We start from the raw sequence: 55,232 nt of genomic DNA on the forward strand, positions 1-55,232 counted from the left end.
GTCTGTGCCACTCCGACGTCTCCGCGATGAACGGGGTGCTGCCGCAGCCGGCCCCGTTCATCCCGGGACACGAGGGCGCGGGCGAGGTCATCGACGTCGGCGACGGCGTCACGAACCTGACCCCCGGCCAGCGGGTCCTCATGTGCTGGCTGCCCGCCTGCGGCACCTGTCCGGCCTGCAAGCGCGGCCAGACCGAGCTCTGTCTCGCCGGGTTCATGAACGCGGGCACCCCCAACTTCAAGCGCCCCGGCGGCGACGTCTTCGGCTTCGCCGGGACCGGCACGTTCACCGAGGAGGTCGTGGTCAACGCGGCCTGCGCCGTGCCGATCCCCGACGACGTGCCCTTCGACATCGCGGCGCTCATCGGCTGCGGCGTCACCACCGGGCTCGGCGCAGCGATCAACACCGCTGATGTGGCGGCCGGTTCGTCCGTCGCCGTCATCGGCTGCGGCGGCGTCGGCATCTCGGCGATCCAGGGCGCGCGGCTCAAGGGCGCGGCGCAGATCGTCGCCGTCGACCCGGTCGAGTCGCGGCGCGAGGCGGCCCTCAAGTTCGGTGCGACGCAGGCGATTTCGCCCGACGAGCTGGCCGACGCCAAGCAGAACATCACCGGCGGCGAGGGCTTCGACTACGTCTTCGAGGTCGTCGGCAAGTCCGCCACCGCCCGCACGGCGTACGACACGACGCGGCGCGGCGGCACGCTCTGCGTCGTCGGCGCCGGCGCCATGGACGACTTCCTTCAACTCAACATGTTCGAGCTGTTCTTCGACGAGAAGAAGATCCTGCCGTCGATGTACGGGGGCGGGGATGTGCTCCAGTCCTACGAGCGGGCGATCGCGCTGTGGCGGGCGGGGCGGATCGACCTGGAGTCGCTGATCACGCACCGGGTGCCGTTGGCGGAGATCAACGAGGCGCTCGACCAGATGCGGACGGGCTCCGCCCTGAGGACGTGCATCGAGCTGTAGCCACCAGCACCGCCGCGGCTCAAAGACCCGAGAGGAAGCCGAAACGTATGTCAACGCCGCTCAACGGCCGCACGGCCATCGTGACCGGAGCCGGCCGCGGCCTCGGCCGTGCCGAGGCCCTCGAACTCGCCCGCCTCGGCGCCAACGTCGTCGTCAACGACTTCGGGCAGCCCGGCCGGGACGGCTCCGGTGACGCTGCCGCCGGGCCCGCCGAACAGGTCGTCGCCGAGATCGAGGCCGCGGGCGGTACCGCCACCGCGCACACCGGTGACGTGGCCGATCACCAACAGGCCCAGGAACTCGTCCAGTTGGCGATCGACACGTACGGCCAACTGGACATCCTCGTCAACAACGCCGGCATCCTGCGCGACCGCATGATCTTCTCGATGACCGAGCAGGAGTGGGACTCGGTCATCCACGTCCACCTCAAGGGGCACTACAACACCAGCCACTTCGCGGCCCGCCACTGGCGCGAGGCCTCGAAGGCCGCCGGTGGTCCCGTGTACGGGCGCATCATCAACACCTCGTCCGAGGCATTCCTCGCGGGCTCGGCCGGTCAGCCCAACTACGCCGCCGCGAAGGGCGGCATCGTGGGGCTCACCACCTCCACCGCGCTCGCCCTCGCCAAGTACGGCGTCACCGCCAACGTCATCTGCCCGCGGGCCCGTACCCGTATGACGGAGGACGTCTTCGCCGGGTTCGCCGAGCCGGAGGACGGGCTCGACCCGCTCGCGCCCGAACACGTCGCCCCGCTCGTCGGCTACCTCGCCTCGCCCGCCGCGGGGAACGTCAACGGCCAGCTGCTCGTGGTGCACGGCGGCATGGTCGCCGTCGTCGACCGGCCCAGGGTGCAGGCGAAGTTCGACACGGCCAAGGACGCGTTCACGTACGAGGAACTCGACGCGGTGCTCACGCCGCACTACAAGGACCGGCCCCCGAACGAGACGTTCGCGGCCGCGGAGGTGCTCGGCCTCAAGCACGGCTGAGCCCGACCGCACACACCACTGAGGGGCCCGGCTTGTGCCGGGCCCCTCAGAGATACGTTTCCTCACATCGAGTGTCGAGCGTTACGCCTCATCGGCGCGCGGCCCACGATGCCGCCCGCGCGGCCTCGACTCCTGGTCGCCGCCCGCCATGGGCGGCGAGGACACCTCGCCGCGGTGCCGACCCGAGCCGCCCCGCGCATGGCGCGCCGCCTCCGAGTCGAACTCGACATCCGTGCCGTTGCCTTCCGCCATCGGAACATTCACCCCGTAAACACGTACAAGATCCTTCAGTTGCAGCCGGGCGAGTCTAACGGTCCGTGGTACGGCCACCGAGGGGCGCCTGCGCCAGTGGGACGGGGCGTGTCGCGGCGGGCTCCGGCGGTGCGGATTCCCCCTTCGGCTCCCGCCGCCGCGGGCCGGGTTCGGGCATGGGGATCCTCGCGAGGCCGCACGGCGCGTCCTCGGTGACGTACGGGAGGGAGAGCACCCCGTCGCGCGAGAAGAAGCCGCTGCCCGCGAGCCAGCCGGCCGGCGCCGCCACCTGGTGCATCCGGCCCTCCGCGGGCCGCCACAGGCCGAGCCACGGGGAGCCGCCCTCCGCGCTCGCCACATGCAGCGCCACCGCGCAGCCCTCCGGCATCAGCGACTGGCCGGGCTGGATGGCGAACGGCGTCAGCTCGCAGTCGGCGAGGCGCAGCGACTCCGGGAAACGGATCGGCAGCGTACTGCCCAACACGCCCCAGCCGAGCCGGAGTTCACCCGGCGTCGGGGCGTCCGAGTGGAGCAGGATCAGGCCGCTGTCGAGATCGGCGAGGAGCAGCCGGTCCTCGCTGTCCTCGGCGATCTGGAGGAGCGGGGAGACCTCGCCGCCCCGGTCCAGATCCACGACCACCGTCTTCACCGGGCCGCCGCCGTCCGCCTCCGAGGGCGCGCGGTCGAGCGCGAGCAGCCGGGCCTCGCGGGACAGCCAGACCCCGCCCGAGCAGCGTCCCGGCACCTCGGCGAGCAGCTCGGGGCCGGAGCCGGCGCCCGCCACCTGCCACACCGCGGTCGACTCCTCGCCGGCCGCCAGCGCGTAGGCACACCGCCCGTCGGGCGCGGGCGGCAGGAGGGTCAGTTCCTCGCACTCCACGGCGCCGAGCGGCACCTCGCCCGTGCCGGGGCCCGTCGGGTAGAGCAGCGAGAACATCTGGCGCCCGGCGGCAGTGCGGTGGATCAGCACCCGGCCGTCGGTCAGGGGCAGCACGGCGGTGCCGGGCTCCTCCGGCTGGGGGCCGGGCAGCGGGACCGCGTACGGCTCGGGTCCGTCCAGGGTCCAGCGCTCGGGAAACCAGGAGTCGGGGCTCGCGCCGTGCCGCGCGAGGCGGGCCGCGTACGTCGAGTCCATCGTGAGCACACATCCGGTGTGCGGCGGTCGTGCCCGAGTCTCCGGCGTGGGTTCCGTGGCCAGGGCCGTCATGGATCAGTCACCTCCGCTTGTTCGGGCCGACGCTAGTTTTCGCACGAACCTCCGTGGCACCTCGCGCCCGCCGTTTCACACGAAAGGTGGGCCGTGCCCCGAATTGGCTGTGAACCGTGAGTGCGGTGTGCTCTCCTGCTGCCTTCTTCCGGGACCGCCGGGCTTGGGGGTGGGGCGGGCGGCGCAGGTAACCTGTGTGCGTGCCCCGTCTGTCTGAAGTAACCACCGCGCTCGAAGCCCTCTGGCCCCCGGCCCTCGCCGAGGGATGGGACGCGGTCGGTACGGTCGCCGGTGATCCGGACGCCGAGGTCAGCCGGGTCCTGTTCGCCGTCGACCCGGTCCAGGAGATCGTCGACGAGGCGGTGAAGCTCGGCGCGGACCTGCTGGTCACGCACCACCCGCTCTACCTGCGCGGTACGACGACGGTGGCGGCCTCCACGTTCAAGGGCCGCGTCGTCCACACGCTGATCAAGAACGACATCGCGCTGCACGTCGCGCACACCAACGCCGACAAGGCCGACCCCGGCGTCTCCGACGCACTCGCGGGCGCCCTCGACGTCCGCGTCGTACGCCCGCTGGTCCCGGACCCCACCGACCCCGCGGGCCGCCGCGGCCTCGGCCGGGTCTGCGAGCTCGAGCACCCGCTGACGCTGCGCGAGCTCGCGGGCCGCGCCGCCGACCGGCTGCCGGCCACCGCGCAGGGCATCCGCGTCGCGGGGGACCTCGACGCGACCGTGCGTACGATCGCCGTGAGCGGTGGCTCCGGCGACAGCCTCTTCGACGATGTGCGTGCGGCGGGCGTCGATGCTTTCCTTACCGCGGACCTGCGCCACCATCCGGTGAGCGAGGCCCGCGAAACCACACCTCTCGCGCTGCTCGACGCGGCGCACTGGGCCACCGAGTGGCCCTGGTGCGAGCTGGCCGCAGCTCAGCTCGACGAGATCTCCGACCGCGAGGGATGGGGCCTGCGGGTCCACGTCTCGAAGACGGTCACCGATCCCTGGACCGCCCACGCGGCGTCCGCCCGCCCGTCGCCCGCCACCACCCCTTCAGCGAGCGCTACGCGCACCCCTTCTGACTCGTCTGTATCTACATTTGGAGCCCCCAACTGAACGCCGCGCCCGCCGACCAGATCCGTCTTCTCGACGTCCAGGACCTGGACACCCGCCTCCAGCAGCTCGCATACAAGAAGCGGTCGCTGCCCGAGCACGCCGAGATCGAGTCGCTGACCAAGGACCTCACGCAGCTGCGCGACCTGCACGTCGCCGCGACGACCGAGGAGAGCGACTGCGCCCGCGAGCAGACCAAGGCCGAGCAGGACGTCGACCAGGTCCGCCAGCGTGCCGCCCGTGACCAGAAGCGCCTCGACTCCGGCGCGGTCACGTCCCCCAAGGACCTGGAGAACCTGCAGCGCGAGATCGCCTCGCTCGCCAAGCGCCAGGGTGACCTGGAGGACGTCGTCCTCGAGGTCATGGAGCGCCGTGAGTCCGCGCAGGAGCGCGCGGGTGAGCTGGCCGAGCGCCTCTCCTCGGTGCAGGCCAAGGCCGACGACGCGACCGCGCGGCGCGACGAGGCGGCTGCCGTCCTCGACGCCGACATCTCCGCCGCCACCAAGGAGCGTGAGGTCGTCGCCGGGTCGATCCCGGAGGACCTGCTGAAGCTGTACGGCAAGCTTCGCGAGAAGGAGGGCGGCGTCGGCGCGGCGAAGCTGTTTCAGCGGCGCTGTGAGGGGTGCCGGCTCGAGCTCAACATCACGGAGCTGAACGAGGTCCGTGCGGCTGCCGCTGACGCGGTGGTGCGGTGTGAGAACTGTCGGCGGATTCTGGTGCGTACTTCGGAGTCGGGGCTGTAGGAATGTTGCGGCCCGACGGCGTTGCGGTCGCGGGGCTCTGCCCCGGACCCCGCTGCTCAATCGCCGCAGGGGCTCAATATGCCCGATCGCCGATGCCCGAGAGGAACATGTGGCGCCCCCTGATCTGAGTCCCCCCGCCACCTTTCTCCTGCTGCGGCACGGGGAGACCGCTCTGACTCCGGAGAAGCGGTTCTCCGGGAGTGGGGGCGGGGACCCCGAGCTGTCCGACGTCGGGTGGCGGCAGGCTGAGTCCGCTGCCGACGCGCTGGCCGCCCGCGGTGACGTCGAGGTGATCGTGGTCTCGCCGCTCGCCCGGTGCCGGCAGACCGCCGAGGTCGTCGCCGCGCGGCTCGGGCTCGACGTGCAGGTCGACGAGGGGCTGCGCGAGACGCACTTCGGGGCGTGGGAGGGGCTCACGTTCAAGGAGGCCGGCGCCCGCTACCCGGACGACCTGAACGCCTGGCTCGCCTCGTCCGACGCCGCCCCGACCGGTGGGGGCGAGAGTTTCGCCGAGGTCGCGGAGCGGGTCGCCGAGGCGCGGGACCGGCTGACCGCCGCGTACCGGGGGCGCACCGCCCTGCTGGTCAGCCATGTGACGCCGATCAAGACGCTGGTGCGGCTCGCGCTCGGCGCGCCCGCCGAGGCGATGTTCCGCATGGAGCTCGCGGCGGCGTCCCTGACCACGGTCGCGTACTACGCGGACGGGAACGCGAGCGTGCGCTGCCTCAACGAGACAGCGCACCTCACATAGTTCAGCCGGTTCAGCGCAGCGACGCCGCCTCGCGGGCCAGGGCCTCCACCCGGTCCCAGTCCTTCGCCGCGATCGCGTCGGCCGGGAGCATCCAACTGCCGCCCACGCAGCCGACGTTCTTCAGCGCCAGGTAGCCGGGCGCGTTGGCCGGGGAGACGCCGCCCGTGGGGCAGAAGCGGGCCTGCGGCAGCGGGCCCGCCAGCGACTTCAGGTACGCGGTGCCGCCCGCGGCCTCCGCCGGGAAGAACTTCATCTCCTGCACGCCGCGCTCGAGCAGCGCCACGACCTCCGACGTCGTGGAGACGCCGGGCAGGAACGGCACGCCCGACTCCTTCATCGCGTCGAGCAGCGTGTCCGTCCAGCCGGGGCTGACCAGGAAGCGGGCGCCCGCGGCCACCGAGTCGGCGACGTTCGCGGGGTTGATCACGGTGCCCGCGCCGACGACGGCGTCCGGGACCTCCGCGGCGATCGCCTTGATCGCGTCGAGCGCGGCGGGCGTACGCAGGGTCACCTCGATGGCGGGGAGGCCGCCCGCGACGAGCGCCCGCGCGAGCGGCACCGCGTCGGCGATGTCCTCCACCACGACGACGGGGACGACGGGGGCGAGATCCAGCACGGAGGCGGAGGCGGCCGAGGTGGCGGCGGCGTCAGAGGAGGAGGTCATGGGGTCATCCTGCCCCGCCCGCAGCAGCATGCGCAAAGGGCGTTGCACATGCTGCAATCACTGGATAGCTGGATCGCCGGGGGCTCAGTGGACCTCGTCCACCAGTACGTCCAGGTTCCACGGCCGCCCGGCCTTCGCGGGCTCCTCGACCTCCACGACGTAACCGAGGTCCCGCAGTACGTCGACGAGCTCGGCGGGTCCGGCCGGCGCGGACCCCGCCATCAGCAGCGACCGGACGATCCGCCCCTTGGTCGCCTTGTTGAAGTGGGAGACGACCTTGCGGGTCGGCGCGTGCAGCACGCGCACCGTCGCCGTCCGCTCCGCGACCTCGCCCTTGGGCTTCCACGCGCTCGCGTACGCCGACGAGCGGAGGTCGAGGACGAGCCCGTCCCCGGCGGCCTCCGGCATCACCTCGGCCATCGGGCCGCGCCAGTACGCCCCGAGCGCGCCGGGGCCCGGCAGCTTCACGCCCATCGAGCACCGGTAGGAGGGGATCCTGTCGGTGACGCCGACCGCGCCCCACAGGCCGGAGAAGACGAGCAGCGACTTCGCCGCCCGCTTCTTCGCGGCCGCGTCGAGGGAGGCCAGGTCCAGGGCGTCGTACAGGACGCCCGTGTAGATCTCGCCGGCCGGGCGCGCGCCCGCCGTGCGCAGCTCCGTGTTCTTGGTGATCTCGCCGCGCAGCCCCTCGCTCAGGCCGAGCACCTCGCGCGCCTTCTCCTCGTCGGCACCGCACAGCTCGACCAGCTCGTCGAGGACCGCCGCCCGCGCCTCGGCGAGCCCCGGCAGCGAGAGCCCCTCCAGCTTCAGCGGCGCCCCGCGTCCGGAAGCGGCCTTACCCTCCGACGGCGGCAACAGCACAAGCACGGGGCACTCCTCAAGCACGTACGGAACAACGGTCGATCGACGCCCCAGCCTACGGCGTGCCGTCCCCGCGACCCGCGCCTACGCTCGTGCCATGCCCCGCCGCCACTTGCGAGTGACCGGCGCGGCACGGGAGCCGCTCGGTGCCGTGCTGCGCGAACTGCGTACGAAGCTGGAGGTGCCCGAGGAGTTCCCGGCCGATGTGGTCGCGGAAGCGGAGCGGGTCGCGGCCGATCCGCCGTGGCTGCCGGACCGCGACGAGACCGCGATCCCGTTCTTCACGATCGACCCGCCGACGTCGACCGATCTCGACCAGGCCATGCACCTGTCCCGGCGCCCCGGCGGCGGCTACCGCGTGCGGTACGCGATCGCCGACGTCGCCGCGTACGTCGCACCCGGCGGCGCCCTCGACCTCGAGGCGCACCGCCGCGTCACCACCCTCTACTTCCCCGACGAGAAGGTCCCGCTGCACCCCACCGTGCTCAGCGAGGGCGCCGCCAGCCTGCTGCCCGACCAGACCTGCCCGGCCGTCCTGTGGACGATCGACCTGGACGCCGACGGGCGCGCCGAGTCCACCGACGTCGTCCGCGCCCTCGTCCGCAGCCGCGCCAAGCTCGACTACGCGGGCGTGCAGAAGGCCATCGACGACGGGAGTGCCGAGGAGCCGGTCGCCCTGCTCAAGGACATCGGGCTGCTGCGCGAACAGCTGGAGGTCGAGCGCGGCGGCATCTCGCTCGACGTGCCCGAGCAGGAGATCGTCGCGAGCGACACCGCGTACGAACTCGCCTACCGGGCCCCGCTGCCCGCCGACTCGTGGAACGCCCAGATCTCGCTGCTCACCGGCATGGCCGCCGCCGACCTGATGCTCGCGGCCGGTACCGGCATCCTGCGCACGCTGCCCGCCGCCCCCGACGGCGCGGTCGGCCGACTGCGCCGCACCGCGCACGCGCTGCACATCGAGTGGCCGCACCACGTCCCCTACTCCGACCTCGTCCGCTCCCTCGACCCGCGCATTCCGCACCAGGCCGCGTTCCTCCAGGAGTGCACGACGCTGCTGCGCGGCGCGGGCTACACGGCCTTCCGCGGCGGCGAGACCCCGGCCCTCGCCACGCACGCCGCCGTCGCCGCGCCCTACACCCACTGCACGGCCCCGCTGCGCCGCCTCGTCGACCGCTACGCGTCCGAGCTGTGCCTGGCCGCGTGCGCAGAACGAGGCGTTCCCGAATGGGTGTTGACGGCGCTTGACGGTCTCCCGAAGGAGATGGCGGACGGTACCCGGCGGGCGAACACCGTGGAGCGCGAGTGCGTCGACATCGTCGAGGCGGCGCTCCTCAGGCACCGGGTCGGCGAGGTCTTCGACGCGGTGGTGGTGGACGTGAAGGACCGCGAACCGACCGCCGGGACCGTGCAGTTGACCGAGCCGGCCGTCGTCGCCCGGGTCGAGGGCGGCACGGCCGCGCTGCCGCTGGGGGAGCGGCTGCGGGTCCGGCTCACGCAGGCGGACCCGGGCTCGACGAAGGTGCTGTTCACGCCGGCGTGAGCCGCTGCTCCAGAGTGCGCGCGAGTCGCTCGGGATCCTCCGCGTGCAACCGCACCAGGCGGATGTCCTGCGGACGCCCGAGGAACGTGAAGTGCCGTACGGGGGCGGCGAGTTCGAGAGTGATGCTGGTCTGGGCGCCGACATCCAGATTCAGCTCGCCCTCGCGCGGCGTGTGCGTGTACTTGTTCTCGCGGCGCACCGAGGCGATCAGCTCCAGCGGTATCCGCAGATCCACATGGGCGGCCCGGCGCACCCGCAGCGCGTCATCGGTGACCACGTGTGGCCGGGTGACGGACGCCGCGTGCAGGCCGAGGACCATCAGCACCGTGTAGACGTCGAGGAACAGGACGACGTGGTGGAGCGTGGGCCAGTCGCGCAGCAGCGCCCACATCCCGACGGACTCGACGACGCACACGAACGTGATGCCGTACATCATCACGGCCTGACCGCGCGCGTACGGAAAGGCGCTCGCCCCGACCGGAACGCCGTGCCGCCGCCGCGCCACCCACCGCAGAAGGCTCACGGCCACCCGCAGCTCGTGCCCGAGGATCCGGCGGACACCGGCGGGGACGCGCAGCGACGTCCGGAGCGCAGTCACGGCGCACCGTCCCCGGCTGCCATCCGCAGGGCGAGGCGGATCACCTCGGCCTGGGCCGGGGTGAAGTCGGAGAGGAAGAGATCCAGTACAGCGGCGCCGTGACCGTCGGGGACGCCGGGCGGCGGCGCGCTCGGCAGCTCCTTCGGCAGGAAGGCGAGCAGGGCGCGGGCCGCCTCCGCCACCCGCGGGTCGTCCGGGTCGGCGTCGGCCAGCGCGTCGAGGCGGGCGTACACGTCGAGTGTCGCCTCCCGCGTCGCCGGGTCGTCGAAGACGGGCACCAGCTCCGCCATCAGCTGTTCGCGGACCTCGGGCGGGGCGGTGGTGTCGATCAGGGCCAGTACTTCACGGTCCTTCGCGGCCATGGGGGACTCCTCGTCCACGGGTTCCAACCCGCCCAGGAAGGCGGTCAGTTCGGGGGAGAGCGGTCCCTCGGCAGGCAGTCGCCCCCGCTCGGCGTCGGACAACAGGGCCCGCAGCCGGTCCCGCCGCTCGTGGATGGCGGCCTCCTGGCGGGCCAGGTCGGCGTCCAGCTCTGCGAGCACCTCGACGAGGTCGCGCCCCGCGTCCTCCGCGAGCACATCCCGCACCTCGGGCAGCCCGAGCCCCAGCTCGGTCAGGCGCCGGATCCGGGCGAGCTCGATGGCGTGCCGCAGCCCGTACTCCCGGTACCCGTTGGCAAGGCGTTCGGGCTCGGGCAGCAGTCCGAGGTGGTGATAGTGCCTGATGGCGCGTGTGGTGACACCGACGATCCGGGCCAGCTCTCCGATCCGCATGACCTCAGTAGAAACGTTGACGCTACGGCAGGGTCAAGCGAGCCGCACGGCAAAGGCTTGACGGCTAACAACGTTAGCCGTAGGGTCTTCCCATGGTTCGGCTAACAACGTTAGCCACGGCGTCGTCGACGCCACCGACTCTCCGGGAGGTCCCGATGAGCACGACAGCACCCGCCACCACCACCGTCACGGGCAAGCCGCTCATGGTCGTCCGGCGCACCGCGTGGCTCGTGAACGCGCTCTTCTGGTCGGCGTTCGCGGTCCTGGAAGCCGTGAACCACGGCTGGCTCGCGGGTCTGTTCGCCGTCGCCTTCTTCCTCGCGCCCGACTTCACGTTCCTGGCCGGCATCGGCGAGACCCGGCCGATGGAGAAGGGTCAACTCCCGCCCCGCGCCGTGCCGTTCTACAACGCGGCCCACCGCGCCCTGGTCCCGCTCGCCCTCATGGCGGCGTACACGGTGCTGCCCATCATCCAGTGGGCGCCGCTCTTCGCGGGCTTCTGCGGCTGGCTCGCCCACATCTCGTACGATCGCGCCTTCGGCTACGGGCTGCGGACCAAGGAGGGCTTCCAGCGTGCCTGACCTGAAGGAAGGGCGGCGGCTCACGCCCCGCGCCACCGAGATCGCGGCCGAGGCCCGCACCCTCCTGGAGGAATCCGGGCCCGACGCCCTCACGATGCGCGCCCTGGCCGACCGCCTCGGCATCAAGGCCCCGTCCCTCTACAAGCACTTCCCCGACAAGCAGGCCGTCGAAGTGGAGCTCGTCGCGCAGATGCTCACGGAGTCGGCGGAGGCCTGCGAGGAGGCGGAGCGCCGGGCCCCGGGCTCCCTCGAAGCCCTCACCGACGCCTACCGCGCCTACGCGCTCGCCCACCCCCACCTCTACTGCCTCTCCACCGAGCGCCCGCTGCCCCGGCACGCGCTGCCCGCCGGCCTGGAGGAGCGCGCGGCGGCCCCCCTGATGCGCACCTGCGCCGACGACGCGGACCTGGCCCGCGCCGCCTGGGCGTTCGCCCACGGCATGGTGATCCTGGAGATCCACGGCCGCTTTCCGGGCGGCGCGGATCTGGCGAGGGCGTGGCGGACGGGGGTGGAGGCGCTGCGGCCGTGACCGTGCGGACGACGCGGCGGACACGGTCCGGGACGGACCACCGGCACGGGTAGCATGGTCGGCACGGCAGACGAGCCGGGCGGGCGGCCGCGTGGGATTCCTTCGGGGGTCTCCCGAGGAACGTCCGGGCTCCACAGGGCAAGGTGGTGGCTAACGGCCACCCGGGGTGACCCGCGGGACAGTGCCACAGAAAACAGACCGCCGGGGACCGCAAGGCCCTCGGTAAGGGTGAAACGGTGGTGTAAGAGACCACCAGCGCCTGAGGTGACTCAGGCGGCTAGGTAAACCCCACCTGGAGCAAGGTCAAGAGGGACCGCCTCTTCGGAGACGGTTCTGCGCGGACGATCGAGGGCTGCCCGCCCGATGTTCGCGGGTAGACCGCAGGAGGCCGGTGGCAACGCCGGTCCTAGATGGATGGCCGTCTCCCCGAGGCCCGCGAGGACCTCGGGTGACAGAACCCGGCGTACAGCCCGACTCGTCTGCCGCTCACACCTCCGACCACGGTCAGAGTGCCGCGCCGTGCGTGGAGCGGATCTGCTGACGGCGGTGGTCCCGTTTCTCCTGACGGCGCTGCTTGCGCTTCTTCGGGGTGTGCTCCGTTTCGTGGTCCTCGTCCGTGGCCTCCTCTGCGGGGGCCTGCTCCACGGGCTCCCGTATCAGGGAGTCGTCGAGGAGGTCCTCCGGCGGGGCCGTGAGGGATGCCGCCCAGTCCGCGGACTCGCGGGTCGCGCCGTTCACCGCGGGGCTCACGCGGATGCGCAGGTCGTCCAGGCCCTCCGCCGGGACGCGGAAGGCGTAGGTCGTGGTGCCGGTGCGGCGGCGGCGCAGTTCGGTGTGCAGGCCGGCGAGGATGTCCTGGTCGGCGTCGTACGTGCGGACGGCCCGGGTATCGCCCGCCCACACCTGGACGCGGGCGGTGAGGCGCATCCGTACGCCGCCCTTCGCGCGGCGCAGCGCGTCGGAGCGCGCCTTGGTGTGCTGCTCGACCGCCCTCGTGTGCGCGGCCTCACTGGAGTAGCCCCTGCGCGGCGCGCGGCGCGGGTGCTCGGCGTGGTGCGCACGCATGGCGCGGCGCACGCCCGGGGCCATGTTCTTCACGCGGACCGTGAAGCTGACGTAGGTGTCACCGTCCTCGTGGTCCCGGTCCAGATAGGTGGGCGAGAAGGTCTCTATCTCGTCGATCGTCACGGCGAGGCCGCTGTCGAGCGTGGTCCACTCGCCCACTTCCAGGGCTGTGTCCGGTTCGGTCGTGTCGGCGTCCGTGGGCATGAGTCCGCCTTTCAAGTGGATAGGGGTTATGTCCAGTATGCGAGTAATGGCTGTGTAAAGAGATGCGGGGCGTATGTGCAGGTGAGGAAGGTGCGGAGAGGGGGAATTGCCTCTTCATTTACGTGCCGCTTACAGCTAGCGTCTGTGAGCATGAGTGAGCACGGCGTCACGGGGGCTGCCACAACCCCGGACACGAACGACATCGACAGCACGGACCCGGTCGGCAGGCTCGACCGGCTGCCCGTAGGGCCGTGGCACCGCCGACTGACCGCGATCGTCGGCATCGGTGCCTTCTTCGACCTCTACGAGGTGTTCCTCGGCGGCGTACTCGCCGCCGCGCTCGCCGAGTCCTGGCAGCTGTCCGGCACCGAGAAGTCGTGGCTGATCGCCTCCGGGTTCCTCGGCATGTTCGTCGGCGCGAATGTGCTGTCCGTGCTCGCCGACCGGTTCGGGCGCCGCAAGATGTTCCTGGTCAACCTGGGGCTCTACTCGCTGTTCTCGCTGGCGTGCGCCTTCGCGCAGGACGCCACCCAGCTCTCCGTGCTCCGCTTCCTCGCCGGGCTCGGCCTCGGCGCCGAACTGGTCCTCGTCGACACGTACTTGGCCGAGTTCCTGCCCCGCAAGGTGCGCGGGCGCTACATCGCCTGGGCCTACACCCTCGGCTTCGTCGGCGTGCCCGTCGCCGCGCTGCTCGGCGCCCGACTCGTGGCCAAGCACGAGCTGTTCGGGGTGGACGGCTGGCGCTGGCTGCTCGTCGGGGGCGCGCTCGGTGCCGCGTTCATCCAGCTCCTGCGGACCCGGCTGCCGGAGTCGCCGCGCTGGCTGGCCTCGCAAGGGCGGACGGCCGAGGCGGACGCGGTCGTGCGGGGCATCGAGGCTCAGGCGGGTGCGGAACCCGCGGCGATTCCGGCTCCGCGCGCCGAGACCGCCGAGTCCGCCGGGACCACCGAAACCCCGGAACCGGCCGCCGCGAAGGTGCCGCTGGGCCAGATGTTCAAGGCCCCGTACGCGCGCCGCACCGTCATGTGGTGGATCTTCCAGATCCTTCAGACCGTCGGCTACTACGGCTTCGGTTCGCTGGCCCCGGTCGTCCTCCAGGCCAAGGGGCACACCGTCACGGAGTCCCTCACCTACGCGGCCCTCAGCTACCTCGGCTACCCGGTGGGCTCGGCGCTGTCCGTGCCGCTGATCGACCGGATCGAGCGGCGCACGCTCATCATCCTGTCGGCGCTCGGGATCGCCGCGTTCGGCCTGGTCTTCGGGTTCGCGGAGGCGTCCTGGCTGATCGTCGGGGCGGGCTTCCTGCTCACCGTCAGCAGCAACGTCTTCTCGAACGCCTTCCACGTCTACCAGACGGAGATCTTCCCGACCGGCATGCGCTCCAGCGCCATCGGCATCGCGTACTCGCTGTCCCGGCTCACCTCGGTCGTGCTGCCGTTCATCGCGATCGACGTGCTCGAGGACCTGGGCGCGGACGCGGTGTTCATCGGTTCGGGCGTGCTGATGCTGATCCTGTGCCTCAACGTACGGATCCTGGGGCCGCGGACGACGGGGCGGAGTCTGGAGTCGATCTGAGGCGGGTCATAGGGCCTGTCGTTTGGATCAGGCCGGGTTCACGTGGGGGCGGGACGCCGCGATGAACTGGTGGATGAGGCCGCGCGACTCGTCGCGTACGACCCGGAGTTCCTCGCGGTCGTCGGCCGTGGGGATGCGGTCGACGGACGCCATCGCCTCCTGGGCGAGCACGGCCAGCGACGGGGCCTCGGTGAGCAGCTCGACGCGGAACATCGCCTCCATCGCCGCCGCCCTCAACCGAAAGGCCTCGCGCCGCAGTTCGTGCACGTCGGCCGTCTCGCCGGGCCGGTCGACGTGCTCGGGGAACCAGCGATCCAGCTGCCCCCGCCGATAGTTGGCGAGCGCCCCGCCGAACGCGCAGTACGCGTCGATGCGTTCTTGGCGGAGCCGTTCCGTGCGCGTGAAGTCCTGGCCGCGGGCGGCCGTGCGGCTCTGCAGTATGTGGCTCAGTGCGGCGCCCAGCAGGGTGCCGAGGACCGCGATGACGCTCGTGATGACGACGACCATGGGGACACCCAACCAGTCACGGCCGTACCGGCACCACCAGAGGTGCCCCGGTCCGCGGGTGCGGCAGCACCTCGACCGGGTGCTGGTACACGTCGCTGAGCAGCGATCCTTCGAGCACCTCGGCCGGCGGGCCGAGCGCCGTGATGCGTCCCTCGTGCAGCACCGCCACCCGGTCGGCGTGCGCGGCGGCCAGGCCCAGGTCGTGCAGGACGACGACCACCGCGTCGCCCGCGGCGGCCCGTTCCCGGCACACCCGCAGAACCAGTTCCTGGTGGCGCAGGTCGAGCGCGGCCGTCGGCTCGTCCAGGAGCAGCAGCCCCGCGCACTGGGCGAGGATCCGGGCAAGCGCCACCCGGGCGCGCTCGCCGCCGGACAGCGCCGAGAAGGGGCGGGCGGTGAAGGCCGCGGTCTCCGTCGCCGCGAGGGCCGCCGCGACCGCCGCGTCGTCCTCGTCCTCGCGTTCCGTGCCCGCCCACGGCGCCCGGCCCATCCGGACGACGTCCGCCACCGGGAACGGGAAGGACAGCGTCGTCGACTGGGGCAACAGGGAGCGGCGCAGCGCGAGTTCGGCCGGTGACCAGGCGTCGGCCGGCCGCCCGTGGACGCGCAGCTCGCCGGAGGCGGCCGAGAGATCCGCCGCCAGGGCCGCCAACAGGGTTGATTTACCGGCTCCGTTGGGCCCGACCAGCGCGAGCACCTCGCCCGCCCGCACGTCCAGGTCGACGCCGGACAGGACCGGCCTGCCGCCCAGGTTCACGTGCAGGGCGCGGGCCTCGGCGACCGTGTCCCCGGCGGCGTACCGCTCGGGCAGGGCGCGGTGGCGCGGGCCCCGCAGCAGCGTGCTCCAACGGCCCTTCATGCCCAGCCTCCTTGCTTACGACGAGTGCGGCGCAGCAGCCAGAAGAAGAACGGGCTGCCGGTCAGCGCGGTGAGCACCCCGATGGGGAGTTCGGCGGGCGCCGCCACCGTACGGGCGGCAAGGTCGGCCGCGACCAGGACGGCGGCGCCGCCGAGGGCGCTGCCCGGGACCAGGAAGCGGTGTCCCGGACCCGCGAGCATCCGCAGCAGGTGCGGAATGACCAGGCCGACGAAGCCGATGACACCGGAGACCGCCACGGCCGCCGCCGTGAGCAGCGCGATGACGAGGATCAGCGTGATCCGGAGCTTCTCGACGTCCACGCCCAGGTGCCGGGCCGGGCGTTCGCCGAGCGACAGCAGGTCCAGTTTCCGGGAGTAGAAGGGCGCGACCAGCAGGCCGACGGCCGCGCAGGGCAGCACCGCGAGCACCTTCGGCCAGGTCGCCTGCGCCAGCGAGCCGAGCTGCCAGAACGTGATCTGGTTGACGGCGGCGGCATCGGCGTAGGAGAGGAACAGGCCGATCAGGGCGCCCGCGAAGGCGTTCACGGCGATGCCCGTGAGGATGAGCGTGACGACCTCCGTGCGGCCGCCCGAGCGGGACATCACGTAGACGATCAGGACCGTCGCGAGGCCCGACGCGAACGCGCAGGCCGTGATGGTCCACGTACCGAAGAAGTTCAGGCCGAGCGCGATGCAGGCCACCGCGCCGACCGCCGCGCCCGACGAGATGCCGATGACGCCGGGCTCGGCGAGCGGGTTGCCGAACACGCCCTGCATGAGCGCGCCCGCGCAGCCGAGCGAGGCGCCGACGAGGAGGGCGAGGACGACGCGGGGCAGGCGCACGTTCCACAGGACGGATTCGCCGACCCGGTCGAGCGAGGCACCTCCCAGGCCGAGCCGGTGCTGCACGGACCCGAGGATGTCCCCCGGCGCGATGCCGTAGGCCCCGATCCCGGCGGAGACCAGGGCCAGGACGACCAGGGCCGAGGCCAGACAGAGCGTCAGAAGGCAGGCTCTGCAGCGCCGTTGTGGGTGCGGCGGACCGTCGGGTGGCGCTCCGGGCGCCGTGGGTTTCGTCACCGTCGCCGCCATGTCACGCGCCGTCCTTCCCGTACAGCTGGTCCACGATCGATCGCAGCACCTGGTCCGTGCGCGGGCCGTAGTTGAGCAGCACGCCGTCGTCGACGGAGACGACCCTGCGGTCGACGCCCGCCGGGGTCTCGGCGACGCCGGGGATCTTCACCAGACCGTCCATGCCTCCGACGGAGTCAAGTCCCTTGGTCATGACGAGAATCGCGTCCGGGGCGGCCTTCGCGAGGGCCTCGCTGGTGATCGCGGTGAAGTCCTTCTTCAGGCCCGATTCCGCGCCCGCGTCGACCGCGCCCGCCGCCTTCAGGAGTGAGGTCGCGCCGGACTCCTTGCCGCCGATGAGGTAGACGGAGGCCGAGCCGCGCAGGTAGAGGAAGGCGACGCGTGGCTTGTCGCCGTGCCGCGCCGGGATGTCCTTCTGCACGGCCGCGATCCGGTCCTGCGACCGCTTCGTCAACTCTCGCCCGGCGGACGGGACTCCGAGTGTTTTCGCGACCTTCTGGATACGGGTGCCGACGTCGTCGAGGCCCTTCGCCGGGTCGATCACGACCACCGGGACGCCCGCGTCGCGGATCTGCTGCATCGCCTCGTCGGGGCCCGAGGTCGTCTCGGCGAGGACCAGGTCCGGCTTGAGCGAGAGGACGTTCTCCGCGGAGACGTCGTGGTTGCGGGTGACCACCGGCAGCTTCTTCACCTGGTCGAACGTGGCCGTGATGTCCCGTGCCACGACCCGCTTCCCGAGCCCGAGGGTGAAGGCGATCTCGCTGAGGCTGCCCGACAGCGGAACGATCCGGTCGGCCCGCTTCACCGTGACCTTCTTGCCGTCGGCCGAGGTGACGGTCGCCGGGAGTTCCGGTTTCGGCGAAGGGGCAAGCGGTTCGAGGCGGTTCGAGGTCGCGGACGCCCTGGCTCCGCCGCCGGAGCTGGTCGCGTCCGTCCCCGTGTTCGTCTTCGTGGAGCCGCCGCCGCAGGCCGTGGCGGCCAGCGCGAGGACGGCGACGAGTACGGAGATCAGCAGGCCGGGCCGTCGGGTGGCGGGCGGGGCGGGAGCGGCTGGCGTCGGCACGCGGGGTCCGTCCTGTCGTGAGCGTAGGGGCTGTTGCAAGCGGAGGGGCTGTTGGCAGAAGCGATCATAGTTTAGGTTAGCCTTACCTAAGTCGCCAGGGCCTGCGTCAGGACCCTGTGGCGTCTGGTGCTGGAGTCCCGGAGGAACCGTCATGATCCGACGCGCACCCCTACGCGTCTTTGCTCTCGCCCTGTTCGCGGGCCTGCTCGCCGCCCTGCTGTCGGCCCCCGGAGCGCACGCCGCGACCCGTACCGTGCAGGGCGGCCGGCTCGACTGGGGTGTGAAGTCGTCCTTCCAGAGCTACATCACTGGGCCCATCGCGAAGGGGAGTTACACCCTGACCGGGGGAGCGGCGACCGTCGGTGCGAGCGGGTTCCGCTTCCACTCGGCCAGCGGCGGCTACGACGGTTCGACCGGCGCCTTCAACTCCTCGTTCTCCGGCGGTGTGCACTTCGTCGGACACAAGAAGGACGACGGTTCGCACGAACTCGACATGACGATCAGCAACCCGTCCGTCCGTATCGCGGGCGGCGGCGGGACGCTCTACGTCGATGTCGTGAGCAAGGCGAAGGGCACCGGGATGGTCACGTCGTCCCGCCAGGTGCCCTTCGCCTCCCTCTCCCTGGGCGGGATCGACATGAAGGGCGACGGCAACGCCGTGACCCTCAACGGCGTTCCTGCCACGCTCACTTCGCAGGGCGCCAAGTCCTTCGCCGGCTACTACACGGCGGGCACCGCGCTCGACCCGGTCAGCCTGTCCGCCGACGTCGAGCCGAAGAAGGACCCCGCGAAGCCTTCCCCCACCGCGACGGCCGGGTCCAAGGAGAAGAAGGCCAAGAAGGACGACACCGACACAGACACCGGCACCGTCCGGGACGGAGCCGTCGACTGGGGCGTGCGCCGCACCTTCCGCGAGTACGTCACCGGGGACATCGCCCAGGGGAAATGGAAGCTCGCCGACGGGGCGCGGGACGGCGGCGCGCTGTTCCGCTTCCCCGGGGGCGAAGGGTCGTACGACAAGAAGAAGCAGACCCTGGACGCCGAGTTCACCGGGTCGGTGCGGTTCACCGGGAAACACGGGCTCGACCTGAGGTTCGCGGACGTGGCCGTCGACGTGGCCGACGGCAAGGGCACGCTGCGCGCCGACGTCACCGGCGACGGCCGCACCCGTAAGGACACCGCACTCGTGACCTTCGACGTCGACGAACTCGCCGCGAAGGACGGGCTCGTACGGGTCGACGAGGCTCCGGCGAAGCTCACCGCCGCCGGGGCGAAGGCCTTCGGTGGCATGTACCGCAAGGGGGTCGCGATGGACCCGGTCTCCCTCGCGGTCGCGCTCGACGCCGACGCCGCACTGCCCGCGCTGCCCGACCTCGGCAGCTCCGCCTCGCCCAGCCCCGCCCACAGCTCCGACGCCCCGAAGGCCAAGTCCGTTTCGGCGGCCGATAGTTCGGGGCTCTCCGGTGGCGCGGTCTCCGGGATCGTCGCCGTCGTGGCCCTCGTGCTCGCCGCCGTCGGATTCCTGGTCCTTCGCTCGCGCCGTTCCCCGCGCCCCTGAACGGGCGCTCCCACTCGAAGAGTTGAGGAAAGAAGCAGATGTCTCGCACAGGCCACCCGATCACCAGACACCCCATAGCCCTCGCCGCCGCGACCGCCGTCGCGCTCGGCGGCGGCGCGCTGAGCCTGCCCGCCTTCGCCGCCGAAAAGGCCGCTCCCGGCGCCGAAAAGGCCGCGCCCAGCATCGAGTTGAAGGACGGAACCCTCGACTGGGGCATCAAGGAGTCCTTCCGCAAGTACGTCACCGGCATCGCCCTCGGGAAGATCGAGGCGACCGACGGGGCCACGCAGGCCGCCGGCAACGGCGCCTTCACCTTCGGCGGCGGCACGGGCACGTACGACACGGCGACGCACGGCACGGACACGAAGTTCAAGGGCGCCGTCCGGTTCGCCTCCACGGCGCACCGCTTCGACATCAAGGTCGCCGACGTGAAGGTGGTGACCTCCGGTACGACCGGTCACATCGACGCCGACGTCACGCTCAACGGCAGCACCCAGAACGACATCGAGTTCGCCACGCTCGACCTGTCCGCCGTGAAGCCGGGCCAGGGTGCGGGCGGCGCCATGACCTTCAAGGACATCCCGGCGACGCTCACCGCCGACGGCGCCAAGGCGTTCAACGGGATGTACGAGGCGGGCACCGCCCTCGACCCGGCGACGCTGACCGTCACCGCGGCCTCCTCCCCGACCTCGCCCGCGCCGACCAAGTCCCCGACGAAGTCGCCGTCCCCGACCGACACGGCCACCACTGAGCCGCGCCCCACGAAGACCGCGACCCCGACCGGCAAGCCGACCACGTCCACGTCGACGGCCCCCGCGGCCGCCGTCTCCGGCGAGATCGTCGACGGCAACCTGGACTGGGGCGTCAAGGAGTCCTTCCGTACGTACATCACCGGGCCGATCGCCAAGGGCAAGGTCGAACTCTCCGGCGGCGCGGGCAAGAACGGCTCGGGATACCGGTTCGGCGACGCGAGCGGCAGCTACGACGCCGACGCCAAGTCGCTGGACGCGAAGTTCGCCGGCAAGGTCCGCTTCCTCGGCCATCAGGAGGGCGGCGAGTACGCCCTCGACCTGCAGTTCAGCGAGCTGCGCGTGACGGCGGAGGGCGGCAGCGGCAAGCTCGTCGCCGACGTCTCCAGCAAGGACCAGGAGACCGGGAAGGTCTCCACGTACGACGGTCTGACCGTGGCCACCCTGAAGCTCGGCTCCGGCGCCCTGACCGCGAAGAACGACGTCGTCGAGGTGGACGGCGCCGCCGCCACCCTCACCGCCGGCGGAGCGAAGGCCTTCGGCGGCTTCTACGAGGCGGGCGCCGCGCTCGACCCGGTCACCGCGGCCGTCTCCCTCGACGAGAACGCCGAACTCCCCACAGGGCCCAACGGCGGTACGAGCGGCGGCACTTCGGGCACCACGGGCGGCACCGGATCGACGACGGGCGGCACCGGTTCCACCACCGGAGGTTCGTTGGCCTCGACCGGTGCCGACGTCCCGGCCGGTCCGCTGGCCGCTGCCGCCGCGCTGATCGCCGCGGCCGGTGCGGGCACGGTGTACGCCACGCGCAGGCGGCGCACGCAGTCCTGACCGCCCGAGCCCGGCCGTCCGTCGCCCGTCAGATCAGCGGCGGGCGGCCGAGCCGCGTCATCCGCCACACCGTCCGCCAGCGCATGGGGCGGCGCTCCCCGGCGGAGGCGCGCAGGCCCTCCGCGAAGCCGCCGGCCCAGGCGCGCAGGCCGCCGAGCGACCTCGTACGCAGCAACGTGATCCCGGTCCACACCGCCAGGTACAGCGGGATCAGCGGGAGGGGGAGGCGGCGGCGGGCCAGCCACACCCGGTTCCGGGCGGTCATCCGGTGGTAGACGGCGTGCCGGGCCGGGGACGTCTTCGGGTGCTGGAGCAGCAGCGACGGCTCGTACAGCACCTTCCAGCCGGCATCCAGCGCCCGCCACGCAAGATCGGTCTCCTCGTGCGTGAAGAAGAAGTCGGCGGGCCAGTCGCCGGTCTCGTCGAGCATCTTCATCGAGAAACCGTGCGCGCCACCGAGAAACGCGGTCACGAGCCCCCGCTTCATCGGATCCTTTGCGCGCAGCCTCGGGACATGGCGGCGCTGGGTCTCACCGAGCTCATCAGCGATGCGGAAGCCGACGACGCCGAGCCTCGGGTCCTCGGCGTACAGGCGCTGAATGGTCGAGAACACGTCGGCGTCGACGAGCAGCCCGTCGTCGTCCAGCTCCACGGCCACGTCCACGTCGCCGAACTCGCGCAGCCGGGCGAGGGCGACGTTGCGGCCGCCGGGGCAGCCGAGGTTCTCGTCCAGCTCGACCGTCGTGACCTCGAACGGGTAGCCGGGATACGCGGGCAGCGGCGTCCCGTTGCCGATCATGACGACGCGGGCCGGCACCGCATCCTGCTTGGCCACCGATTCCAGGAGGGCGTCCACGTCCTTGGGCCGATTGCCCATGGTGACGATGGCCACACCCAGGCGCGGGAGTTCGGTGCTTCGGTGCCTGTCAGTCATGGCGGCGATGGTAGCCGTTCATCTGACGCCCCCTGCCCGTGCGGGGTCCAGACCCTTCAGACCCTTTCGAGCGCCCGGAACGGCTCGGCAGGCAGTTCCACCCGGATCGCGTCGCCGGGGCGGACCTCACCACCCTCCCGTACGACGCTCATGACCCCGGCCTTCCGGACCAGTTCGCCGGTCTTCGGGTCCCGGCCCACGACCCGCTTGAGGAGTCCGTCCTGGAACGCTTCGATCTGCACGCACGGGTTGCGCAGGCCCGTGATCTCGACGACGGCGCCGCCCTCGCCGAAGTGCAGCAGGGTCCCGGTGGGCAGGGAGAGCAGGTCGATGCCGCGCGTGGTGACGTTCTCGCCGAGGTCGCCGGGCCGCACCGCGTGCCCCGCCCCTGCGACCTGCTCGAACAACTCCTCGTGCATCAGGTGCACTTGGCGGAGGTTCGGCTGCGTCGGGTCCTGGGCGACGCGCGAGCGGTGCTTGACGGTGACGCCCGCGTGCACGTCTCCGTCGACGCCGAGCCCCGCGAGCAGCGTGATGCTCTCGCGGTTCGGCTTGGTGAAGGAGTAGGTGCCGTTGCTGCTGACCGCTGTAACGATGCCGTTGTCCACGGCGTCAGCGTAGCCGGGAGAGAATCGCCGCATGCAGCAGGGAACAGTGATGGACGTGGTAGCCGCGGCCGTTGTGCGGGACGGGCGGCTGCTCGTCGTCAGCAAGCAGGCCGCGCCGGACGTCTTCTATCTTCCGGGTGGCAAGCCGGATCCGGGGGAGTGCCCCGAGGAGACGTTGGCGCGCGAGCTGGACGAGGAGCTCGGGGTCGTGCCGGGTGACGTCGAGCGGCTCGCCGTGGTGGAGGACGTGGCGGCGCTTGAGGGCGTGCCGATGCGGATGGTGGTTTTCGGGGCCACGTTGTCCGGTGAGCCGTCGCCTGCGGCGGAGCTGGCCGCGATGAGGTGGACCGACGGGTTGGGCGACGTACGGCTCGCGCCGGCGGTCGGTGGGCAGGTGGTGCCGCTGCTGCGGGAGTTGGGGTGGCTCTGATTTAGCCCCTGCGGCGATTGAGCAGACGGCTCCCCGTCGACACGCCTCGGGGCTCCGCCCCAGCCCCCGCTGCTCAATCGCCGCAGGGGCTAAATTGGCTCAACCGTCGCCGGGACTAGAACGGCCCAGGGAGCGTTCCGCCACCTTCGCCACGTGCGCCCGCAACGCCCCCCGCGGATCCGGCGTAAGCGTGCCGAGGGCGACGAGGGCCGTCACCACCACGTCGCACAGCTCCGACTCCACGTCGCCCCAAGAGTGGCTGACGCCCTTGCGGGGGTTCTGGCCGATCGCGCCGATCACCGCCTCGGAGACCTCGCCGACCTCCTCCGAGAGCTTCAGCATTCGTAGGAGAAGGGCCTCTTGGGGCGGGCGCGCGTTGTTGTCGTCGAGCCAGGCGCGCAGCCGGTCGACCGTCGCCCACAGGTCGTTGTCGTCGTCCGTAGTCACGAGGGACGACGCTATTCCTCTTCCTTCTCGTCCTGGCGCGCGGCCACCTGCTTGTTGCGGGACGCCACCACGGCCACCGCCGCCGCGCCCGCCCCGACGAGCGCCGCCGGCACCATCCAGTGCCGGTTCAGGGCGTGGCCGAGCGCGTGGTCCAGGGAGTAGCGGCCCGGCCCGGTCACCGCGAGGCCCGCCGCGGCGAAGCCGAGGAACGCCGGGTACTCGTAGCCGCCGCTCATCGCGAAGAACCCGTTCGGCGCGTGCACCGCGGCCGCGCCCGCCATGGTCCCGGCGGCGGCCGCCCCGCCCACCGGCGTCGCGAGCCCGAGCGCGAGCAGCACTCCGCCGCCCGCCTCCCCGAGCCCGGCGGCGATGGCGCTCGCCTTGGGCGGGTGGTACCCCATGGCCTCCATGCCGGCGGCCGTGCCGGACACCCCGCCGCCACCGAACCAGCCGAGGAGTTTCTGCGCGCCGTGCGCGGCGAGCACCCCGCCGGTGCCGACGCGCAGCGCGAGCAGCCCCAGGTCGAGGCGCCCGGAGCGGGAATTACGAGATGTACGAAAACGTGAGCAGGTCATGACCTCACCGTCCGGCACTCGTCCGGCCCGCACCTGGTGCGCAGGCCCGTTCGAGTGACAGTAGTGCAGTGGATCAAGCCCGCACATCGGATCGTGGGAGGAGTCGGGGCTGAGCCGGTGCTCAGCCGCGGCCGATGTACGGCATGTTCGTCGCCAGTACCGTCGCGAACTGGACGTTCGCCTCCAGCGGCAGCTCCGCCATGTGCCGCACCGTGCGGCCCACGTCCGCGACGTCCATCACCGGCTCCGCCGACAGCTCCCCGTTCGCCTGCGGAATGCCGCGCTGCATGACCTCGGTCATGTCGGTCGCCGCGTTGCCGATGTCGATCTGGCCGCAGGCGATCCGGTAGGGGCGGCCGTCCAGGGAGAGCGACTTCGTCAGGCCGGTCAGCGCGTGCTTCGTCGTCGTGTACGCGATCGAACGCGGGCGCGGCGCGTGCGCCGAGATGGAGCCGTTGTTGATGATCCGGCCGCCCTGCGGGTCCTGCTCCTTCATCTGCCGGAACGCCGCCTGCGCGCACAGGAACGCCCCGTTGAGGTTCACGTCGACGACCTGCCGCCACGCGTCGTACTCCAGGTCCTCGATGCCCACACCGCCGGGGCCGAACGTGCCCGCGTTGTTGAAGAGCAGGTCGAGGCGGCCGAAGCGGTCCCGGACGGTGGCGAAGAGGGCCGCCACGGCATCGGCGTCCGACACGTCCGCGCGGACCACGAGGGAGTCGGCGTCCGGGGCGAGGGCCGCGGTCGCCTCCAGCGTCTCGGTGCGGCGCCCCGCGAGGGCCACGCGCCAGCCCGCGCGCAGCAGTTCGAGGGCGACGGCCCGGCCGATGCCGGAGCCCGCGCCGGTGATGACGGCGGTGCGCGAAGCGGTGTCGGTCCGGCCTGTTTGCGAAGCGTTCATGGGGCCGCAGCGTACGGGTCGCGCGGACACACGGAGATCATCGATCCGCCATGTGGCTGTTGTGTACGCGACAGTCCACCGTCGTCCCCGGCCACTGCAATAACGCTTCATGCCTCACATACCGCAGCACGCAGCCGAACTCCGTGTCGCTGCCCAGCACTTGGGCCGCAGAAGATTCCTGACCGTCACCGGCGCCGCCGCCGCGCTCGCCTTCGCGACCAACCTCCCGACCGCGGGCACCGCGGCCGCCGCCGAGCTCGACGCCCGGAAGATCAAGAGCGACCCCTTCACGCTCGGCATCGCCTCCGGCGACCCGCTGCCCGACTCCGTGCTGCTGTGGACGCGGCTCGCCCCGTCCCCGTACGAGACCGGCAGCGGCCTGCCCGCCGCCCGCGTCGACGTGGCATGGGAGCTGGCGCTCGACGAGAGGTTCCGGCGCGTGGTGCGGCGCGGCACCACCACCGCGCACCCCGAGTACAACCACACCGTGCACGTCGAGGTCGACAAGCTCGACGCGGGGCGCGTGTACTACTACCGCTTCCGCGTGGGGAGTTGGGTGAGCGACGCGGGCCGCACCCGAACCGCGCCCGCCACCGGCGCGAGGACCTCCGCGCTCACCCTCGCCGCCGTGTCCTGCCAGGCGTACCACGACGGGTACTACACCGCGTACAAGCACCTGGCCCAGGACGACGTCGACGTCGTCTTCCACCTCGGCGACTACCTCTACGAGTACGCCGTCACCTCCGTCGGCGGCGCCCGCAACTACACCGACCGCGTGCTGCCCGACGTCTTCAACCGGGAGACCGTGACGCTGGAGGACTACCGGCTGCGGTACGCCCTCTACAAGAGCGACGAGCACCTGCGCGCCGCGCACGCCGCGCACCCCTTCGTCGTCACCTGGGACGACCACGAGACCGAGAACAACTACGCGGGCGACACCGACGAGAACGGCAACCCGCCCGAGGAGTTCCTGCTGCGCCGCGCCTCCGCGTACCGCGCGTACTGGGAGAACCAGCCGCTGCGCCGCCCCCAGGTGCCGAGCGGCCCCGACATGCGGCTCTACCGGCGGCTGCACTGGGGCCGGCTCGCCCAGTTCGACATCCTCGACACCCGTCAGTACCGCACCGACCAGGCGAACGGCGACGGCTGGAAGGCCCCGACGCCCGAGTCCGAGGCCGCCTCGCAGACGCTGCCCGGCTTCACCCAGGAGCGCTGGCTGACCGACGGCTGGCGGAACTCGCGGGCGCTGTGGAACGTCGTCCCGCAGCAGGTCACCTTCGCCCGCCGCGCCAACCCCGCCGGCGACGGCACGCTCTCCATGGACTCCTGGGACGGCTACCCGGCCTCCCGCGAGCGGATCCTCAAGGGCGCCGAGGCCGCCCGCGTCGAGAACCTGATGGTCCTCACCGGCGACGTCCACGTCTCGTACGCCATGGACATCAAGCGGGACGCCGCCGACCAGGGCTCGCGCACGGTCGGCACCGAGATCGTCACGACGTCGATCACCAGCGGCAAGGACGGCGCCGCGCGGCCCGCCAACTGGGCCGGGTACCTCGACCGCAACCCGCACATGAAGCACTACAACGGTCAACGCGGCTACGTGACCGTGGAGTTGGGGCAGCAGGCGGCGTGGGCCGACTTCAAGACGGTGTCCGCGGTGACCACACCGGGGGCGGCCCTCACCACGGCGGCCTCGTTCGTGACGGCCGCCGGGGAGCCGGGGCTCAAGCCCGCGTAGGGCCCTCAGTACTCGCCGGGATAGCGGACGCCGACCCGTTCCCTGACGGTGTCGAGCGTCCGCATCACGGCGAGCGAACCCTCCAGCGGCACCAGCGGCGACTCCGTGTCGCCCGCCCGGACCCGCCGCATCACCTCGATCGCCTCGTGCCGCATCGAATCGTGCGGCCCGTCCTCCGGCGCCGCCACGAACTCCTCCGGGTCCCGCCCGTCCCGGTGCAGCACGAACCGCTCCGGGGAGAAGAACCCGCCCGGCACGTCGATCCGCCCGGCCGACCCGGTGACCGAAGCGGTCACACCCGTACCGGCGTTGAGCGCGCAGTGCAGCAGCGCGTGGGCGCCGTTGTCCCACGAGAGCAGCATCCCCGTCTGGAGGTCGACGCCCTCCTCGGAGAGCTGCGCGGACGCCGTCACGGCAGTGGGCTCCCCGAGCAGCAGCTGCGCGAACGACACCGGGTACACCCCGAGGTCGAGCAGCGCGCCGCCGCCCTGCGCCGGATCCCGCAGCCGGTGCGAGGGCGGGAAAGGACCGGCGAGACCGAAGTCGGCCTGCACCGTGCGGACTTCACCGATCGCCCCCTCGTCGACGAGCGCCTTCATCCGCCGCACCAGCGGATTGCAGTACATCCACATGGCCTCCATCAGGAACACGCCCCGCGAGCGCGCCAGCGTCACCAGCTCCGCCGCCTCCCGCGCGTTCAGCGCGAACGCCTTCTCGCACAGCACCGCGCGTCCCGCCTCCAGACAGAGCCCGGCCGCCTCCCGGTGCGCTGCGTGCGGCGTCGCGACGTACACGACATCGACGTCCTCGTCCGCGGCGAGCGAGGCCCAGTCGCCGTACGCCCGCTCGATCCCGAAGCGCTCCGCGAACGCCTTCGCGGAGGCCTCCGTGCGCGAGGCCACCGCCACCACCTCGGCATCCGGCAGATCCAGCAGATCGGCCGTGAACGACGCGGCGATCCCGCCCGTCGCGAGGATTCCCCAGCGCACCCGCTTCACCATCGTGCCCACCCACTCCAGATATTGGTCTCGACCGCACCGCCGAGCTGAGAGCATAGGGAATCGCACAGATGGCCGGGAGAGACGAAGGGAAACGAGGGGCAACGGGATGAAGGACAGCGGATGTTCCACCGGGAGCACCATGGGGGAGAACGCGACCGGTGAGGTCCGTGATGCCACCCCGACGCCCGTTCCCAAGGTGGTGGTCGGGGCCGGCGCGAGCCTCCTGGTCACCTTCCTCCTCGGCGGGCTCACCGCCGTACCGCCGCTCTCCATGGACATGTACCTCCCGGCCCTGCCGGAGGTCACGGGCGTCCTGCACACCTCGGCCGCCACCGCCCAGCTCACCCTCACCGCGTGCCTGACCGGCATGGCGCTCGGGCAGCTGGTGGTCGGCCCGATGAGCGACAAGTGGGGCCGGCGCAGACCGCTGATCGTCGGCCTGCTCATCTACATCGTGGCCACCGCGATCTGCGCCTTCGCGCCGAACGCCACCCTCCTCATCGCCTTCCGGCTCCTCCAGGGACTCGCGGGCTCGGCGGGCATCGTGATCGCCCGCGCCGTTGCGCGCGACCTCTACGACGGCGTCGCGATGGCGAGGTTCTTCTCCTCGCTGATGCTGATCTCCGGCATCGCCCCGATCGTGGCCCCGCTCATCGGCGGCCAGATCCTGCGGTTCACCGACTGGCGCGGCGTCTTCATCGTGCTCACCGTCATCGGCATCGCGCTCACCGCCGTCGTGTGGAAGTTCCTGCCGGAGACCCTCGCGCCGGAGCGGCGGCACAGCGGCGGCACCATGGAGGCGCTGCGCACGATGCGCGGCCTGCTCGCCGACCGCGTCTTCCTCGGCTACACGGTCGTCGGCGGCTTCGCGTTCGCGGCGCTCTTCGCCTACGTATCGGCCTCCCCGTTCGTGATCCAGGAGATCTACGGGGCGTCCCCGCAGACGTTCAGCCTCCTCTTCGGGCTCAACTCGATCGGCCTGATCGCCGTCGGCCAGCTCAACGGCAAGGTGCTCGTCGGCCGGGTCAACCTCGACAAGGTGCTCGGCATCGGCCTCACCCTGGTCGTCCTCGCCGCCGCCTTCCTCCTCCTGGCCGCGAGCGGCACCTTCGGAACGCCCGAGGAACTCGGCCTCGCCCCCATCGCCGCCGGCCTCTTCGTCCTCATGGCCTGCATGGCCCTGACCACGCCCAACACCAACGCCCTCGCCCTCATGCGCACCCCGCACGCGGCGGGCTCCGCGTCGGCGCTGCTCGGCACGTCCTCGTTCCTGATCGGCGCGATCGCCTCGCCGCTCGTCGGCATCGCGGGCGAGTACACGGCGGTCCCGATGGCGACGGTCCAGCTCGTCAGCGGCCTGGTGGCGGCGCTCGCCTTCGTGACCCTGTGCCGCCCCTGGCAACAGCGCGCGGCGGGTGAGCAGCGCTGAACGCGCCGAGACTGCGCCACGACACCCCCGAGCGGGCAGGGCTCGACGGGGAGCAGCTCGCCGGGCTCCTCTCCGATGTGCGCCGACTGCCCGAGGGCGCCCGGCCCTGGTGCGCCGGGGTCGTCGTGCTCGCGGGGCGCGGCCCGGTGATCGCGGCGGAGGCGGCGCACGGCTGGGCGGCGCGCTACGCGTCGTACGACGAGGCGACGGACACGGGCATCGAGCTGCCGCCCGAGGCCCGCGTCCCGATGACGGTGGACACCCCCTTCGACCTGGCCTCGCTCACCAAACTCTGCACCTCGATCGCCGCCGTGCAGCAGATCGAGCGCGGCAGACTCGGCATCGACGCGAAGGTCGGCGCGTACGTCCCCGAGTTCAAGGCCGCGGCCCGGGGCGCCATCACAGTCCGCCAGCTCCTCACCCACACCTCGGGCCTGCGCCCCGAACTCCCGCTGTACGACGCCCCGGACGCCGCCGCGCGAACGGCCCTGCTGCGCGCGGAGGCACCGTCCTCACCACCGGGCGACTACCTCTACTCCGACCTGAACATGCTGCTCCTCCAGCACGTCCTCGAACGCGTCACGGACCACCCCCTCGACGTCCTGATCCGCGAGGGCATCACCCGCCCCCTCGGCATGACCGCCACGTCGTACGGGCCGTGCCCGGGCGCCGCCGCCACCGAGGACCAGCGCCGCCCCTGGGCGAAGGCGGAGCGGGGCATGGTGCGCGGCGAGGTGCACGACGAGAACGCCTGGGCGCTCGGCGGCGTGGCCGGTCACGCGGGCCTCTTCTCCACGGCGTACGACCTGGCCGTCCTCTGCCGCACCCTCCTGACCGGCGGCTCCTACGGCACGGCCCGCATCCTCGGCCCCGACTTCGTCGACCTGATGCTGACCCCGCCCGGCCTCGGCTTCCGCCTCGACCAGTCGTGGTTCATGGGCGAACTGGCGGGTCGCGGCGCGGCGGGCCACACCGGTTTCACGGGCACGTCCCTGGTGATCGACCCGGCGACCGACACGTTCCTGGTCCTGCTCGCCAACACCGTGCACCCCCGCCGCCGCGGCCCCGCCAACGGCCCGCGGGTGGCGGCGGCGAACCGGGTGGCGCGGGCCGTGGTCTGACGCGGACCCGTGACCACCGCCACCGCTCCGTAGAATCGTGGGGTGAACGCCCCGCTCCAGTCGGCCTCCGACACCCTCCGGTCCACCCTCGCCGCGCTCCTCGACGGCCTCCCGCCCACGCAGGCGGCGAAGGCCGTCGAGCGGCTCATCGCGAACTACCGGGGGACCACCCCGACCGACGCCCCGATCCTGCGCGAGCGGGCCGACGTCGTGGCGTACGCGGCGTACCGGATGCCGGCCACGTTCGAGGCGGTGCGCTCCGCGCTCGACGCGCTGGACGCCGCGGCCGACTGGCGGCCCGCAGGCCACCTGGACATCGGGGGCGGCACGGGCGCGGCCGTGTGGGCGGCGCAGGACGTGTGGCCGGGGGAGCGGGCCACGACGGTCGTCGACTGGTCGCAGCCCGCACTCGACCTCGGCCGCGAACTGGCCTCACCGCAAAGCGACTTGGCGAATTCGGTGCGCTGGGAACGGGGTCGGATCGGCGCGCACGACACTCCCGAGGCCGACCTCGTCACCGTCTCGTACGTGCTCAAGGAGCTGACCGAGGCCGACCGGGCGGTCGTCGTCGACGCCGCCGCGCGGGCCGCCACCGGCGCCGTGGTGATCATCGAACCCGGCACCCCGGACGGCTACGCCCGCGTCATCGAGGCCCGGGACCGGCTCATCGCCGCCGGATTCCAGGTGGCCGCGCCCTGCCCGCACAGCGCCGCCTGCCCCATCGTGCCCGGCACGGACTGGTGCCACTTCTCGGCCCGGGTCGCCCGCTCCTCCCTCCACCGCCAGGTCAAGGGCGGCTCCCTCGCATACGAGGACGAGAAGTTCGCCTACGTCGCCGCGACCCGCTTCGACCCGACACCCGCCGAGGCCCGCGTGATCCGCAAGCCCCAGACCCGCAAGGGCCAGGTCCTCCTCGACCTCTGCGAGTCGAAGGGGACGCTGACCCGTACGACGGTGACCAAGAAACACGGCGCCGCTTACCGCGAGGCCCGGAACGTTGACTGGGGCGACGAGTGGGCCAACTAAGCCCCTCCGGCGATTGAGCAGGCCTTTTCAGCCCCTCCGGCGATTGAGGAGCGGGGTCCGGGGCAGAGCCCCGGGGTTCAGCGCAGCTCAAGCGTGCAGCACTTCACCGACCCACCCCCCTTCAACAACTCGCCGATATCCACCCCCACCGGCACAAACCCCCGCTCCCGCAGCGGCCCGAACAACCCCACCGCCCCCTGCGGCAGCACCACGTTCCGGCCGTCCGACACCGCGTTGAGGCCGAAGGCCCCCGCATCCTCCTCGGAGGCGATCAGCGCGTCGGGGAACATCCGCCGCAGCACCGCCCGGCTCCCGGGCGAGAACGCCGCCGGGTAGTACATGACGGAGTCGTCCGCGTCGTCCAGGACCGCGAGCGCCGTATCCAGGTGATAGCAGCGCGGGTCCACCAGATCGAGCCCGATCACCGGCCGCCCGAACACCTCCTGCGCCTCCCCGTGCGACAGCGGCGAGGCCCGGAAGCCCCGCCCCGCGAGTACGTACGAGGCGGTGACGGCGAAGTCGCCCTCGCCCTCGTTGACGTGGACGGGCTCGTGGACCTCGGCGTAGCCGTGCGCCCGGAACCACTCCAGGTGCGCGGCGGCCTCGGCCTCCCGTTCCCGGTGCGCGAATTGGGCGCCGAGTACCCGGCCGTCCACCACGGTCGCGCCGTTCGCCGCGAACACCATGTCCGGGAGGCCGGGGCGCGGGTCGAGCAGTTCCACGGTGTGACCGAGCCCGCGGTAGCGATCCCGCAGGACCTCCCACTGGGCGACCGCGAGCGGGACGTCGACGGGTTTCGTCGGGTCCATCCACGGGTTGATCGAGTACGTGACCTTGAAGTGTGCCGGTGGGCACATGAGATAGCGCCGGGGTGTGGCGCGACGTTCGACAAGGCTCGGATTACGCAATGAGGGCTCCTCCGACCGCAGGGCTGGGTGAAGCCCATGGTGCGGTCGGAGGAGCCCTCGGGGCTGTGAACCGAACGGGTGGTTCACAGCCGGCTCTGATCACGACGCGTCGTGCGTGCCGTTCTTCTCCTGCAGTTTGCGCAGGAGTTCACGCTTCTGCGCCACGGGGTCGGTGCCTCCGCCGCCGACGCGGCCACCACGGCCGCCGCCGCGCATCGCCTTGCGGGACATGTTGCTGCGGGCGCCACCGACGCCCAGCATGCCGCCTGCTCCACCTCGGGTCATGGTCGTATCTCCTTGGGTCATTGAGCCGCTGCGCCGCAACGATACGTATCGTCTCGTTGCCTGGATGTGCTCCACTGTGAGCGAGACGGTGCGTCTTGTCAAGGCCTCGCAAGACGGAACGTCTCGGCTCGCGCGCTGCTACATTCGAACCATGTCAGACACGAAGAGCCAGTCGGCGAAGAAGGCCGTCCCCGACGCCACCCGCCGCAGCGAACGTTCCCGCCGCGCGATCTACGACGCCGCCCTCGCCCTCGTAGGAGAGATCGGCTACCCGCGCACCACCATCGAGGGCATCGCCGCCCGCGCCGGTGTCGGCAAGCAGACGATCTACCGGTGGTGGGGCTCGAAGGCCGAGGTCCTGATGGAGGCCTTCATCGACCTCGGCGAGCGCAACCAGGAAGCCGCCGCCGAGAAGCACCCGGACTACCCGCTCGACTTCGACTCCCTGCCCGACACCGGCGACATCGAGGCAGACCTCAAGCTGGTGCTGCGCGCCACCGTCGACGAGCTCAAGGACCCCCGCTTCGAGGCCCCGGCCCGCGCGCTCGCCGCCGAGGGACTCGCCAACCGCGACTTCGCCGAGGATTTCGTCGCCAAGCTCCTCATGCCCGGACTCGACCTGTACGCGGCCAGGCTGCGCGCCGCGCAGGAGGCCGGCCAGATCCGCGCCGGGGTCGACCCACTGGTCGCCCGCGACCTCTTCTCAGGCCCGCTCGCCCAGCGCTGGCTGCAGAACACCGGCCCGCTCGACCACGCGTACGCGGACACGATCGTCGAGTACGCCCTCTACGGCATCGGCCCCCGCAACTAGCCGGAGAAGACCCCTCACATACCCCGGATATGGACTGTGGCCACCCGAGGCGCAGGATGGTGGGACACTTTTGGTCCAAGGTTCATCCGGACTCGGCACGACAGCAGTGGCTCGACGGCGATGGTGAGGGGATTGATGGGCGCGGAGCAGGGCCGCCGATTCGGCGGGCGGAGCGGTACCGAGGGGCGCACGACGGGCGGCCTGATCGCACGGTGGCTGAGGGGCGCGCGCGGCCCGAAGGACACCGCGGCCGCCGATGCGGCCCGCGAGGACCTGCTCTTCGCCGCTGCCGCCGCCGGACTGCCGCTGGCTCCGGCCGCGTACCCCTCCGACTACCGATGTTCGTGCAATCGCGTCGGCTGTCCGACCCCCGGCAGGCACCCCGTCTCCTTCGCCTGGCAGACCCAGTCCACGACGGACCGCGCGCAGATCGAGCGCTGGGCGAGGCATCAGCCGCAGGCCAATTTCATCACCGCGACCGGCATGGTCCACGACGTCCTCGACGTTCCGCTGGATGCTGGGCACGAGGCGCTGGAGCGGCTCCTTGCCGCCGGGATCGAGGTCGGGCCCGTCGCCGAGTCCGGCGGTGACCGCATGCTCTTCTTCACGGCGACGCGCGGGACGCCGGACGAGGAGGACGAGTGGTGGCCCTGCGAGCTGGACTGCCATCCCGAGACCATGGACGAGCATCCCGGGCTGCGGTGGCACTGCCGTGGGTCGTACGTTCTGGTGCCGCCGGCGCGGTTGCCCGGTGAGCGGGAGGTGTTCTGGGTGCGGGGTCTGGAGCATCCGCTTCCGGATCCGTTGACGTTGTTGGAAACGTTGACGGATGCGTGTGCGCGGTATGTGGGGGCGGAGGAGCCGGACTACACGTCGGCGTGGCCGTGATCAAGCCCGCATCTGGACGAGAGCCGGCGGGGTCCGGGGCGGAGCCCCGGGACCGCGACAACGGGTGACCGTCAGCTGCCTTCGGCCGTCGTGATGCCCTCCACCCGCGACACCACGTTCACCTTCCCCGAGGACTTCGGCGGGTCGATGGCCGCCTGGCCGGAGACGTAGCCGTACATCGCCGACTGCTTGGGCTCGCCCTTCATCAGCGCCTTCACGTCCTCCCCGATCGTGGGCAGGTTGCTGCCGGGGAACGCGGTCAGCTTCTCGTAGCGGCGGGTCGTGAAGAAGACGAGGGCGCCGCCGTTCTCGGTGCGCAGGGCCACAGGCGCGTAGTTGCCCTCGGTGAGGGGCTCGTCGATGAACTGCGTGGTGAGGCCGGGGCGCGTGTCGATCTTGTCGCGGGTCTGGCGCCAGCGCGTGGTGTGCAGGCCCGGGACGTAGCCGTCCCCGCCCTTCTTGAGGTACTGGATGTACTTCTTGCCCATGTCCTTCGGACGCTGCGCGAGACCCGACTCGTCCGGGTCGACGGCCTCGCCCAGGCCGTCCTTGTCCTGCTTGAACTTGGGGACCGTGCCCTCGCGGAACAGCGACAGGTACGAGACCGCCCACGGCGCGTTCTCGGCGTTGCGGGTGAAGACCATCACCCAGCGGTAGCCGGGCACCCGCTCGGTGTCCGAGTTCGACACGAACCAGCGCGGCCAGCCCGCCTTCTTCGGCACCGTGATCTGCGTGTCGGTGAGCTCCAGCGGCACGTGCTTCGGGTTGCCGTCCGGGTGGAGAGCGCGACCGGCCTTCAGCTTCGCCGCGTCGATCGCACCGAGCGCCCCGGTGACGTACTTCGCGTCGGCGTCGGCGTCGTAGTTCTTCTCCGCCTCGTTGTACGCGTCCACGAAGGTGTCGACGGCGCGCGCCGCCTGCCCCTTCGTGGTCGTCGGGACGATCTCCAACTCGCCGTGCACGGTCACACAGCCGCCGGCGGTGAGGGACAGCACGACCGCGGCCGCAGCCGCCGCGACCGGTCGGCCGAACCTGTTCCTGGCCTCGCTCATGACGTTCGACTCACCTTCCGCTCCCAGCCCCTGCCACGGGCCCGAACCCTACCGGGAAGAGGAGGCCCGCACTGCCGCGACCCTGCGGGAAAACAGTCCGGGAGGCGCGAAGAACAGGGCGAGAGTGGGGACAAGGTAGACGAACCAGACGGTTACCTGCAGAACCGTCGGGTCGGGCTGGAAGTTGAAGACGCCCTTCAGGAGCGTGCCGAGCCAGCCGTCGGGCGCGATCGTGGAACTGATGTCGAACGCCAGGTTGTTGAGGCCGCCGACGAATCCGGCCTCCTGGAGATCGTGGAAGCCGTACGCGAGGACGCCCGCCGCCACGACGACCAGCATCGCGCCGGTCCACGTGAAGAACTTCGCCAGGTTGATGCGGAGCGCGCCCCGGTAGAACAGCCAGCCGAGGAACACCGCCGTGGCGAGCCCGAGCAGCGCGCCGATCACCGGGTCCGTCGTGCCGTTGCTGGTGGCGTGCACCGCCGTCCACACGAACAGCGACGTCTCCAGGCCCTCACGGCCCACCGCGAGGAACGCCGTCACGACCAGCGCCACCGTGCCCATCTGCAGGGCGCTGTCGAGCTTTCCGTGCAGCTCCGTCTTCAGGTGCCGGGCCGTGCGCCGCATCCAGAACACCATCCACGTCACCAGGCCCACGGCGATGATCGACAGCGAACCGCCGAGCGCCTCCTGCGCCTTGAACGTCAGCTCCTGCGAGCCGAACTCCAGGCCCGCGCCGAAGGCGAGGGACACGAGGACGGCGGCCCCGATGCCCGCCCACACCGGCTTCAGGGCGTCCCTGCGCTCCGTCTTCACCAGGTACGCGACGAGGATGCACACGATGAGGCTGGCTTCGAGCCCCTCACGCAGCCCGATCAGGTAGTTGGCGAACATCGCGCCTCACGCCCCCTTCTGCTTCTGCTTCTGCTCGAAGAGGCCGCGGCCCCACCAGTCACTGCCGTCCCGCACCCCCGGCGGCACCGCGAACACCGCCGAACCGACGTGCTGGATGTACTCGTTGAGCGCGTCGGTCGCGAGGCTGCGCTGCACCGGGATGAACCCCTTGCGCATGTCCTTCTGGTACGCGAGGAAGAACAGGCCCGCGTCGAGCCGGCCGAGGCCGTCCGTGCCGTCGGTGAACGAGTAGCCGCGGCGCAGCAGCGTCGCCCCGTGGTTGGAGTCGGGGTGCGCGAGCCGCACGTGCGCGTCCGGCTTCATCGCCTTCAGGAACGGCTCGTCGCGCTCCTTCGCCTTGCCGACCGGAGCGCCCACGCCCTTGTCCCGGCCGAACACGTCCTCCTGCTCCTGAAGCGACGTACGGTCCCAGGTCTCGACGTTCATCCGGATCCGGCGGGCGACCAGATACGAGCCGCCCTTCATCCAGTCGGCACCGTCGCCCGGGGAGTCCACCCACACGTGCTCGGCGAGGCGGTCCTTCTCGGTGCCCGCGATATTGCGGGTGCCGTCCTTGAAGCCCATCAGGTTACGAGGGGTCTGCGCGTCCGGCGTCGTCGACGACGTCTTGCCGAAGCCGAGCTGCGACCAGCGGATGGCGACCTTGCCCATGCCGATCCGGGCGAGATTGCGGATCGCGTGCACGGCGACCTGTGGGTCGTCGGCGCAGGCCTGTACGCACAGATCGCCGCCGCTGCGGGTCCTCTCCAGGTTCTCGCCGGGGAACTTCGGCAGGTCGACGAGCGCCTCCGGGCGCCTGTCGGCGATGCCGAAGGCCTTCCCGTGCTTCTCGAAGAGGGAGGGGCCGAAGCCGATCGTCAGCGTGAGCCGGGACGGCTGAAGTCCCAGCGCCTCGCCCGTGTCGTCCGGCGGCGCCTCGGCGAGCCCGCCGTACGCGCCCTCGCCGACGGTGTGCCCCTCGGTCATCCGCGCGGCGGCCTTCGTCCAGTCCTTCAGGAGCTGCACGAACTCCTCGCGGTCGGCCGTCTTCACGTCGAACGCCGCGAAGTGCAGCCGGTCCTGCACCGCCGTGGCGATCCCGGCCTGGTGCGCGCCGTGGAACGGCACCGCGCCGCCCGCCTCGCCGGCGGGCTGCATGTCCGAGCCGTCGTCGGACCGGGCCAGGGCGACGGCGCCGCCCGCGGCCGCGGCGCCGAGCGCGAGCCCGGCGCCGCCGACGGTGAGCAGGGAACGCCGGGAAGGGGAAGGGGAGTTGGAGGTCTCGTCGTCCGCCATGGCGGCCCTCTCCTCGTGGTGCGTGTGCATGTACTCGGCTACTTGACGATGGCTACTTGACGACCGCGGCGGCCAGCTTGGACAGCGGCTCCGCCAGCGCGTTGACCGCGTCGGACAGCTCCTTCTGCTCCGCCTTGCCGACCTTGTCGTAGGACGTGAACTCGTAACTGCTCTTGTCCTCGCGGTACTTGTCGAGCAGCGTGTCGAGCGCGGCGAACTGCTTGTCCAGCTCCTTGGTCAGCGCGGCGTCGTTCTTCGACGCGACCGGCTTGAGCAGCTCGTACGCCTTCTCGGCGCCCTCGACGTTGGCCTTGAAGTCGACGAGGTCGGTGTGCGAGTAGCGCTCCTCCTCGCCGGTGACCTTGCCGGTGGCGACCTCGTCGAGCAGCTCCTTGGCGCCGTTGGCCATGGAGGTGGGCGTGATCTCCGCCTTGCCGACGCGCTGCTGCCAGTCCTCGAGGTCCTTGTCGAGCCGGTCGGCGAGCCCCTTCTCGGTCTTGCCGATCTTCTTGTCCTTCCACAGCGCCTTCTCCAGGCGGTGCCAGCCGGTCCACTTCTGGCCCTCTTCGAGGCCGTCGGCCCGCACGTCGACCTTCGGGTCGATGTCACCGAAGGACTCGGCGACCGGCTCGGTGCGCTCCCAGCCGATACGGGAGGGGGCGTACGCCTTCTTGGCGGCCGCGAGGTCGCCGTCGCGGACGGCGTCGGTGAACGTCTTCACCTTCGGCAGCGTCTCGTCGGCCTGCGTCTGGGTGTACTGGCGGTAGGCGGCGACGGCGTCGTCGAGTCGCGGGTCCCGCTTCGCCGTGCTCTTCCCGCCGGTCACCTTGACGTCCTGGCGGTGGCCCTTGCCCTTCATGCCGGGGATGCAGGCGATGCGGTAGTCGCCGCTCTTCACCTCGGCGGTGAGGCTGTGCCTGGTGCCGGGGCCGATGTTCTCGCGCTCGGAGACGATCCGGTCGTCCGGGAAGAGGATCTCGACCTCGGTGACCCGGGACCCCTTGTTCTCGACCGCCAACTCCACGTGCCCCGCCGGGAACTGCTTCTTCGAGACCTTGCAGCTGTCGTCGTCGGCGGTCACCTTGATCGAACCGGAACCGGCGCCCTTGGCGTCGCTTTTCTGAGTGCAGCCCGTGACGGCGGTCAGAACGGCGACCGCGGCGACGGCAGTGGAAACGGTGAGTCGGGCGGCGCGCATGCAGGCTCCAAGACGTACAGCAGCAGTACAGGGGGTGCACAGGAACAGGGGGTAACTAAGGCGGACCTAACTTATATGAGGCTTACCTCAGTGCCACCCATGGGCAAGTCAGGGGAGGGTCAAGTGCCGGTCAAGCGCCGGATGTCGCGTGGTTGACTTCCGGCATGAACGAGTACGGCATCGAGTACGACGTGGTGCGTGTCTTCTGCGCCCCCGACGGCGGGGAGGGCAACGCGCTGGGCGTCGTCCGTGACGGCTCCCGCCTGCGCGACCGGGACGAGCGGCAGGCGTTCGCGACCAAATTGGGCTTCAGCGAGACGGTCTTCGTCGACGATCCCGAGCGCGGCGTCATCGACATCTACACGCCGACCGCGCGCCTGCCGTTCGCCGGGCACCCCTGCGTCGGCACGGCCTGGCTGCTCGACGTACCGGAACTCGTCGTGCCCGCGGGTGTCGTCGGGGCGCGCCAGGACGGCGAGTTCAGCTGGGTCGAGGCGCGCGCGGAGTGGGTGACCGGCCGTACGTTGCGGCAGTACGACTCCGTCGCCGAGGTCGACGCGCTGCCGGTTCCTCCGGCGGGGGAGTGGATCTACGCGTGGGCCTGGGAGGACGAGGCGGCGGGCCGGGTCAGGGCCCGCGGCTTCCCCGGCCGCGGCGACGGCATCGTGGAGGACGAGGCGACGGGAGCGGCGGCACTGGCGCTCACCACCCGACTCGACCGCGCCCTCAACATCCGCCAGGGCCGCGGCTCCCAAATCCTGACGGCCCCCCAGCCGGGCGGTTCGGTAGAGGTGGGCGGCCGGGTCCGGCTAGCTTGACGGGTCGGTGGCGGGTGAGCATTTCCAGCCCCGCCGGCGATTGAGGCGCGGGGTCCGGGGCAGAGCCCCGAGGCCGTAACGCCGGTGCCGCGAAACGATCACGCGGCCGACCGAAACTCTTCGCCCAGCCCGCGAAACACCCCCGTATTCAAGGCGAACGCCGCCTTGCACTCGGCGACAACCCGCTGCTTCTCCAACTCATCCACGGCGATCGCATCAAGCAGCTCCCGGTAGTGCCGCTTGAACGCCGCAGGGTTGGAGACGCCCTCAAAAACGTAGAACCGCACGCCGTCCCCCTTGCGCGCGAACCCCCACGTCTTCTCCGCCTTGTCGCGGATGATCTGCCCACCCGAGAGGTCGCCCAGGTAGCGCGTGTAGTGGTGCGCCACATACCCACCCGGCCAGGACGCCGCACACTCCGCGACCCGCTCCGCGTACGCCCGCGTCTGCGGCAGCGCGGACACGGTCTCCCGCCAGTCAGGACCCCGCAGATGTGCGAGGTCGCGCTCCAGCTCGGGTACGCGCAGCAGCTCCGGCTGAATGAACGGCCCGGCCACCGGATCCTCGGCAAGGTGCTTGGCGCCGTCCTCAAGTGCCCGGTAAACGAACCACAGTTGCTCCGTGTACCGCGCGTACGCGTCCACGCCGAGCCGCCCGCCGAGCAGATCACCCATGAACGTCGACGTCTCCGCCTCCGTGTGCTGCTCGTGCGAAGCGGTGCGGATCAGAGTGGAGAACGGGGTGTCCATAAGGGGCCTCCGCCGATGAGTATTAATTAGGTTAGGCTTGCCTAATATTACAGCCTTCCCGACACGCTGTCGGTAAAAACCTACCCGGTTCTCCGATCAGGGGAACGTAAACAGCAGAGCCCGCCCCACAAAGGGGCGGGCTCGATGCGCGAGAGGCGTCGGCTACGGCAGCGTGAGGATCTCCGTGCCGCTCTCCGTGACGACGAGCGTGTGCTCGAACTGGGCGGTCCGCTTGCGGTCCTTCGTGACGACGGTCCAGCCGTCCTCCCACATGTCGTACTCGTACGTGCCGAGCGTGAGCATCGGCTCGATCGTGAACGTCATGCCGGGCTGGATCACGGTCGTGGCCTGCGGGGAGTCGTAATGCGGGATGATCAGGCCGCTGTGGAACGACGAGTTGATGCCGTGCCCGGTGAAGTCGCGCACGACGCCGTACCCGAACCTCTTCGCGTACGACTCGATGACCCGGCCGATGATGTTGATCTGGCGGCCCGGCTTGACGGCCTTGATGGCACGGTCGAGGGACTCACGGGTCCGCTCGACGAGCAGCCTCGACTCCTCGTCGACGTCGCCCACCAGGTACGTGGCGTTGTTGTCGCCGTGCACGCCGCCGATGTACGCGGTGACGTCGAGGTTGACGATGTCGCCGTCCTTGAGGACGGTCGAGTCCGGGATGCCGTGGCAGATGACCTCGTTGACGCTCGTGCACAGCGACTTCTGGAAGCCGCGGTAGCCGAGCGTGGACGGGTACGCGCCGTGGTCGCACATGTACTCGTGCGCGATCCGGTCCAACTCGTCCGTGGTGACACCCGGGGCGATCGCCTTCGCCGCCTCCGCCATGGCCCGCGCGGCGATCCGTCCGGCGATCCGCATCGCCTCGACGGTCTCCGGGGTCTGCACCTCGGGGCCCGTGTACGGGGTCGGCGCGGGCTTGCCGACGTACTCGGGGCGCCGGATGTTCCCGGGCACGGAACGGGTGGGGGAGATCTCCCCCGGAACGAGCAGGGCGGACGACGCCCCCGACTGACCAGACATGCCAGCGAGTGTAACGAGCGCGCGTGGGGGAGCATGGCGGGGACGAGAGGAGCCGCCGTGGCGCTGTTCAAGAAGCGAACCGTCGGAAAGCCGGGCGAGTGGTACTACTGCCTGGAGCACAAGAAGGTCGAGGAGGGGCCGGAGTGCCCCAACAAGGACCGTTTCGGCCCCTACGCCTCCCGCGAGGAGGCCCAACACGCGATGGACACCGCGAAGGAACGAAACCTGGAGTGGGACAACGATCCCAAGTGGAACAAGGAGAGCCCGCAGTAGGACGAGAGCCCGCGGGGTCCGGGGCAGAGCCCCGCGCGGGTGGGCGACACCTCACCACCGCGCGGGCGGCGGCGCCGTCAAGTGATCCGCAAGCCGGGACAACCGATCCCGAAACCCCCGCCGCCCCCGCGGAGCGGCTGCCGCGTTCTCGCCGGCCGCCGCACTGACCAGATGCTGCACCGTGTCGAGATCGAGGTCCGTGTCGCCGGGAACGCTCAGCCCGTCATGGGCCATGGCGTGCAGATCCCCACCGCCGGAGGCCTCCGCGTCGAGCGCCAGGATCGTCGCCCCCGCGCGGCGCGCATCGTGCACCCGCTCGAGGAGAGGAGCGCCCGGCTCGGTCGGCGTGACCACGAGGAGCGTCTCGCCGCGCCGCGCCGCCTCGAGCCGGCCGAGGCCGACGGCCAGATGCGCGGGGTCGTCCGGACGCGCCGCGTGCCGTACGAGGGTGGGGGCCAGCTCGGGCGTCCCGGACCAGGCCGCCTCGTCGACCAGATGGGCCGCCAGATGCCAGGGCTCGTACGTCGGGGAGCCCACGAGGAGGAGCCCGCCACCGTGCGCGGCGACCGAGGAACGCAGCGCCCCGGCGAAGCGGCGGGTGGCGGAGGGCCACTCGGTTCCGGCGAGTACCTCGCGCAGCAATGCTACTCGTACGGCGTCCATGGGGTCGCATGGTGCCTCAAGTGGTCTGCCGGTTCGTCTGGTTCGAGGGAAGTCCGCCCGTACGAGACACATACCCTTGAGTAGGGTCGCTGCATGACCTCTACCGAAAGCAGCCCGAGCGGCCAGAAGGCCCCGGCCAAGGACCCCTGGGACCTCCCCGACGTCTCCGGACTCGTCGTCGGCGTCCTCGGCGGAACCGGACCCCAGGGCAAGGGCCTCGCCTACCGCTTCGCCCGCGCGGGCCAGAAGGTGATCCTCGGCTCCCGCGCCGCCGAGCGCGCGCAGTCCGCCGCCGACGAGCTCGGCCTCGGCATCGAGGGTGCCGACAACGCCGAGTGCGCCCGCCGCAGCGACATCGTGATCGTCGCCGTGCCGTGGGACGGCCACGGCGCCACCCTCGAAGCCCTGCGCGAGGACCTCGCGGGCAAGCTCGTCGTCGACTGCGTCAACCCGCTCGGCTTCGACAAGAAGGGCGCGTACGCCCTGAAGCCGGAGGAGGGGAGCGCGGCGGAACAGGCCGCGGCGCTGCTCCCGGACTCGCGGGTCACCGCCGCCTTCCACCACCTGTCGGCCGTGCTGCTCATCGACCCGGAGGTCGACGAGATCGACACCGACGTGATGGTGCTCGGCGAGGAGCGTGCCGACGTGGAGACGGTCCAGGCGCTCGCCGGCCGCGTCCCCGGTATGCGCGGCATCTTCTCGGGCCGCCTCAGGAACGCCCACCAGGTCGAGTCCCTGGTCGCGAACCTCATCTCGGTGAACCGCCGCTACAAGGCGCACGCGGGACTGCGCGTAACCGACGTATAGGCACGTACGGGGTGCCTTCCGGCGCTCACGGGGCATGGGGGACACTGGTCGGCGTACTACCCGCCGCGCCGCCGTCTGGAGCCGACCCCCATGCCCCGCATCGCACTGTTCTCCCTGGTCGTCTGCGCCCTGGCCGTCGTGGCGGCCGTGGTCTCCTTCGTCGAGGGCAGCTTCCTCGGGATCGTGTGGGTGCTGATCGCGGGTGTCACGTCGAACATGACGTGGTTCTACCTGCGCAAGGCGAAGGCCGAGAAGCAGGCCACGCAGACCCAGGCCGCGCCCACCGCCTGACCTCGCCCACTGCCTGAATCTCGCCTACTGCGTGAACGTCGGGATCTCCGGGGTGCCCTGCCAGAACCGGTAGAACTGCAGACCCCAGTACGTGTCCCACTCGTGCACGCCGAGCGCGGCAAGGACCCAGTCGACCGCGTCGAAGAACCACTGGTTGATCTCCGGGATCCACAGCACGGCGAAAACGGCGAGCATGCCGAACGGCGCGAACGGCTCCACCTGCCGCCGGACCTTCTGCGACAGCCACGGCTCGATCACCCCGTACCCGTCCAGACCCGGTACGGGAAGGAAGTTCAGGATCGCCGCGGTCACCTGGAGCAGGGCGAGGAACCCGAGCGCGTAACGGAAGGTGTCCGGCACCCCGTCCAGCGCGTCCAGCCAGAACGGCGCCGTGCACACGATCGCGAACAGCACGTTCGTCAGCGGTCCCGCCGCCGAGATCAGGCTGTGCCGCCAGCGCCCCCGGATCCGCCCCCGCTCGATGAACACGGCGCCGCCGGGCAGTCCGATCCCGCCCATGATCACGAAGATGACCGGGAGCACGATGCTGAGCAGCGCGTGGGTGTACTTGAGCGGGTTCAGGGTCAGATAGCCCTTCGCGCCGATCGAGATGTCGCCGCTGTGCAGCGCCGTGCGCGCGTGCGCGTACTCGTGCAGACAGAGCGAGACGACCCAGGCGCCCGTCACGAACAGGAACACCGCGAAGCCCGGCTGGGACGCGAAGTCCGTCCACACCGCCCAGCCGGCCACCGCCGTGATCGCGGCGATGCCGAGGAAGACGGGGCTGATCCTGTTGTCGCCGCGGCGTGCGGTGGCGGTGGTCATGGGGTGGAACTCCCGGGGCAGACTGGTCGGCTGGCTCACCGAACGTACTCGCTGTATGCGGGAAACGTGTCGCGGTACTGCGGGAGTTCCGGACAAGGTAGGGGCATGACGAGGTCGAGGCAGGTACCAGGCGCGGTGGTCGAACGGCAGCGGGGAGAATAGGTCCGTGCGCTACCGCATCCTCGGCACCACCCAGGCATTCCGCGACGACGGCACGGCCGTCCCGGTCGGCGGGGCGCGGCTGCGTGCCCTGCTCACGGTGCTCGCGCTGCGGCCCGGCCGCCCCGTACCCGTCGCGTTCCTCGTCGACGAGGTGTGGGGCGAGGAGCCGCCCGCGGACGCGGCGGGTGCGCTGCAGGCGTTGATCGGGCGGCTGCGCAGGGCCCTGGGGGCGGAGGTGATCACCTCGTCCGAGGGCGGCTACCGGCTCGCCGCCGCCGCGGACGACGTCGACCTGTTCCGCTTCGAGCGGCTGACCGCCGACGGGGCGCGGGCCCTCGCGGACGGTGCCCCGGAGAAGGCGCTCGACCTTCTCGACGACGCGCTCGCGTTGTGGCGGGGGCCCGCGCTCGCCGATCTTCCGGACCGGTCGACCGAGACCACGCGGTGGGACACCCGGCACCTCGACGCCCGGCGCGTTCGGCTTGCCGCGTATCTGGCGCTTGGCCGGGCGGATGAGGTGCTGCCGGAGCTGACCTCGCTCTGTGACGCGCATCCGTTGGACGAGCCGTTGCAGGTGCTGCGGCTGCGGGCGTTGCGCTCCGCGGGGCGGGGAGCGGAGGCGCTGGCCGCTTACGAGGGGGTGCGGCGGGGGTTGGCGGACACGTTGGGGGCGGACCCCGGGCCGGAACTCCGAGCGTTGCACGAGGAGTTGCTCACGCCACGGGGCTCCGCCCCGGACCCCGCTGCTCAATCGCCGCAGGGGCTGGATTTGGCCCACCCGCCACAGGGGCTGGACGGTGCGGACGAGTCCGCCGCCTTGGGCAATCTGCCGCCTGGGGCGGCAGGGTGGGCAAGGCGGCCCCCGGCGCAGGCCGCACCCGCTACGGCCCCCGCCCCGGGTAACCTCCGCGCCCGGCTCACCTCGTTCGTCGGGCGCACGGGCGACATCGATGCCATCCGTGCCGATCTGGGCCGCGTGCGGCTGGTCACCCTGCTCGGGCCCGGCGGCGCGGGCAAGACGCGGCTTTCGCAGGAGGTCGCGGAGGGGCTCGGGACCGCCCCGGACGGCGTGTGGCTCGCGGAGTTGGCGCCGGTCAGTGATCCGGCCGCCGTGGCGGAGGCGGTCGTCAGTGCGCTCGGGGCCCGGGAGACCGTGCTGCGCGGCGCCGGCGCCGAAGAGCTTCGCGTCGCGGGGGAGCGGCAGGGCGACGACCCCCTCGTGCGGCTCGTGGAGCACTGCGAGGACCGCCGCCTCCTGCTGATCCTCGACAACTGCGAGCACGTCATCGACGCGGCCGCCGCCCTCGCCGACGACCTCCTCGCCCACTGCCCCGGTGTCACGATCCTGGCGACGAGCCGCGAACCCCTCGGCGTACCGGGCGAGTTGTTGTACCCGGTGGAACCGCTCCCGGAGCCGTACGCGCTGCGGCTGTTCGGTGAGCGTGCCGCCGCCGTGCGCCCCGGCTTCACCGTGGACGAGGCCCCGGACGCGGTGGGCGAGATCTGCCGCCGCCTCGACGGCCTCCCGCTCGCCATCGAACTCGCCGCGGCGCGCCTGCGCATGCTCACGCCCCGCCAGATCGCCGACCGCCTCGACGACCGATTTCGTCTCCTCACCTCCGGCGCCCGCACCGCCCTGCCCCGCCAGCAGACGCTCCGCGCGGTCGTCGACTGGTCGTGGGACCTGCTCGACGAGCCGGAGCGCGCCACTCTCGCCCGCCTCTCCGTGTTCAGCGGCGGCTGCGACCTGTCCGCGGCCGAGTCGGTCTGCGGTCCGGACGCGCTCGACGCCCTGGCCTCCCTCGTCGACAAGTCGCTCGTGGTCGCCGCCCCGGAGGAGGGCAGCGGCGACATGCGCTACCGCCTCCTCGAAACCGTCTCCGAGTACGCGGACGACCGCCTCGACGAGTCCGGGGAGCGCCCCGCCGCCGAGCGCGCCCACCTCACGTACTACCGCGAACTCGCCCGTACCACCGACCCGTTGCTCCGCGGCAGCGGCCAGCGCGCCGCCATCGCCCGGATCGAGCGGGACTACGAGAATCTGCGCACGGCCCTGCGGCACGCGGTCGCGGCGCGTGACGAGCAGGAGGCGTTCAGCCTCGTCCTGTCCCTGTCCTGGTTCTGGCAGATGCGGGACCTGCGCGTCGACGCCCGTACGTGGACGGGGGAGGCCGCGGCGCTCGGCCCCGACCCGTTCGCCGGGCCCGGCAGCCCCGCCCCGCCGCTCTTCGAGCGCTGCACCGACACCCCGCCCCCGCTGACCGGCGAGCTCTTCGAAGAGGCGCGCCGCCAGGTCCATCTGTGCCGGCTCGGCTACATGGACATGGAGATGGACCACTGGCAGACGGAGGTGGGCCAGGACCGGCTGCGCGCCGTCCTCGAGACCTACCGCGCCGACCTCCCGCAGGCCTGCCGCCCGCCCGGGAACATCTGGTACTTCGCCGTCCTGTTGACCGGCGACATGGGCCGGCTTCAGGAGCTCGCCGCGGTGTCCACGCGGACCTGCCGCGAGCTCGGCTACGACTGGGAGCTGGCGCTCGTCCTCCAGATGCGGGCCAACGTGTTCGCCAACCGCAGCGACTGGGCCGAGGAAGGGCTCGCGTACGCCGACGAGTCGCTGGAGCTGTTCAGTCGGCTCGGCGACGAGTGGGGGACGGCCGAGGCGCTGTCCGCGCGCGGTGAGGCGCGCGAGAAGCTCGGCGACTTCGAGGGCTCCGCCGCCGACTACACGCGCGCCCGTGAGGTCGCGCACAGCATGGGCGCCCACTCCCAGGCCGCGATCCTCCAGGTCAGGCTCGGCCAGACGCTCATCGAGCAGGGGAACATCGAGGGGGGCGAGGCGCTGCTGTGGGAGTCGCTGGAGGACGGGCGCCGGCACACCAACGAGTCCAGGCCCGCCGCCCGCCTCTTCCTCGTCTCCCATCTCTCGTTCACCGGCCGCACCGTCGAGGCCCGTGAGCAACTCGCCTTGCTGCGCAGTGAGTTCAGGGTGGCGCAGATCGGGTTCTTCCACGGCATGACCATCGGCATGGAGGCGATGATCGACACCGTCGACGGGCACACCGAGGACGCCGTCGCGAACGTACAGCGCTGCCTCGACATCGCGCGGGACCCGCTGGCCGCGCTCGTCATGCCGCAACTGGTGGGGCTGCATCTGTGCACGGCGGCCCGGGCCATCGTCCAGCGGGGCGGGGAGGGCGACGCGGTGGCCGCCGCGCGGCTCATGGGCGCGGCCGACGCGGCGATGCCCGAGGGCCACAAGCCGGCCGTACTCGAACGCAATTGGCGCGAGGCCGCGGCGGCGGAGACCCGCGAGCTGCTCGACGAGGCGACGTACGAGCGGGCATACGCAGAGGGCGGCGGCCTCTCCTTGGAGGAGGCCACCGCCCTGTTGGACGACTGACGACCGACGCGAATCGACCCGGTCGCCCGGACCCGTTCTGCGCGGGGTCAGCTCTTGGTGGTGAACTTACGGATCGCGATCGGCGCCATGACGGCCGTCAGCACTGCCGTCCACCCGAGGGTCACCCACAGGTCGTGGGCGACCGGGCCGCCGACCATCATTCCGCGGCAGGCGTCCGCGAGGGACGAGATCGGGTTCCAGTCGGTGAAGGCCTGCAGCCAGCCCGGCATCGACTTGGTCGGCGCGAAGATCGACGAGCCGAACTGCAGCGGCATCATCACCAGGAAGCCCATGGCCTGCACGGCCTGCGCGCTCTTCATGACCACGCCGAGCGTCAGGAAGATCCACATGAGGGCGGAGCCGAACAGCGCGGTCAGGCCGATGGCACCGAACAGACCGGCCCAGCTGGTGATGTCGAATCCGACGAGCAGCGCGACGATCATCAGGACCGTGGTGGCGACGAGGAGCCGCAGCATCTCCACGACCACCTTGGCGATGAGCACCGATCCGCGGCCGATGGGCAGGGACCGGAAGCGGTCCATGATGCCCTTCTGGAAGTCCTCGTTGAAGCCGGTGCCGACGCCCTGCGCGATGTTCATGCTCATCATCGCGACCATGCCGGGGATCACGTACTGCACGTACGCGTCCTGGCCGCCGCCCATCGCGGAGCCGATCGAGCCGCCGAATACGTACACGAACAGGAGCGTGAAGACGATCGGCATCAGGACCGCGTCCATCATCGACTCCGGGTCGTTGCGGATCCACAGCAGATTGCGGCGGATCAGCGCGCCCGTGTGACGCAGATGGCCACTCAGGCCGATCTTGGGGTCGGCCTCGACGGTGATCGTGGGGGCCGCAGGGGGAGCGGCAAGGGTGGTGGCACTCATACGGCGGCCTCCTCGAGTTCGGGCCTGGCGTCCTCCGGAGCGGAGGCCTTGTGGCCGGTGATGGACAGGAACACCTCGTCCAGGCTGGGCAGTTCGGTGGTGATGGAGCCGATCGTGATGCCCCGCGCGGTGACCGCGCCGACCACGGCGGTGAGCTGCTCGTCGCTGAGTACGGGGACCAGGACGGACCCGGAGTGGGTGTCCACGGTGGTGGTGGCGAGGCCCGTGAGCCCCATGTCGTCTATCGCGTGCGCCAGCGGGCGCAGCTCCAGCTCGTCGGCCGGTCGGATCCGCAGGGTGCGGCCGCCGACCCTCGCCTTGAGCTCGTCGATGCCGCCACGCGCGATGACCTTGCCGTGGTCGACGACGGTGAGCTCGGAGGCCAGCTCCTCGGCCTCGTCCATGTACTGGGTGGTGAGCAGGACGGTGACGCCGTCGCGCACCATGTTCTGGACCTCTTCCCACACCTCGTTACGCGTACGGGGGTCGAGGCCGGTCGTCGGCTCGTCCAGGTAGAGGACGTGCGGGCGGCCGATCATCGACGCCGCGAGGTCGAGGCGGCGGCGCATACCGCCGGAGTACGTCTTCGCGGGGCGGCCGGCGGCGTCCGTGAGCGAGAAGCGCTCCAGCAGGGCGTCGGCGCGGGCCTTGGCGTCCTTCCTGGACAGGTCGAGCAGCCGCCCGATCATGTACAGGTTCTCCCGGCCGGAGATCTTCTCGTCGACCGAGGCGTACTGGCCGGTGAGGCCGATCACGCGGCGCAGCTGGCGGGGCTGGCGCACCGCGTCGTAGCCCGCCACGATCGCCGTGCCGGCGTCGGGGGTGATGAGGGTGGAGAGGCAGCGGACGAGGGTGGTCTTGCCGGCGCCGTTCGGACCGAGGACACCCATGACGGTGCCCTCGTGTACGTCCAGGTCCACGCCGTCCAGGGCCTTGGTCGCGCCGTAGTGCTTGACCAGTCCCCTCACGGATACGGCGACCGGTCGGTCGCTCAGGGAGTTCTTGTCGATTCGCGTCATGCCCTCAAGGTGTCAGCCCCCACCGACAACCCACCGACACCCGACCGACAACGGGTGGCTGCCGCCGATACGGTGCCGACAGGGGGGGCGGGTTGGTGGTGGACGCCTACGGCACTGGCAGGCGGCACCGCTCCTTCTCTGACTGCGCCGGTCCCCGCCCATCTCTCATTTCGGCGGGGCGGCGCTTGGGCGCGGGCCAATGCCGGGTCAGGCGTCCGCGGTACGAGTACGCGGCACCGTCCCTCCTCCGGCTGTGCCGGTCCTTGGTCATCTCCCGCCGCCCGCCCCCTCCGGGGGCTTCGGCCCGTCCGGGGCGGGGGCGGTGCCGGGGTCGGCGCCTTCGGTCATGGGTGCGCGGCACCGGGGGCCGCCTTGCCCACGGTGCCGCCCTGGGCGGCAGATTGCCCAAGTCGGGGCGGCGGCACCCCGTGAGGCGGACGTTCCGGTGGGGTGGGGCAAATCGAGTTGCCCGAGGCGGGGTGGCGGCACCTTGTGAGGCGGACGTGCCGGAGGGGCGGTGCGGCACAGTCCCTTCTGCGGCTGTGCCGGTCCTCGCTCATCTCCCGCCGCCCGCCCCCTCCGGGGGCTTCGGCCGGGCCGGGGGTGGTGCCGGGGTCGGTGCCTGTCGTGATGGGTGTGCGGTGCCGTGGGCCGCCTTGCCCACCCTGCCGCCCCAGGCGGCAGATTGCCCAAGTCGGGGCGGCGGCACCCCGTGAGGCGGACGTTCCGGTGGGGTGGGGCAAATCGAGTTGCCCGAGGCGGGGTGGCGGCAGCCTGTGAGGCCGAGGTTCCGGAGGGGCGGGCAAATCAAGTTGCCCGAGGTGGGGCGGCGGCACCCTGTGAGGCCACGTCCCGGAGGGGCGGGCAAATCAAGTTGCCCAAGATGGGGCGGCGGCGCCCCGTGAGGCTCACGTCCCGGAAGGGCGGCGCAAATCAAGCCCCGCTTTGGGACGAGACTCGCGGGGTCCGGGGCGGAGCCCCGTGGGCGCAACTTCGCCGGGGCCGGGGGAGCGGTCCCGGTGGAGGCCCGGCAGCGCGTGGCCGACGCCCCCGGAGGGGGCGGGTGGGTGGGAGATGAGCGGAGGAAAGGAGGCAGGCACGGAAAGGAGGCAGGCACGGAGGGGAGAAGAGAACGAAGAGTCGCCCAGCGGCGAGAAACCGCCCGGCGCCCCGGGACGCCGTCACTTCCCGCGGCCCCGTTCGCCCCGGCCTCCGCAGACCTCCCACCCCGGACGGCCCCCGTAGCCCCTGCGCCACCGCCCGGCGCTGCCCGACGCCGCCCCCGCGCCACTGCCCGACGCCGCCCCTGCGCCACCGCCCGGAACTGCCCTGCGCCGCCCCAGTGCCACTGCCCGACGCCGCCCCGCACCACCGCCCGGCGCCGCCCCCGCGCCACCACCCGCGGCGCCGCCCCCACCCCCCCGGTCACCCGCGGAGCACAGCGCGGCCCGCCGATGGGGGAAGTTCGGCGGGCCGCGGTCGTACCGGGTTGGCTCAGTGGACGGAGTGCTCCTCCTGAGGGAACGTTCCGCCGATGACGTCCTCCGCAAACGCCTTCGCCGCGTCGGACATCACGCCCCGCAGATCCGCGTACTGCTTCACGAAGCGCGGCATCTTCCCGCCGGTGAGGCCGAGCGCGTCCGTCCAGACCAGGACCTGCGCGTCCGTACCGGCCCCGGCCCCGATGCCGACGGTCGGGATGTGCAGGGTGCGCGTCACCTCGGCCGCGAGCTCCGCCGGAACCAGCTCCAGGACGACCGCGAACGCCCCCGCGTCCTGGACGGCCTTGGCATCGCGCAGCAACTGCTGCGCCGCCTCCTCGCCGCGCCCCTGGACCCGGTAGCCCTGCGTGTTGACCGACTGTGGAGTCAGTCCGATGTGCGCCATGACCGGGATCCCGGCGTCGACGAGCAGCTTGATCTGGTCGTGCGAGCGCTCGCCGCCCTCCAGCTTCACCGCCCCGACCCCGGCCTCCTTCACCAGCCGCATCGCCGAGCGCAGCGCTTGCGTCGGCCCTTCCTGGTAGGACCCGAAGGGCAGGTCGCCGACGATCAGCGCGCGGGACGTGCCGCGTACCACCGCCGCCGAGAGCAGCACCATCTGGTCGAGGGTGACCGGCACCGTCGTCTCGTACCCGAGGTGACAGTTGCCCGCCGAATCGCCGACCAGCATCACGGGGATGCCTGCCTCGTCGAAGACCGACGCCGTCATCGCGTCGTACGCGGTGAGCATGGGCCACTTCTCGCCCCGCTCCTTGGCGAGGCCGATGTCCCGGACCGTGACCCGCCGCGAGCCCTTGCCCCCGTACAGCACGGTGGACTTCTGGGCGTTCTGCGCGCTCTGGTCGTTCGATGCCTGCTGGGCCTGCTGGGCCTGCTGGATGTTCTGGGTCTTCTGGGTGTTCTGGGCAGCCGAAAGCTCTGTGGGTTGCGTCATCGCAACGGCTCCTTCATGTCGTCTCGAGGCGCCCTGACGGCGTCCCCGGATCGCCTCCATGGTGGCACCGCGTGCCGCCCCCGCGCCAGGCCCCATCCCGATCCCGCGCCAGGCCCCCACCGAACCCGTGCCCCGTCCACGTAAAGCCTCGGCAAGGCTTTCCCCGAGACTTTAAATACGAGACGGTTCCGTATCGGAATTGGTCTAGGGTCGTTCGCATGACCACTCCTGACGCCCCTCAGGACTCCCAGGGTTCCCAGGACTTCCGGGACTCCCAGGGGTCCCGCGTACCCGAGTCCGTGCACCGCCGTCGATGGGTGATCCTCGGCGTGCTCATGCTGAGCCTGCTGATCGTCGTCCTCGACAACTCGATCCTGAACGTCGCGATCAAGACGATCTCGACCCCCGAGCCCATCGGCATCGGCGCCTCGCAGAGCGAGCTCGAGTGGGCCATCAACGCGTACACGCTCGTCTTCGCGGGCCTGCTGTTCACGGCGGGACTGCTCGGCGACCGCATCGGCCGCAAGAAGGTCCTCATCGGCGGCCTCGTCGTCTTCGGCCTCGGCTCCGCGCTCGCCGCGGAGTCCGGCACGCCGGTCCAACTCATCGCGTTCCGCGCGGTGATGGGACTCGGCGCGGCCTTCGTCATGCCGGCCACGCTCGCCGTCCTGATGAACGTCTTCGAGCGGGACGAGCAGCCGAAGGCCATCGGCATCTGGGCCGGCGGCGTCGGGCTCGCCATCGCGATCGGGCCGATCACCGGGGGACTGCTCCTCGACCACTTCTGGTGGGGCTCGGTCTTCCTCGTGAACGTGCCGATCGTGATCATCGCCATCGTGCTGATGCTCGCGCTCGTGCCGGACTCCAGGGACCCGAAACCCGGCCGGGTCGACCTCGTCGGCGTCGTGCTGTCCGTCGTCGGTCTCGTGCTGCTCGTCTACGGGATCATCAAGGGCGGCGACGAGGGCGACTTCACCAGCCCCCAGGTGCTCGCCACCATCGCCGCGGGCCTCGCCGTCCTGGTCGCCTTCGTGCTCTACGAGAAGCGCAGCGACCACCCGTCGTTCGACATCAACTACTTCAAGGACAAGGTGTTCTCGGCCGCCATGGCCGGCATCGCGCTCGTCTTCTTCGCGATGATGGGCGTCACGTTCTTCGCGTCCTTCTACATCCAGAGCGTGCGCGGTTACTCGCCGTTGCAGACCGGCGCGTTCCTGCTGCCGCTCGCCGCCGCCCAGTTGATCTTCGCGCCGCGCGCCCGGCTCGTCGTCGACCGGCTCGGCGTGCGCGTCACCACGACCGGGGGCCTGGTGCTGCTCGCGGCCATGCTCGCCGCGTTCACCCTGCTCGACGAGGACAGCCCGATGTGGATCATGGAGGTCATCTTCTTCTTCATGGGCACGGGCATGGCCCACGTCATGACGCCGACCAGCGTCGTCATCATGCAGTCGCTGCCGCGCGAGAAGGCGGGTTCGGCCTCCGCGCTCAGCAACACCTTCCGTCAGGTCGGCGGCGCGCTCGGTATCGCCGTGCTCGGCTCGGTGCTGTCCACCGCGTACAAGAACGGGATCGAGGACCAGCTGCTGCCGCTGCCCGCCGGACTCCGGGACGCCGCGGGCGCGTCCATCGAGGCCACGCTCGGTGTCGCCGAGAAGCTCGGGCCGCGCGGCGAGGCGCTGGTGGGCGCGGCCAATGACTCCTTCGTGAACGCCATGCACATCACCGCGCTGTGCGGTGCGGGCGTCGCCGTGCTCAGCGCCGTCCTCACCGGCCTGTTCCTGCCGCGCAAGCCCAAGGATCCGCCGGCCGGGCAGAGCGGCGAGCAGCCGGAGAAGGTCGGCGCGGGCCACTGATCCGCCACTGACCTGCTGGTTGAGAGAATGCGCCGGGGCCCGCCACAGCGGCGGGGCCCGGGGCGCGGCGAAAGGCGGAGCGCGGTGGACGCGGGCACGGAACGGGCCGAGGGGCAGACGCGGCGGCGAAGGATCCCCGGGGCCCCGGCGCCTGCCGCCCCCGCGCGCGGCCGTCCGCGCAGCGAGGCCGTCGAGCAGGCGATCATCGAGGGCGTCATCCAACTCCTCGAACAGGGCGTGCCGCTCACCGAGCTGTCCATCGAGCGGATCGCCCGCACCGCAGGCGTCGGCAAGGCCACCATCTACCGGCGCTGGAGCGGCAAGGAGGCACTCTTCGTCGACGTCGTCGCCTCCATCGAGGAACCGGACTCCGAACTGCCCGGCACCTCGATGCGCGACGACCTCGTCCGGATCCTCGAGCACATGCGCAGGCGCGGCCTCAGCATGCGCACCTCCGCCCTGCTGCACAACGTCCTCGCGCAGATGAAGACCCTGCCGAGGCTCTGGGACGCGTACCACGAGCTCGTCGTGGACCCGCGGCGGCGCGCGACGCACGACGTGGTGCGGCGCGGGGTCGCCGACGGGGAGCTGCCGGCCGGTACGGACGTCGAGTTCGCCGCGGATCTGTTCACCGGGCCGATGCTGTTGCGCACGGTCATGCGGTCCGACGCGCCGCTGGCGGAGGACCTGGCCGAGCGGATCGTCGATACGGTGCTGGCGGGGTTGCGCGCCGGTCACTGACGCCGGGCATCCGTGCCGGGTGTCGATGTCAGGTGGCCGATGTGCGGGTTTCGTCACAGCGTCCCTTCCGGGCCGGTCGTACGGAACTCAGCACGCCACCGCGTACGTCACCGTGGTCGTAGAGACGTTGACGTCCGCGCTCGGCAGCGCGGGCGTGACGGAACGGAAAGCCGCTGCTCATCGCCTACTGTTTGGCGGGGGCAGCGGGCACGGCAGGCAGTGAGGCGACGACGGCATGGCGCAGGCGTACAAGGGCGGCGACAGCAGCGGAACCGGGACCACCGGACCCGGGGCCCGGTTCCGGCGTCAGGGCGGCCGACCGCTGGGCGACCGGGGTTACTGGCGGCGCGGCATCGTCCTCGCGGTGCTCGCGATCCTGCTGGCGCTCGTCATGGTGCTGCACGCGCAGATCCCCAACACCGTCGGCAACCTCGGCTCCCTGATCGAGACGTTCCTGCCGTGGCTGGGTGTCTTCATTCCGGTGCTGCTCGTCCTGGGCCTCGTACGGAGGTCGGCGACCGCGGTGATCGCGGTGCTGGCCCCGGCGATCGTCTGGTTCAACCTGTTCGGTGGGCTGCTCACCGACAAGACGGGCAGCGGCGGCGATCTGACCGTCGTCACGCACAACGTGAACGCGGAGAACTCCGATCCGGCGGGCACCGCG

55 protein-coding genes, 1 other RNA gene and 1 pseudogene (2 of these 57 only partly in view) are annotated in these 55,232 nt (G+C 71.5%); 27 read left to right on the plus strand and 30 right to left on the minus strand.

Going from position 1 to position 55,232, the window contains the following annotated elements:
- Together OG746_RS29555 and OG746_RS29560 are read left to right on the plus strand one after the other, a co-directional pair.
- A protein-coding gene (locus OG746_RS29555; protein WP_266720193.1) for a Zn-dependent alcohol dehydrogenase crosses the window boundary here: on the plus strand, positions 1-965 show its 3' portion. The gene continues 112 nt to the left of window position 1, outside the view; 965 of the gene's 1,077 nt are visible here — the last part of the coding sequence; its start codon lies off the left edge, out of view; it ends in the stop codon at positions 963-965.
- Positions 966-1,012: 47 nt separating this feature from the next.
- Entirely contained in the window at positions 1,013-1,951 is a 939-nt protein-coding gene (locus tag OG746_RS29560; RefSeq protein ID WP_266720195.1) for a 3-oxoacyl-ACP reductase, read from the plus strand.
- 81 nt (positions 1,952-2,032) lie between these two features.
- Here the strand turns inward: OG746_RS29560 and OG746_RS29565 are convergent, their stop codons facing one another.
- Together OG746_RS29565 and OG746_RS29570 are read right to left on the minus strand one after the other, a co-directional pair.
- Complete coding sequence (locus OG746_RS29565) at positions 2,033-2,203, minus strand: hypothetical protein (RefSeq protein ID WP_266720197.1); 171 nt, start codon at positions 2,201-2,203, stop codon at positions 2,033-2,035.
- A 55-nt stretch (positions 2,204-2,258) separates the two neighbouring features.
- Positions 2,259-3,410: a hypothetical protein gene (locus OG746_RS29570; protein ID WP_266720199.1), complete on the minus strand. Its 1,152-nt coding sequence runs from the start codon at positions 3,408-3,410 to the stop codon at positions 2,259-2,261.
- A 200-nt stretch (positions 3,411-3,610) separates the two neighbouring features.
- On the opposite strand from OG746_RS29570, the gene OG746_RS29575 reads away from it, so the two are divergent.
- The 3 genes and pseudogenes from OG746_RS29575 to OG746_RS29585 all read left to right on the plus strand — a co-directional run.
- Entirely contained in the window at positions 3,611-4,522 is a 912-nt protein-coding gene (locus OG746_RS29575; RefSeq protein ID WP_266720201.1) for a Nif3-like dinuclear metal center hexameric protein, read from the plus strand.
- Positions 4,519-5,262 carry a zinc ribbon domain-containing protein gene (locus tag OG746_RS45455; RefSeq protein WP_323179753.1) on the plus strand — a complete coding sequence of 248 codons (744 nt, stop codon included), beginning with the start codon at positions 4,519-4,521 and terminating at the stop codon, positions 5,260-5,262. Before OG746_RS29575 ends, OG746_RS45455 begins: the two co-directional genes overlap by 4 nt.
- Positions 5,263-5,380: 118 nt before the next feature.
- A pseudogene (locus OG746_RS29585) lies at positions 5,381-6,013 on the plus strand (histidine phosphatase family protein); the annotation flags it as partial.
- Between the two features lie 10 nt (positions 6,014-6,023).
- Here OG746_RS29585 and eda read toward each other — a convergent pair.
- Positions 6,024-6,677, minus strand: a complete 654-nt coding sequence (gene eda, locus OG746_RS29590) for a bifunctional 4-hydroxy-2-oxoglutarate aldolase/2-dehydro-3-deoxy-phosphogluconate aldolase (RefSeq protein WP_266720205.1) — start codon at positions 6,675-6,677, stop codon at positions 6,024-6,026.
- Between the two features lie 84 nt (positions 6,678-6,761).
- Positions 6,762-7,544: a peroxide stress protein YaaA gene (gene yaaA, locus OG746_RS29595; RefSeq protein WP_266720207.1), complete on the minus strand. Its 783-nt coding sequence runs from the start codon at positions 7,542-7,544 to the stop codon at positions 6,762-6,764.
- A 91-nt stretch (positions 7,545-7,635) separates the two neighbouring features.
- Here yaaA and OG746_RS29600 point away from each other — a divergent pair, with 91 nt between their 5' ends.
- On the plus strand, positions 7,636-9,081 hold the full coding sequence (locus tag OG746_RS29600) for an RNB domain-containing ribonuclease (RefSeq protein WP_266720209.1): 1,446 nt from the start codon (positions 7,636-7,638) through the stop codon (positions 9,079-9,081).
- Here the strand turns inward: OG746_RS29600 and OG746_RS29605 are convergent.
- A complete protein-coding gene (locus OG746_RS29605; protein ID WP_266720211.1) occupies positions 9,068-9,679 on the minus strand; it encodes a hypothetical protein in 612 nt (203 codons plus the stop codon). The genes OG746_RS29600 and OG746_RS29605 overlap by 14 nt on opposite strands.
- Positions 9,676-10,452: a MerR family transcriptional regulator gene (locus tag OG746_RS29610; protein WP_266720213.1), complete on the minus strand. Its 777-nt coding sequence runs from the start codon at positions 10,450-10,452 to the stop codon at positions 9,676-9,678. The genes OG746_RS29605 and OG746_RS29610 overlap by 4 nt, the downstream gene beginning before the upstream one ends.
- Before the next feature lie 155 nt (positions 10,453-10,607).
- Here OG746_RS29610 and OG746_RS29615 point away from each other — a divergent pair, with 155 nt between their 5' ends.
- From OG746_RS29615 to rnpB, 3 genes are all read left to right on the plus strand, one after another.
- On the plus strand, positions 10,608-11,033 hold the full coding sequence (locus OG746_RS29615) for a DUF4260 family protein (protein WP_266720215.1): 426 nt from the start codon (positions 10,608-10,610) through the stop codon (positions 11,031-11,033).
- 1 nt (position 11,034) lies between these two features.
- Positions 11,035-11,562: a TetR/AcrR family transcriptional regulator gene (locus OG746_RS29620; protein ID WP_443063215.1), complete on the plus strand. Its 528-nt coding sequence runs from the start codon at positions 11,035-11,037 to the stop codon at positions 11,560-11,562.
- A gap of 71 nt (positions 11,563-11,633) precedes the next feature.
- Positions 11,634-12,044: RNase P RNA component class A (gene rnpB / locus OG746_RS29625), an RNA gene on the plus strand.
- A 22-nt stretch (positions 12,045-12,066) separates the two neighbouring features.
- Here the strand turns inward: rnpB and OG746_RS29630 are convergent.
- Entirely contained in the window at positions 12,067-12,831 is a 765-nt protein-coding gene (locus OG746_RS29630; protein WP_266720219.1) for a hypothetical protein, read from the minus strand.
- A gap of 150 nt (positions 12,832-12,981) precedes the next feature.
- Here OG746_RS29630 and OG746_RS29635 point away from each other — a divergent pair, with 150 nt between their 5' ends.
- Complete coding sequence (locus OG746_RS29635; RefSeq protein ID WP_266720221.1) at positions 12,982-14,406, plus strand: MFS transporter; 1,425 nt, start codon at positions 12,982-12,984, stop codon at positions 14,404-14,406.
- A 27-nt stretch (positions 14,407-14,433) separates the two neighbouring features.
- Here the strand turns inward: OG746_RS29635 and kilB are convergent, their stop codons facing one another.
- From kilB to OG746_RS29655, 4 genes are read right to left on the minus strand one after another with little or no spacing between them, the layout of a single operon-like run.
- A complete protein-coding gene (gene kilB, locus OG746_RS29640) occupies positions 14,434-14,913 on the minus strand; it encodes a plasmid transfer protein KilB (RefSeq protein ID WP_266720223.1) in 480 nt (159 codons plus the stop codon).
- Positions 14,914-14,929: 16 nt separating this feature from the next.
- Positions 14,930-15,772: a heme ABC transporter ATP-binding protein gene (locus tag OG746_RS29645; protein ID WP_266720225.1), complete on the minus strand. Its 843-nt coding sequence runs from the start codon at positions 15,770-15,772 to the stop codon at positions 14,930-14,932.
- Positions 15,769-16,863 (minus strand): FecCD family ABC transporter permease, encoded by a 1,095-nt coding sequence (locus tag OG746_RS29650; RefSeq protein WP_266720227.1) that lies wholly within the window; start codon positions 16,861-16,863, stop codon positions 15,769-15,771. Before OG746_RS29650 ends, OG746_RS29645 begins: the two co-directional genes overlap by 4 nt.
- A 1-nt stretch (position 16,864) precedes the next feature.
- A complete protein-coding gene (locus OG746_RS29655) occupies positions 16,865-17,926 on the minus strand; it encodes a heme/hemin ABC transporter substrate-binding protein (RefSeq protein ID WP_266720228.1) in 1,062 nt (353 codons plus the stop codon).
- 151 nt (positions 17,927-18,077) lie between these two features.
- On the opposite strand from OG746_RS29655, the gene OG746_RS29660 reads away from it, so the two are divergent.
- Together OG746_RS29660 and OG746_RS29665 are read left to right on the plus strand one after the other, a co-directional pair.
- Positions 18,078-19,484: an HtaA domain-containing protein gene (locus OG746_RS29660; RefSeq protein ID WP_266720230.1), complete on the plus strand. Its 1,407-nt coding sequence runs from the start codon at positions 18,078-18,080 to the stop codon at positions 19,482-19,484.
- A 38-nt stretch (positions 19,485-19,522) separates the two neighbouring features.
- A complete protein-coding gene (locus tag OG746_RS29665) occupies positions 19,523-21,064 on the plus strand; it encodes an HtaA domain-containing protein (RefSeq protein ID WP_266720232.1) in 1,542 nt (513 codons plus the stop codon).
- Between the two features lie 28 nt (positions 21,065-21,092).
- On the opposite strand, the gene OG746_RS29670 is transcribed toward OG746_RS29665, so the two are convergent.
- A complete protein-coding gene (locus OG746_RS29670; RefSeq protein WP_266720234.1) occupies positions 21,093-21,998 on the minus strand; it encodes a glycosyltransferase family 2 protein in 906 nt (301 codons plus the stop codon).
- Between the two features lie 56 nt (positions 21,999-22,054).
- A complete protein-coding gene (locus OG746_RS29675) occupies positions 22,055-22,639 on the minus strand; it encodes an MOSC domain-containing protein (RefSeq protein ID WP_524540491.1) in 585 nt (194 codons plus the stop codon).
- On the opposite strand from OG746_RS29675, the gene OG746_RS29680 reads away from it, so the two are divergent.
- Positions 22,638-23,036 (plus strand): NUDIX hydrolase, encoded by a 399-nt coding sequence (locus tag OG746_RS29680; RefSeq protein ID WP_266720238.1) that lies wholly within the window; start codon positions 22,638-22,640, stop codon positions 23,034-23,036. The two genes, OG746_RS29675 and OG746_RS29680, sit on opposite strands and share 2 nt — an antisense overlap.
- Positions 23,037-23,135: 99 nt before the next feature.
- Here the strand turns inward: OG746_RS29680 and OG746_RS29685 are convergent, their stop codons facing one another.
- From OG746_RS29685 to OG746_RS29695, 3 genes are all read right to left on the minus strand, one after another.
- Positions 23,136-23,483, minus strand: coding sequence for a MazG-like family protein (locus OG746_RS29685; protein WP_266720240.1), 348 nt, complete (start codon positions 23,481-23,483; stop codon positions 23,136-23,138).
- An 11-nt stretch (positions 23,484-23,494) separates the two neighbouring features.
- Positions 23,495-24,058 carry a DoxX family protein gene (locus OG746_RS29690; protein WP_266720242.1) on the minus strand — a complete coding sequence of 188 codons (564 nt, stop codon included), beginning with the start codon at positions 24,056-24,058 and terminating at the stop codon, positions 23,495-23,497.
- A 121-nt stretch (positions 24,059-24,179) separates the two neighbouring features.
- Complete coding sequence (locus tag OG746_RS29695; RefSeq protein ID WP_266720244.1) at positions 24,180-24,959, minus strand: SDR family oxidoreductase; 780 nt, start codon at positions 24,957-24,959, stop codon at positions 24,180-24,182.
- Between the two features lie 109 nt (positions 24,960-25,068).
- On the opposite strand from OG746_RS29695, the gene OG746_RS29700 reads away from it, so the two are divergent.
- Positions 25,069-26,697, plus strand: coding sequence for an alkaline phosphatase D family protein (locus OG746_RS29700; protein WP_266720246.1), 1,629 nt, complete (start codon positions 25,069-25,071; stop codon positions 26,695-26,697).
- A 5-nt stretch (positions 26,698-26,702) separates the two neighbouring features.
- Here the strand turns inward: OG746_RS29700 and OG746_RS29705 are convergent, their stop codons facing one another.
- Positions 26,703-27,698, minus strand: coding sequence for a Gfo/Idh/MocA family protein (locus OG746_RS29705; RefSeq protein ID WP_266725516.1), 996 nt, complete (start codon positions 27,696-27,698; stop codon positions 26,703-26,705).
- Between the two features lie 139 nt (positions 27,699-27,837).
- On the opposite strand from OG746_RS29705, the gene OG746_RS29710 reads away from it, so the two are divergent.
- From OG746_RS29710 to OG746_RS29720, 3 genes are read left to right on the plus strand one after another with little or no spacing between them, the layout of a single operon-like run.
- A complete protein-coding gene (locus OG746_RS29710) occupies positions 27,838-29,127 on the plus strand; it encodes a multidrug effflux MFS transporter (protein WP_266720248.1) in 1,290 nt (429 codons plus the stop codon).
- Entirely contained in the window at positions 29,124-30,248 is a 1,125-nt protein-coding gene (locus OG746_RS29715; RefSeq protein ID WP_524540541.1) for a serine hydrolase domain-containing protein, read from the plus strand. Before OG746_RS29710 ends, OG746_RS29715 begins: the two co-directional genes overlap by 4 nt.
- Before the next feature lie 42 nt (positions 30,249-30,290).
- A complete protein-coding gene (locus OG746_RS29720; RefSeq protein ID WP_266720252.1) occupies positions 30,291-31,274 on the plus strand; it encodes a small ribosomal subunit Rsm22 family protein in 984 nt (327 codons plus the stop codon).
- 77 nt (positions 31,275-31,351) lie between these two features.
- Here OG746_RS29720 and ddaH read toward each other — a convergent pair whose 3' ends face one another.
- Together ddaH and OG746_RS29730 are read right to left on the minus strand one after the other, a co-directional pair.
- Positions 31,352-32,182 (minus strand): dimethylargininase, encoded by an 831-nt coding sequence (gene ddaH / locus OG746_RS29725; protein ID WP_524540492.1) that lies wholly within the window; start codon positions 32,180-32,182, stop codon positions 31,352-31,354.
- Positions 32,183-32,281: 99 nt separating this feature from the next.
- On the minus strand, positions 32,282-32,467 hold the full coding sequence (locus OG746_RS29730; protein ID WP_266720254.1) for a DUF6243 family protein: 186 nt from the start codon (positions 32,465-32,467) through the stop codon (positions 32,282-32,284).
- 151 nt (positions 32,468-32,618) lie between these two features.
- Here OG746_RS29730 and OG746_RS29735 point away from each other — a divergent pair, with 151 nt between their 5' ends.
- Together OG746_RS29735 and OG746_RS29740 are read left to right on the plus strand one after the other, a co-directional pair.
- Positions 32,619-33,278, plus strand: a complete 660-nt coding sequence (locus tag OG746_RS29735; RefSeq protein ID WP_266720256.1) for a TetR/AcrR family transcriptional regulator — start codon at positions 32,619-32,621, stop codon at positions 33,276-33,278.
- Positions 33,279-33,413: 135 nt separating this feature from the next.
- Complete coding sequence (locus tag OG746_RS29740) at positions 33,414-34,166, plus strand: bifunctional DNA primase/polymerase (RefSeq protein ID WP_266720258.1); 753 nt, start codon at positions 33,414-33,416, stop codon at positions 34,164-34,166.
- 71 nt (positions 34,167-34,237) lie between these two features.
- Here OG746_RS29740 and OG746_RS29745 read toward each other — a convergent pair whose 3' ends face one another.
- Genes OG746_RS29745 through efeO form a run of 4 tightly spaced genes read right to left on the minus strand, consistent with a single transcriptional unit; the run spans position 34,238 to position 38,606 of the window.
- The gene (locus OG746_RS29745) at positions 34,238-35,218 is read right to left on the minus strand and encodes an SCO2278 family lipoprotein (RefSeq protein WP_266720260.1); all 981 of its coding nucleotides are present in this window, start codon (positions 35,216-35,218) and stop codon (positions 34,238-34,240) included.
- Positions 35,219-35,266: 48 nt separating this feature from the next.
- On the minus strand, positions 35,267-36,112 hold the full coding sequence (gene efeU / locus OG746_RS29750) for an iron uptake transporter permease EfeU (RefSeq protein ID WP_266720262.1): 846 nt from the start codon (positions 36,110-36,112) through the stop codon (positions 35,267-35,269).
- A gap of 6 nt (positions 36,113-36,118) precedes the next feature.
- Positions 36,119-37,438 (minus strand): iron uptake transporter deferrochelatase/peroxidase subunit, encoded by a 1,320-nt coding sequence (gene efeB / locus OG746_RS29755; protein WP_524540493.1) that lies wholly within the window; start codon positions 37,436-37,438, stop codon positions 36,119-36,121.
- Between the two features lie 22 nt (positions 37,439-37,460).
- Positions 37,461-38,606, minus strand: coding sequence for an iron uptake system protein EfeO (gene efeO, locus OG746_RS29760; RefSeq protein ID WP_266720264.1), 1,146 nt, complete (start codon positions 38,604-38,606; stop codon positions 37,461-37,463).
- 164 nt (positions 38,607-38,770) lie between these two features.
- Here efeO and OG746_RS29765 point away from each other — a divergent pair, with 164 nt between their 5' ends.
- Positions 38,771-39,424: a PhzF family phenazine biosynthesis protein gene (locus OG746_RS29765; RefSeq protein ID WP_266720266.1), complete on the plus strand. Its 654-nt coding sequence runs from the start codon at positions 38,771-38,773 to the stop codon at positions 39,422-39,424.
- Between the two features lie 98 nt (positions 39,425-39,522).
- Here OG746_RS29765 and OG746_RS29770 read toward each other — a convergent pair whose 3' ends face one another.
- Both OG746_RS29770 and map read right to left on the minus strand, forming a co-directional pair.
- Complete coding sequence (locus tag OG746_RS29770; protein WP_266720268.1) at positions 39,523-40,173, minus strand: biliverdin-producing heme oxygenase; 651 nt, start codon at positions 40,171-40,173, stop codon at positions 39,523-39,525.
- Between the two features lie 162 nt (positions 40,174-40,335).
- The gene (gene map, locus OG746_RS29775; RefSeq protein ID WP_266720270.1) at positions 40,336-41,208 is read right to left on the minus strand and encodes a type I methionyl aminopeptidase; all 873 of its coding nucleotides are present in this window, start codon (positions 41,206-41,208) and stop codon (positions 40,336-40,338) included.
- Between the two features lie 57 nt (positions 41,209-41,265).
- Between map and OG746_RS29780 the strand changes: the two genes are divergently transcribed.
- On the plus strand, positions 41,266-41,481 hold the full coding sequence (locus OG746_RS29780; protein ID WP_266720272.1) for a hypothetical protein: 216 nt from the start codon (positions 41,266-41,268) through the stop codon (positions 41,479-41,481).
- A gap of 51 nt (positions 41,482-41,532) precedes the next feature.
- Here the strand turns inward: OG746_RS29780 and OG746_RS29785 are convergent, their stop codons facing one another.
- The gene (locus OG746_RS29785) at positions 41,533-42,144 is read right to left on the minus strand and encodes a hypothetical protein (RefSeq protein ID WP_266720274.1); all 612 of its coding nucleotides are present in this window, start codon (positions 42,142-42,144) and stop codon (positions 41,533-41,535) included.
- A 93-nt stretch (positions 42,145-42,237) separates the two neighbouring features.
- On the opposite strand from OG746_RS29785, the gene npdG reads away from it, so the two are divergent.
- The gene (npdG, locus tag OG746_RS29790) at positions 42,238-42,951 is read left to right on the plus strand and encodes an NADPH-dependent F420 reductase (RefSeq protein WP_266720276.1); all 714 of its coding nucleotides are present in this window, start codon (positions 42,238-42,240) and stop codon (positions 42,949-42,951) included.
- A 90-nt stretch (positions 42,952-43,041) separates the two neighbouring features.
- Positions 43,042-43,242, plus strand: a complete 201-nt coding sequence (locus tag OG746_RS29795; protein WP_266720278.1) for a hypothetical protein — start codon at positions 43,042-43,044, stop codon at positions 43,240-43,242.
- Between the two features lie 24 nt (positions 43,243-43,266).
- Here OG746_RS29795 and OG746_RS29800 read toward each other — a convergent pair whose 3' ends face one another.
- A complete protein-coding gene (locus OG746_RS29800) occupies positions 43,267-44,067 on the minus strand; it encodes a site-2 protease family protein (RefSeq protein WP_266720280.1) in 801 nt (266 codons plus the stop codon).
- Positions 44,068-44,233: 166 nt separating this feature from the next.
- Between OG746_RS29800 and OG746_RS29805 the strand changes: the two genes are divergently transcribed.
- Positions 44,234-47,632 (plus strand): AfsR/SARP family transcriptional regulator, encoded by a 3,399-nt coding sequence (locus OG746_RS29805; RefSeq protein WP_266720282.1) that lies wholly within the window; start codon positions 44,234-44,236, stop codon positions 47,630-47,632.
- Positions 47,633-47,679: 47 nt separating this feature from the next.
- Here the strand turns inward: OG746_RS29805 and OG746_RS29810 are convergent, their stop codons facing one another.
- The 3 genes from OG746_RS29810 to panB all read right to left on the minus strand — a co-directional run bounded on the left by OG746_RS29810 (position 47,680) and on the right by panB (position 51,920).
- Positions 47,680-48,519 (minus strand): ABC transporter permease, encoded by an 840-nt coding sequence (locus OG746_RS29810; protein WP_266720284.1) that lies wholly within the window; start codon positions 48,517-48,519, stop codon positions 47,680-47,682.
- Positions 48,516-49,538, minus strand: a complete 1,023-nt coding sequence (locus tag OG746_RS29815) for an efflux ABC transporter ATPase subunit, DrrA-related (protein ID WP_266720286.1) — start codon at positions 49,536-49,538, stop codon at positions 48,516-48,518. Before OG746_RS29815 ends, OG746_RS29810 begins: the two co-directional genes overlap by 4 nt.
- 1,494 nt (positions 49,539-51,032) lie before the next feature.
- Positions 51,033-51,920 (minus strand): 3-methyl-2-oxobutanoate hydroxymethyltransferase, encoded by an 888-nt coding sequence (gene panB, locus OG746_RS29820; RefSeq protein WP_524540542.1) that lies wholly within the window; start codon positions 51,918-51,920, stop codon positions 51,033-51,035.
- Between the two features lie 272 nt (positions 51,921-52,192).
- On the opposite strand from panB, the gene OG746_RS29825 reads away from it, so the two are divergent.
- From OG746_RS29825 to OG746_RS29835, 3 genes are all read left to right on the plus strand, one after another.
- A complete protein-coding gene (locus OG746_RS29825; RefSeq protein WP_524540494.1) occupies positions 52,193-53,827 on the plus strand; it encodes an MFS transporter in 1,635 nt (544 codons plus the stop codon).
- A gap of 84 nt (positions 53,828-53,911) precedes the next feature.
- The gene (locus OG746_RS29830) at positions 53,912-54,568 is read left to right on the plus strand and encodes a TetR/AcrR family transcriptional regulator (protein ID WP_371590771.1); all 657 of its coding nucleotides are present in this window, start codon (positions 53,912-53,914) and stop codon (positions 54,566-54,568) included.
- A gap of 235 nt (positions 54,569-54,803) precedes the next feature.
- Positions 54,804-55,232, plus strand: the 5' portion of a protein-coding gene (locus tag OG746_RS29835; protein WP_266720290.1) for an endonuclease/exonuclease/phosphatase family protein. The gene runs 591 nt beyond the window's last position; the window shows 429 of its 1,020 coding nt (coding positions 1-429); its start codon is at positions 54,804-54,806; the stop codon falls past the right edge of the window.

This window comes from Streptomyces sp. NBC_01016, assembly GCF_026341035.1.
GTDB lineage: Bacteria > Actinomycetota > Actinomycetes > Streptomycetales > Streptomycetaceae > Streptomyces.

Excerpts from the sequence above, each read along its gene's own strand:
- OG746_RS29560 (WP_266720195.1), top strand. The coding sequence starts at position 1,013 with ATGTCAACGCCGCTCAACGGCCGCACGGCCATCGTGACCGGAGCCGGC.
- OG746_RS29565 (WP_266720197.1), bottom strand. The coding sequence starts at position 2,203 with ATGGCGGAAGGCAACGGCACGGATGTCGAGTTCGACTCGGAGGCGGCG.
- OG746_RS29570 (WP_266720199.1), bottom strand. The coding sequence starts at position 3,410 with ATGACGGCCCTGGCCACGGAACCCACGCCGGAGACTCGGGCACGACCG.
- eda (WP_266720205.1), bottom strand. The coding sequence starts at position 6,677 with ATGACCTCCTCCTCTGACGCCGCCGCCACCTCGGCCGCCTCCGCCTCC.
- OG746_RS29600 (WP_266720209.1), top strand. The coding sequence starts at position 7,636 with ATGCCCCGCCGCCACTTGCGAGTGACCGGCGCGGCACGGGAGCCGCTC.
- OG746_RS29610 (WP_266720213.1), bottom strand. The coding sequence starts at position 10,452 with ATGCGGATCGGAGAGCTGGCCCGGATCGTCGGTGTCACCACACGCGCC.
- OG746_RS29615 (WP_266720215.1), top strand. The coding sequence starts at position 10,608 with ATGAGCACGACAGCACCCGCCACCACCACCGTCACGGGCAAGCCGCTC.
- OG746_RS29630 (WP_266720219.1), bottom strand. The coding sequence starts at position 12,831 with ATGCCCACGGACGCCGACACGACCGAACCGGACACAGCCCTGGAAGTG.
- OG746_RS29635 (WP_266720221.1), top strand. The coding sequence starts at position 12,982 with ATGAGTGAGCACGGCGTCACGGGGGCTGCCACAACCCCGGACACGAAC.
- kilB (WP_266720223.1), bottom strand. The coding sequence starts at position 14,913 with ATGGTCGTCGTCATCACGAGCGTCATCGCGGTCCTCGGCACCCTGCTG.
- OG746_RS29645 (WP_266720225.1), bottom strand. The coding sequence starts at position 15,772 with ATGAAGGGCCGTTGGAGCACGCTGCTGCGGGGCCCGCGCCACCGCGCC.
- OG746_RS29650 (WP_266720227.1), bottom strand. The coding sequence starts at position 16,863 with ATGGCGGCGACGGTGACGAAACCCACGGCGCCCGGAGCGCCACCCGAC.
- OG746_RS29660 (WP_266720230.1), top strand. The coding sequence starts at position 18,078 with ATGATCCGACGCGCACCCCTACGCGTCTTTGCTCTCGCCCTGTTCGCG.
- OG746_RS29665 (WP_266720232.1), top strand. The coding sequence starts at position 19,523 with ATGTCTCGCACAGGCCACCCGATCACCAGACACCCCATAGCCCTCGCC.
- OG746_RS29670 (WP_266720234.1), bottom strand. The coding sequence starts at position 21,998 with ATGACTGACAGGCACCGAAGCACCGAACTCCCGCGCCTGGGTGTGGCC.
- OG746_RS29680 (WP_266720238.1), top strand. The coding sequence starts at position 22,638 with ATGCAGCAGGGAACAGTGATGGACGTGGTAGCCGCGGCCGTTGTGCGG.
- OG746_RS29675 (WP_524540491.1), bottom strand. The coding sequence starts at position 22,639 with ATGCGGCGATTCTCTCCCGGCTACGCTGACGCCGTGGACAACGGCATC.
- OG746_RS29690 (WP_266720242.1), bottom strand. The coding sequence starts at position 24,058 with ATGACCTGCTCACGTTTTCGTACATCTCGTAATTCCCGCTCCGGGCGC.
- OG746_RS29695 (WP_266720244.1), bottom strand. The coding sequence starts at position 24,959 with ATGAACGCTTCGCAAACAGGCCGGACCGACACCGCTTCGCGCACCGCC.
- OG746_RS29700 (WP_266720246.1), top strand. The coding sequence starts at position 25,069 with ATGCCTCACATACCGCAGCACGCAGCCGAACTCCGTGTCGCTGCCCAG.
- OG746_RS29705 (WP_266725516.1), bottom strand. The coding sequence starts at position 27,698 with ATGGTGAAGCGGGTGCGCTGGGGAATCCTCGCGACGGGCGGGATCGCC.
- OG746_RS29710 (WP_266720248.1), top strand. The coding sequence starts at position 27,838 with ATGGGGGAGAACGCGACCGGTGAGGTCCGTGATGCCACCCCGACGCCC.
- OG746_RS29730 (WP_266720254.1), bottom strand. The coding sequence starts at position 32,467 with ATGACCCGAGGTGGAGCAGGCGGCATGCTGGGCGTCGGTGGCGCCCGC.
- OG746_RS29735 (WP_266720256.1), top strand. The coding sequence starts at position 32,619 with ATGTCAGACACGAAGAGCCAGTCGGCGAAGAAGGCCGTCCCCGACGCC.
- OG746_RS29740 (WP_266720258.1), top strand. The coding sequence starts at position 33,414 with ATGGGCGCGGAGCAGGGCCGCCGATTCGGCGGGCGGAGCGGTACCGAG.
- OG746_RS29745 (WP_266720260.1), bottom strand. The coding sequence starts at position 35,218 with ATGAGCGAGGCCAGGAACAGGTTCGGCCGACCGGTCGCGGCGGCTGCG.
- efeU (WP_266720262.1), bottom strand. The coding sequence starts at position 36,112 with ATGTTCGCCAACTACCTGATCGGGCTGCGTGAGGGGCTCGAAGCCAGC.
- efeB (WP_524540493.1), bottom strand. The coding sequence starts at position 37,438 with ATGCACACGCACCACGAGGAGAGGGCCGCCATGGCGGACGACGAGACC.
- efeO (WP_266720264.1), bottom strand. The coding sequence starts at position 38,606 with ATGCGCGCCGCCCGACTCACCGTTTCCACTGCCGTCGCCGCGGTCGCC.
- OG746_RS29765 (WP_266720266.1), top strand. The coding sequence starts at position 38,771 with ATGAACGAGTACGGCATCGAGTACGACGTGGTGCGTGTCTTCTGCGCC.
- OG746_RS29770 (WP_266720268.1), bottom strand. The coding sequence starts at position 40,173 with ATGGACACCCCGTTCTCCACTCTGATCCGCACCGCTTCGCACGAGCAG.
- map (WP_266720270.1), bottom strand. The coding sequence starts at position 41,208 with ATGTCTGGTCAGTCGGGGGCGTCGTCCGCCCTGCTCGTTCCGGGGGAG.
- OG746_RS29785 (WP_266720274.1), bottom strand. The coding sequence starts at position 42,144 with ATGGACGCCGTACGAGTAGCATTGCTGCGCGAGGTACTCGCCGGAACC.
- npdG (WP_266720276.1), top strand. The coding sequence starts at position 42,238 with ATGACCTCTACCGAAAGCAGCCCGAGCGGCCAGAAGGCCCCGGCCAAG.
- OG746_RS29795 (WP_266720278.1), top strand. The coding sequence starts at position 43,042 with ATGCCCCGCATCGCACTGTTCTCCCTGGTCGTCTGCGCCCTGGCCGTC.
- OG746_RS29800 (WP_266720280.1), bottom strand. The coding sequence starts at position 44,067 with ATGACCACCGCCACCGCACGCCGCGGCGACAACAGGATCAGCCCCGTC.
- OG746_RS29810 (WP_266720284.1), bottom strand. The coding sequence starts at position 48,519 with ATGAGTGCCACCACCCTTGCCGCTCCCCCTGCGGCCCCCACGATCACC.
- OG746_RS29815 (WP_266720286.1), bottom strand. The coding sequence starts at position 49,538 with ATGACGCGAATCGACAAGAACTCCCTGAGCGACCGACCGGTCGCCGTA.
- OG746_RS29825 (WP_524540494.1), top strand. The coding sequence starts at position 52,193 with ATGACCACTCCTGACGCCCCTCAGGACTCCCAGGGTTCCCAGGACTTC.